46 protein-coding genes are annotated in these 54,259 nt (G+C 69.3%); 23 read left to right on the top strand and 23 right to left on the bottom strand.

Features of this window, described 5'->3' with window-relative positions:
- Nucleotides 1–248 precede the first annotated feature (248 nt).
- From ACFWIW_RS26840 to ACFWIW_RS26830, 3 genes are read left to right on the top strand one after another with little or no spacing between them, the layout of a single operon-like run.
- Nucleotides 249–1,934 carry a CocE/NonD family hydrolase gene (locus ACFWIW_RS26840; RefSeq protein ID WP_378371000.1) on the top strand — a complete coding sequence of 562 codons (1,686 nt, stop codon included), beginning with the start codon at nucleotides 249–251 and terminating at the stop codon, nucleotides 1,932–1,934.
- The gene (locus ACFWIW_RS26835) at nucleotides 1,931–3,592 is read left to right on the top strand and encodes an amidohydrolase (protein WP_378370999.1); all 1,662 of its coding nucleotides are present in this window, start codon (nucleotides 1,931–1,933) and stop codon (nucleotides 3,590–3,592) included. The genes ACFWIW_RS26840 and ACFWIW_RS26835 overlap by 4 nt, the downstream gene beginning before the upstream one ends.
- Entirely contained in the window at nucleotides 3,576–4,979 is a 1,404-nt protein-coding gene (locus ACFWIW_RS26830; protein WP_378370998.1) for an NAD(P)/FAD-dependent oxidoreductase, read from the top strand. The genes ACFWIW_RS26835 and ACFWIW_RS26830 overlap by 17 nt, the downstream gene beginning before the upstream one ends.
- Before the next feature lie 279 nt (nucleotides 4,980–5,258).
- On the opposite strand, the gene ACFWIW_RS26825 is transcribed toward ACFWIW_RS26830, so the two are convergent.
- The 4 genes from ACFWIW_RS26825 to ACFWIW_RS26810 are packed head-to-tail and all read right to left on the bottom strand — an operon-like array spanning nucleotide 5,259 to nucleotide 9,065.
- Nucleotides 5,259–6,803, bottom strand: coding sequence for an AMP-binding protein (locus ACFWIW_RS26825; RefSeq protein ID WP_378370997.1), 1,545 nt, complete (start codon nucleotides 6,801–6,803; stop codon nucleotides 5,259–5,261).
- Nucleotides 6,804–6,820: 17 nt separating this feature from the next.
- Nucleotides 6,821–7,273, bottom strand: coding sequence for a MaoC family dehydratase (locus ACFWIW_RS26820; RefSeq protein WP_378370996.1), 453 nt, complete (start codon nucleotides 7,271–7,273; stop codon nucleotides 6,821–6,823).
- Entirely contained in the window at nucleotides 7,270–8,142 is an 873-nt protein-coding gene (locus tag ACFWIW_RS26815; RefSeq protein WP_378371051.1) for an amidohydrolase family protein, read from the bottom strand. The genes ACFWIW_RS26820 and ACFWIW_RS26815 overlap by 4 nt, the downstream gene beginning before the upstream one ends.
- Nucleotides 8,142–9,065: an SDR family NAD(P)-dependent oxidoreductase gene (locus ACFWIW_RS26810; RefSeq protein ID WP_378370995.1), complete on the bottom strand. Its 924-nt coding sequence runs from the start codon at nucleotides 9,063–9,065 to the stop codon at nucleotides 8,142–8,144. The genes ACFWIW_RS26815 and ACFWIW_RS26810 overlap by 1 nt, the downstream gene beginning before the upstream one ends.
- Nucleotides 9,066–9,212: 147 nt before the next feature.
- On the opposite strand from ACFWIW_RS26810, the gene ACFWIW_RS26805 reads away from it, so the two are divergent.
- From ACFWIW_RS26805 to ACFWIW_RS26795, 3 genes are all read left to right on the top strand, one after another.
- Complete coding sequence (locus tag ACFWIW_RS26805) at nucleotides 9,213–9,650, top strand: MarR family winged helix-turn-helix transcriptional regulator (protein WP_378370994.1); 438 nt, start codon at nucleotides 9,213–9,215, stop codon at nucleotides 9,648–9,650.
- 163 nt (nucleotides 9,651–9,813) lie between these two features.
- Nucleotides 9,814–10,794: an iron-containing redox enzyme family protein gene (locus ACFWIW_RS26800; RefSeq protein WP_378370993.1), complete on the top strand. Its 981-nt coding sequence runs from the start codon at nucleotides 9,814–9,816 to the stop codon at nucleotides 10,792–10,794.
- Nucleotides 10,791–11,030 (top strand): CDGSH iron-sulfur domain-containing protein, encoded by a 240-nt coding sequence (locus tag ACFWIW_RS26795; RefSeq protein WP_378370992.1) that lies wholly within the window; start codon nucleotides 10,791–10,793, stop codon nucleotides 11,028–11,030. The genes ACFWIW_RS26800 and ACFWIW_RS26795 overlap by 4 nt, the downstream gene beginning before the upstream one ends.
- 16 nt (nucleotides 11,031–11,046) lie before the next feature.
- On the opposite strand, the gene ACFWIW_RS26790 is transcribed toward ACFWIW_RS26795, so the two are convergent.
- The 4 genes from ACFWIW_RS26790 to ACFWIW_RS26775 form a co-directional block, all read right to left on the bottom strand.
- The gene (locus ACFWIW_RS26790) at nucleotides 11,047–11,739 is read right to left on the bottom strand and encodes a TetR/AcrR family transcriptional regulator (RefSeq protein WP_378370991.1); all 693 of its coding nucleotides are present in this window, start codon (nucleotides 11,737–11,739) and stop codon (nucleotides 11,047–11,049) included.
- A 35-nt stretch (nucleotides 11,740–11,774) separates the two neighbouring features.
- The gene (locus ACFWIW_RS26785) at nucleotides 11,775–12,575 is read right to left on the bottom strand and encodes an alpha/beta fold hydrolase (RefSeq protein ID WP_378370990.1); all 801 of its coding nucleotides are present in this window, start codon (nucleotides 12,573–12,575) and stop codon (nucleotides 11,775–11,777) included.
- Nucleotides 12,576–12,626: 51 nt separating this feature from the next.
- Nucleotides 12,627–13,913, bottom strand: a complete 1,287-nt coding sequence (locus ACFWIW_RS26780) for an MFS transporter (protein ID WP_378370989.1) — start codon at nucleotides 13,911–13,913, stop codon at nucleotides 12,627–12,629.
- Nucleotides 13,914–14,070: 157 nt separating this feature from the next.
- Nucleotides 14,071–14,682, bottom strand: a complete 612-nt coding sequence (locus ACFWIW_RS26775) for a TetR/AcrR family transcriptional regulator (protein ID WP_378370988.1) — start codon at nucleotides 14,680–14,682, stop codon at nucleotides 14,071–14,073.
- 138 nt (nucleotides 14,683–14,820) lie between these two features.
- On the opposite strand from ACFWIW_RS26775, the gene ACFWIW_RS26770 reads away from it, so the two are divergent.
- The 3 genes from ACFWIW_RS26770 to surE are packed head-to-tail and all read left to right on the top strand — an operon-like array spanning nucleotide 14,821 to nucleotide 19,665.
- A complete protein-coding gene (locus ACFWIW_RS26770) occupies nucleotides 14,821–16,083 on the top strand; it encodes an MFS transporter (protein WP_378370987.1) in 1,263 nt (420 codons plus the stop codon).
- Between the two features lie 41 nt (nucleotides 16,084–16,124).
- Nucleotides 16,125–18,596 carry a glycoside hydrolase family 3 protein gene (locus ACFWIW_RS26765; protein ID WP_378370986.1) on the top strand — a complete coding sequence of 824 codons (2,472 nt, stop codon included), beginning with the start codon at nucleotides 16,125–16,127 and terminating at the stop codon, nucleotides 18,594–18,596.
- Between the two features lie 34 nt (nucleotides 18,597–18,630).
- Complete coding sequence (gene surE, locus ACFWIW_RS26760; RefSeq protein WP_378370985.1) at nucleotides 18,631–19,665, top strand: 5'/3'-nucleotidase SurE; 1,035 nt, start codon at nucleotides 18,631–18,633, stop codon at nucleotides 19,663–19,665.
- 144 nt (nucleotides 19,666–19,809) lie between these two features.
- On the opposite strand, the gene ACFWIW_RS26755 is transcribed toward surE, so the two are convergent.
- Together ACFWIW_RS26755 and ACFWIW_RS26750 are read right to left on the bottom strand one after the other, a co-directional pair.
- Nucleotides 19,810–21,660, bottom strand: coding sequence for a HEAT repeat domain-containing protein (locus ACFWIW_RS26755; RefSeq protein ID WP_378370984.1), 1,851 nt, complete (start codon nucleotides 21,658–21,660; stop codon nucleotides 19,810–19,812).
- 58 nt (nucleotides 21,661–21,718) lie between these two features.
- Nucleotides 21,719–22,375, bottom strand: a complete 657-nt coding sequence (locus ACFWIW_RS26750; RefSeq protein WP_378370983.1) for a DUF7019 family protein — start codon at nucleotides 22,373–22,375, stop codon at nucleotides 21,719–21,721.
- A gap of 418 nt (nucleotides 22,376–22,793) precedes the next feature.
- Here ACFWIW_RS26750 and ACFWIW_RS26745 point away from each other — a divergent pair, with 418 nt between their 5' ends.
- Together ACFWIW_RS26745 and ACFWIW_RS26740 are read left to right on the top strand one after the other, a co-directional pair.
- A complete protein-coding gene (locus ACFWIW_RS26745) occupies nucleotides 22,794–24,398 on the top strand; it encodes a WXG100 family type VII secretion target (protein WP_378370982.1) in 1,605 nt (534 codons plus the stop codon).
- A gap of 22 nt (nucleotides 24,399–24,420) precedes the next feature.
- Nucleotides 24,421–25,065, top strand: a complete 645-nt coding sequence (locus tag ACFWIW_RS26740) for an EndoU domain-containing protein (RefSeq protein WP_378370981.1) — start codon at nucleotides 24,421–24,423, stop codon at nucleotides 25,063–25,065.
- Between the two features lie 597 nt (nucleotides 25,066–25,662).
- Here the strand turns inward: ACFWIW_RS26740 and ACFWIW_RS26735 are convergent.
- The 10 genes from ACFWIW_RS26735 to ACFWIW_RS26690 all read right to left on the bottom strand — a co-directional run bounded on the left by ACFWIW_RS26735 (nucleotide 25,663) and on the right by ACFWIW_RS26690 (nucleotide 37,701).
- A complete protein-coding gene (locus ACFWIW_RS26735; protein ID WP_378370980.1) occupies nucleotides 25,663–26,346 on the bottom strand; it encodes an NAD(P)-dependent oxidoreductase in 684 nt (227 codons plus the stop codon).
- A gap of 42 nt (nucleotides 26,347–26,388) precedes the next feature.
- Complete coding sequence (locus ACFWIW_RS26730; protein WP_378370979.1) at nucleotides 26,389–26,769, bottom strand: hypothetical protein; 381 nt, start codon at nucleotides 26,767–26,769, stop codon at nucleotides 26,389–26,391.
- Complete coding sequence (locus ACFWIW_RS26725) at nucleotides 26,766–27,902, bottom strand: cytochrome P450 (protein WP_378370978.1); 1,137 nt, start codon at nucleotides 27,900–27,902, stop codon at nucleotides 26,766–26,768. The genes ACFWIW_RS26730 and ACFWIW_RS26725 overlap by 4 nt, the downstream gene beginning before the upstream one ends.
- 40 nt (nucleotides 27,903–27,942) lie before the next feature.
- On the bottom strand, nucleotides 27,943–28,074 hold the full coding sequence (locus tag ACFWIW_RS26720; protein WP_378370977.1) for a hypothetical protein: 132 nt from the start codon (nucleotides 28,072–28,074) through the stop codon (nucleotides 27,943–27,945).
- Nucleotides 28,075–28,692: 618 nt separating this feature from the next.
- Nucleotides 28,693–30,534, bottom strand: a complete 1,842-nt coding sequence (locus ACFWIW_RS26715) for a glycoside hydrolase (protein ID WP_378370976.1) — start codon at nucleotides 30,532–30,534, stop codon at nucleotides 28,693–28,695.
- Nucleotides 30,535–31,101: 567 nt separating this feature from the next.
- Nucleotides 31,102–32,136: a 2-hydroxyacid dehydrogenase gene (locus ACFWIW_RS26710; RefSeq protein ID WP_378370975.1), complete on the bottom strand. Its 1,035-nt coding sequence runs from the start codon at nucleotides 32,134–32,136 to the stop codon at nucleotides 31,102–31,104.
- Nucleotides 32,137–32,150: 14 nt separating this feature from the next.
- The gene (locus tag ACFWIW_RS26705) at nucleotides 32,151–32,744 is read right to left on the bottom strand and encodes a histidine phosphatase family protein (RefSeq protein WP_378370974.1); all 594 of its coding nucleotides are present in this window, start codon (nucleotides 32,742–32,744) and stop codon (nucleotides 32,151–32,153) included.
- 11 nt (nucleotides 32,745–32,755) lie between these two features.
- Nucleotides 32,756–34,237, bottom strand: a complete 1,482-nt coding sequence (locus tag ACFWIW_RS26700; RefSeq protein ID WP_378370973.1) for an FGGY-family carbohydrate kinase — start codon at nucleotides 34,235–34,237, stop codon at nucleotides 32,756–32,758.
- Nucleotides 34,230–35,714 carry an FGGY family carbohydrate kinase gene (locus ACFWIW_RS26695; protein WP_378370972.1) on the bottom strand — a complete coding sequence of 495 codons (1,485 nt, stop codon included), beginning with the start codon at nucleotides 35,712–35,714 and terminating at the stop codon, nucleotides 34,230–34,232. The genes ACFWIW_RS26700 and ACFWIW_RS26695 overlap by 8 nt, the downstream gene beginning before the upstream one ends.
- A gap of 1 nt (nucleotide 35,715) precedes the next feature.
- Nucleotides 35,716–37,701 (bottom strand): RbtT/DalT/CsbX family MFS transporter, encoded by a 1,986-nt coding sequence (locus ACFWIW_RS26690; RefSeq protein ID WP_378370971.1) that lies wholly within the window; start codon nucleotides 37,699–37,701, stop codon nucleotides 35,716–35,718.
- A gap of 347 nt (nucleotides 37,702–38,048) precedes the next feature.
- Here ACFWIW_RS26690 and ACFWIW_RS26685 point away from each other — a divergent pair, with 347 nt between their 5' ends.
- The 6 genes from ACFWIW_RS26685 to ACFWIW_RS26660 all read left to right on the top strand — a co-directional run bounded on the left by ACFWIW_RS26685 (nucleotide 38,049) and on the right by ACFWIW_RS26660 (nucleotide 44,461).
- Nucleotides 38,049–38,825, top strand: a complete 777-nt coding sequence (locus ACFWIW_RS26685; protein ID WP_378370970.1) for a DeoR/GlpR family DNA-binding transcription regulator — start codon at nucleotides 38,049–38,051, stop codon at nucleotides 38,823–38,825.
- A gap of 417 nt (nucleotides 38,826–39,242) precedes the next feature.
- Nucleotides 39,243–40,619, top strand: coding sequence for a histidinol dehydrogenase (hisD, locus tag ACFWIW_RS26680; protein ID WP_378370969.1), 1,377 nt, complete (start codon nucleotides 39,243–39,245; stop codon nucleotides 40,617–40,619).
- Nucleotides 40,606–41,922 (top strand): ABC transporter substrate-binding protein, encoded by a 1,317-nt coding sequence (locus ACFWIW_RS26675; protein WP_378370968.1) that lies wholly within the window; start codon nucleotides 40,606–40,608, stop codon nucleotides 41,920–41,922. Before hisD (ACFWIW_RS26680) ends, ACFWIW_RS26675 begins: the two co-directional genes overlap by 14 nt.
- Before the next feature lie 60 nt (nucleotides 41,923–41,982).
- Nucleotides 41,983–42,852, top strand: a complete 870-nt coding sequence (locus tag ACFWIW_RS26670; protein WP_378370967.1) for a carbohydrate ABC transporter permease — start codon at nucleotides 41,983–41,985, stop codon at nucleotides 42,850–42,852.
- Entirely contained in the window at nucleotides 42,849–43,745 is an 897-nt protein-coding gene (locus ACFWIW_RS26665) for a carbohydrate ABC transporter permease (RefSeq protein ID WP_378370966.1), read from the top strand. Before ACFWIW_RS26670 ends, ACFWIW_RS26665 begins: the two co-directional genes overlap by 4 nt.
- A gap of 8 nt (nucleotides 43,746–43,753) precedes the next feature.
- On the top strand, nucleotides 43,754–44,461 hold the full coding sequence (locus tag ACFWIW_RS26660; RefSeq protein ID WP_378370965.1) for an alpha/beta fold hydrolase: 708 nt from the start codon (nucleotides 43,754–43,756) through the stop codon (nucleotides 44,459–44,461).
- 249 nt (nucleotides 44,462–44,710) lie between these two features.
- Here ACFWIW_RS26660 and ACFWIW_RS26655 read toward each other — a convergent pair whose 3' ends face one another.
- From ACFWIW_RS26655 to hisD (ACFWIW_RS26645), 3 genes are read right to left on the bottom strand one after another with little or no spacing between them, the layout of a single operon-like run.
- Nucleotides 44,711–45,433 (bottom strand): HpcH/HpaI aldolase/citrate lyase family protein, encoded by a 723-nt coding sequence (locus ACFWIW_RS26655; RefSeq protein WP_378370964.1) that lies wholly within the window; start codon nucleotides 45,431–45,433, stop codon nucleotides 44,711–44,713.
- On the bottom strand, nucleotides 45,433–46,191 hold the full coding sequence (locus tag ACFWIW_RS26650; RefSeq protein ID WP_378370963.1) for an SDR family NAD(P)-dependent oxidoreductase: 759 nt from the start codon (nucleotides 46,189–46,191) through the stop codon (nucleotides 45,433–45,435). Before ACFWIW_RS26650 ends, ACFWIW_RS26655 begins: the two co-directional genes overlap by 1 nt.
- Nucleotides 46,188–47,513, bottom strand: coding sequence for a histidinol dehydrogenase (gene hisD / locus ACFWIW_RS26645; RefSeq protein ID WP_378370962.1), 1,326 nt, complete (start codon nucleotides 47,511–47,513; stop codon nucleotides 46,188–46,190). The genes ACFWIW_RS26650 and hisD (ACFWIW_RS26645) overlap by 4 nt, the downstream gene beginning before the upstream one ends.
- 151 nt (nucleotides 47,514–47,664) lie before the next feature.
- Here hisD (ACFWIW_RS26645) and ACFWIW_RS26640 point away from each other — a divergent pair, with 151 nt between their 5' ends.
- The 6 genes from ACFWIW_RS26640 to ACFWIW_RS26615 all read left to right on the top strand — a co-directional run bounded on the left by ACFWIW_RS26640 (nucleotide 47,665) and on the right by ACFWIW_RS26615 (nucleotide 54,134).
- On the top strand, nucleotides 47,665–48,660 hold the full coding sequence (locus ACFWIW_RS26640) for a LacI family DNA-binding transcriptional regulator (RefSeq protein ID WP_378370961.1): 996 nt from the start codon (nucleotides 47,665–47,667) through the stop codon (nucleotides 48,658–48,660).
- Between the two features lie 136 nt (nucleotides 48,661–48,796).
- Entirely contained in the window at nucleotides 48,797–49,795 is a 999-nt protein-coding gene (locus tag ACFWIW_RS26635) for an ester cyclase (protein ID WP_378370960.1), read from the top strand.
- A 23-nt stretch (nucleotides 49,796–49,818) separates the two neighbouring features.
- Nucleotides 49,819–50,985: a hypothetical protein gene (locus ACFWIW_RS26630; protein ID WP_378370959.1), complete on the top strand. Its 1,167-nt coding sequence runs from the start codon at nucleotides 49,819–49,821 to the stop codon at nucleotides 50,983–50,985.
- Between the two features lie 4 nt (nucleotides 50,986–50,989).
- On the top strand, nucleotides 50,990–51,844 hold the full coding sequence (locus ACFWIW_RS26625; protein ID WP_378370958.1) for a nitrilase-related carbon-nitrogen hydrolase: 855 nt from the start codon (nucleotides 50,990–50,992) through the stop codon (nucleotides 51,842–51,844).
- Between the two features lie 110 nt (nucleotides 51,845–51,954).
- Nucleotides 51,955–52,170, top strand: a complete 216-nt coding sequence (locus ACFWIW_RS26620; RefSeq protein WP_378370957.1) for a hypothetical protein — start codon at nucleotides 51,955–51,957, stop codon at nucleotides 52,168–52,170.
- 167 nt (nucleotides 52,171–52,337) lie between these two features.
- Nucleotides 52,338–54,134 (top strand): S8 family serine peptidase, encoded by a 1,797-nt coding sequence (locus tag ACFWIW_RS26615; RefSeq protein ID WP_378370956.1) that lies wholly within the window; start codon nucleotides 52,338–52,340, stop codon nucleotides 54,132–54,134.
- The last annotated feature ends 125 nt before the right edge of the window (nucleotides 54,135–54,259 follow it).

The following is a 54,259-nucleotide window of genomic DNA, read 5'->3' as shown; positions in this document are numbered from 1 at the left end:
CTTTTTTTTTTATGAGCGGGGGGGGGGCCCCGGCCCCCCCCGCGTTTCCAACACCCTCTGCCCCACCCTACCCGTGGCCCACGGGGGCTTCCCCAACCCCCGGCCAAGCCCAGCACCCAGCAGAACCCCACCCGCCGAGTCCGTGAAGGCCCCCGATCAAACCGCAGCCGGAAGCCAGTAGGTACCTGAGACACCTTGGCTCCAACCCGAATCGCCACTCACGACCCCCAGCACAGAAAGCAGGGAATATGCACATCGAACGGATCGGGCCCGGCCCGCGCAGCCCGCTGGCCACCGAGGTCATGGTGCCGATGCGCGACGGCGTCCGTCTGGCCACCGACATCTACCTGCCCGGCGGCGACGTCACGCCGGGACCGGTGATCCTGGTCCGGTTGCCGTACGACAAGAACGGGATCTACACCGGACAGCCCGCGGTGGCCGAGTACTTCACCCGCCACGGCTACCGGGTGGTGGTGCAGGACGTCCGCGGCAAGTTCCGCTCCGAGGGCGAACGGCTGCTGTTCGTCAACGAGGCCGAAGACGGCTACGACACCATCGACTGGATCGTCAAACAGCCGTGGTCCGACGGCGTCGTCGGCATGTGGGGCGACTCCTACTACGGCTTCACCCAGTGGGCGGCGGTGTCCGCGGCGCATCCGGCGCTGCGCGCGATCTCGCCCCGGGTCACCGGCACCCGGCTCGGCGAACTCGCCGAACCCATCCCCGGCACGCACACCAGGGAGGTGGAGATGGCCGTGCACCGGCTGTACCCGCTGACCATGTTCCACGAGCGGGACATGCTGCTGTGGGAGATGGACTGGGCGAGCCTTCCGTTGCACGACACCGTGGAGAAGTTCTTCGACCAGGTCGGCAGCCGGTCGGCGTCCTACGACCTGTGGTACCCGAATCCGGTGCGGATGCGGCGCTTCCGCAACGGCAGCCCGTTCGACGGCCCCGCGATCCCGGTGCTGATGACCATCGGCTGGTGGGACAACTGCGCCCCCTGGCAGTGGGAGGACCACGAGCGGATCCAAGAACGCCCGCACTGGGCGGTCAACGAGTACCTGCTGATCGAAGCGATCGACCACGAGTTCAACTCGTATTTCGAGCGGCCGTGGGAGAACGGCGGCGAGCGGCCGACGCCGGAGGAGCGGAACGCGACGCTGCCGCGGTACCTCGACCCGGTCATCGAGTTCTTCGACATCTTCCTGCGGGGCAACGGGAAACCCTCCGACATCCCACGGGTGCGCTGGCAGCTGGCCAACACCACGCCCGAGTTCCGGGCGAGCGAGACGTGGCCGCCGCCGGGCACGGAGACCGTGACGCTGTACCCGGCAGGCGCGGCGGCGGCGCGGGACACGGGTGACGGCGGATCCCTGGGGCCGGGCCGGCGAGCGGACGAGGAAACGGCGGCCTGGAAACACGATCCGGCCGATCCGGTGCCCTCGCTCGCCCCCGATCCGTTCGGGTTCCTGGTGTTCCACCCGGATGAGCGGGCTCTCGGTGACCGGCCGGACGTGCTGACCTTCACCGCGGAACCGGTCACCGGACCACTGGATCTGGTCGGCCCGGTGGGCCTTCGGGCCAGAGTGCACGGCGACGGCCCGGAGCTCGACGTGTTCGCGCGCCTGTTCGACGTCGCACCGGACGGATCGGCGCACCGGATCGCCCGAGGCCAGCTCACCGTGGTCGCCGAGGGATACGGCGAGGACGTCGAGATCGACCTCGGGCACCTCGGTTACCGTCTGGTGGAGGGACACGCGCTCCGGCTGACGATCGCGGGCAGCGACGCGCCGGAGTTCGTGCCCTTCTTCGGCCAGGCGGGCAACCGGTGGGCGCAGACGACGGCGACGGCGACCACCCAGTCGATCGGGCTCGGCGGGGTGTCCGGCGCCGCGCTCCGGCTGACCGTGTACCGGGAGAACGCTTCGTGAGCCCGGTGACGATATTCCACAGTGGACTAGTCTTCACCGCGGACGCGGCGCGTTCGGTGGCGAGCGCGGTCGCCGTGCGGGACGGGCGGATCGTGGCGGTCGGCGGGGACGCCGAAGTCGCGGGGTTCCGCACGGCCGCGGCCGAGGTGGTCGACCTGGACGGGCGGCTGCTGCTGCCCGGTTTCGTCGACGCCCACGCGCATCCGGTGATGGGCGGGCTCGAACGGCTGCGGTGCGACCTCAGCGAACTGGAAACGGCCGAGGAATACCTGACCGCGATCGGGGACTATGCCGCGGCCGACGCCGACGCCGAATGGATCCTCGGCGGGGGCTGGTCGATGAGCGCGTTCCCCGGCGGCTGCCCCAGCGCGGCCCTGCTGGACCGCGTGCTGCCGGACCGGCTGGTGCTGCTGCCGAACCGGGATCACCACTCGGCCTGGGTGAACAGCCGCACGCTCCAGGTCGCGGGGATCGGCCCGGACACCCCGGACCCGGCGGACGGCCGGATCGAACGGGACGCAGACGGCCGCCCGACCGGCACCCTGCACGAGGGCGCGACGCGTCTGGTGGAACGGCTGGTGCCTGCCGAGACCCAGGCCGGATTCGACGCGGCCCTGCGGGAGGCGCAACGGTATCTGCACTCCCTCGGGGTGATCGGCTGGCAGGACGCGATGGTCAAGGCCGGTCCGGGCGCGTCGGTGCACGAGGCGTATCTGCGGGCCGCCCGCGACGGCACGCTCACGGCCAAGGTGACCGGCGCGCTGTGGTGGGACCGGGACTGCCCGGCCGGCGGCATCGCCGACCAGGTCGCGGCCTTGGCGGAGCTGCGCGCCGAGACGGGAGGCCGGTACGAGGCGGGCACGGTGAAGGTGATGCTCGACGGCGTCGCGGAAACGTTCACCGCGGCCATGCTCGAACCGTATCTGGACCATTGTGGACACTCGACCGGCAACCACGGGCTCAGCTTCCTCGATGCCGCACAGGCGAAGCAGGTCGTGACGGCGCTCGACGCGGCCGGATTCCAGGTGCACTTCCACGCACTCGGCGATCGCGCGGTCCGGGACGCGCTGGACGCGCTCGAAGCGGCCCGTGCGGCGAACGGCACCTCGGGCAGGCGGCACCAGCTCGCGCATCTGCAACTGGTGCATCCGGACGACATCCCGCGGTTCGCCCGGCTCGGTGCGACCGCCAACCTGCAGGCGTTGTGGGCGGCACACGAACCGCAGATGGACGAGCTGACCATCCCGTTCCTCGGCGCCGAACGCGCGGAGCGCCAATATCCGTTCGGCGATCTGCTGCGCGGTGGCGCGCCACTGGCGATGGGCAGCGACTGGCCCGTCAGCACGCCCGATCCGCTGGCCGCGCTGCACGTCGCGGTGAACCGGATCGACCCGCGCGCCCCCGAAGACACCCCGCCGCTCGGCGCACATCAGGCGTTGCCGCTGCCCGTCGCGCTAGCCGCCTACACCGCCGGCTCGGCGAGGGCCGCGCGACTCGACACCGGCACCATCGCCGTCGGCCGTCCCGCGGATCTCGTGGTGCTCGACCGGGATCCGCTCACCGGCCCGCCGGGGGAGATCGGCGCGACGACGGTGGACCGGACCTATGTGGACGGACGGCTGGTCCACACCGGGGAGCGCGATGTCCTCCGGCACTGACCTCGCGTTGCGCGACGCGCGGGAGCTGCCTTACTGGCTGGACCAGCCGGAATGGCGGCGACCGCTCACCGATCCACTGCTGGGCAACGATCGCTGCGACCTCGTGGTCATCGGCGGCGGGTACGCCGGGCTGTGGACCGCGTTGCTGGCCAAGGAGCGTGACCCCGGAATCGACGTCGTGCTGGTGGAGGCCCACCAGATCGGCTGGGCGGCGTCCGGCCGCAACGGCGGATTCTGCGCGGCCAGCCTCACCCACGGCATCGCTAACGGCGTCCAGCGGTTCCCCGGCGAGATCGGCACCCTCGAACGGCTCGGCAGGGAAAACCTCGACGCCATCGAGGAAACCGTGCGGCGTTACGACATCGACTGCGACTGGCGGCGCACCGGCGACCTCACCGTCGCCACCCAGCCGTGGCAGGTCAACGATCTCGCCGAGACCCAGGCGCTCGCGGCGCGCCACGGCACCGAGCTGCGGCTGCTGGGCCAGGACGAGGTGCGGGCCGACGTGCGATCGCCGACCTACCTCGGCGGCCTGGAGGACCCGGACGGCGTCGCACTGGTCGAACCCGCTCGGCTCGCCCGCGGCTTGCAACAGGCGTGCCAGGCACTCGGCGTGCGGATCCACGAAGCCACCGAGGTCACCCGGATCGAGCGGGAGGGCGCCGGGATGCGGATCACCACCGCCACCGGCACGGTGCGGGCCGGGAAGGTCGCGCTGTGCGGGGGCGCGTTCAACCCGCTGCTGAACCGGCTGCGCTGGTACGTGGCGCCGGTGTACGACCACGCGATGATCACCGAACCGTTGAGCGCGGCCGAGCTGGCGAGTATCGGCTGGACCCGGCGGCAGGGGATCAGCGACGCCGGGAACCAGTTCCATTACTACCGCCTCACCGAGGACGACCGGATCCTGTGGGGCGGCTACGACGCGATCTACCACTACGGCAACCGCATCGCCCCCGATCTGGAACACCGGCAGCGGACCCGGAGTGTGCTGGCGCGGAACTTCTTCCGGACGTTCCCGCAACTGCGCGGTGTCCGGTTCACCCACACCTGGGGCGGGGTGATCGACACCTGCACGCGGTTCAGCCCGTTCTTCGGTACCGCGTACGGTGGACGGCTCGCGTACTCCGCCGGCTACACCGGCCTCGGTGTCGGCGCGACCCGGTTCGGCGCGCGCGTCCAGCTCGGCCTGCTGCACGGCCGCGACCTGGACCTGACCTCGCTGGATCTGGTGCGCCGCAAGCCGTTGCCGTTCCCGCCGGAGCCGATCCGGTACGCGGGAATACAGCTCACCAGGTGGTCGCTCGCCCGTGCGGACCGCGACAACGGGCACCGCAACCTGTGGCTGCGCGCGCTGGACCGGTTCGGGCTGGGCTTCGACTCCTGACCGCCCGGGTTCTCGCAGGGTCCGTCGGCGTGCAAGCGAACCCCAGCGGCTGTGTCGTGAAAGCCACTTTCGCGGTCGTGAGTGGTAAAGAGGGTTAGAACGATCATTGCCACTCACGACCCCCGCAACGCGCCCAAATCAGGCACTGCCGCGCCGGGACTGTCCCCTGTGGCCGCTGAAGCAAGCCCGCCTCCGCTCGCTTGGCCAGTGGTTAACCGACATCGCCGGGGGCCCTGACCTTCAGGGTGGGGAAGGAGGCCTTCACGGACTTGCGGACCCTTACCTCAGCCGGCGTCGCAGGATCTTGCCCGCCGCCGACCGCGGGATCTCGTCCAGGAACTCGACCGCCCGCACCTTCTTGTACGGCGCGACCCGGTCGGCGACCCAGGCCATCAGCTCTTCCGCGTCCACCGGCGCGGCCGGGACGACGAAGGCTTTCGGCGCTTCGCCACCCTCCGTGTGCGGCATGCCGACCACCGCGGCGTCACGAACCCTGGGATGGGCGAGCAGGACGGATTCCAGCTCGGCGGGGGCGACCTGGTACCCCTTGTACTTGATGAGCTCCTTGAGCCGGTCCACCACCCAGAAGACGCCGGACTCGTCCCGCCGGACGATGTCCCCTGTCCGCAGCCAGCCGCCTTCGACCAGGGTGTCCGCGGTCGCGCCGGGGTTGTCCAGATACCCCGCCATCACCTGCGGGCCGCGGATCCACAGTTCGCCGGCCTTGCCTGCCGCGGCGTCCTCGCCGGTGGCGGGGTCGACCAGCCGTGCCTCGGTGGAGGGCAGCAGCCGCCCGATCGAACCCGGTGGGGTGGCCGCGAACTCCGCGTCCGGCACCGCGTGCGTGCCGGGACTCGCCTCGGTCATGCCGTAGCCCTGCCGGATCAGGCAGCCGAGCTTGCTCTCGGCCCGCTCGGTCACCTCGACGTCCAGTGGCGCCGCACCGCAGATCGCGAGTCGCAGCGACGAGAGGTCGTATCCGGAGACTTCGTCCGAAGTGGACAGACCCAGCACCATCGGCGGTGCCAGGAAAGCGCGCGTCACCCGGTGTTCCTGCACCATGCGCAGGAAACCGGCCAGGCTGTAACGCGGCGCCGTCACCACCGTCGCCCCCGCCGGCAACGCCGAGTTCATGATGATGGTGAAGCCGTAGGCGTGGAAGAAAGGCAGCACACCTGCCACCACGTCGTCCTCGGCGACCCGCCAGCCCGCCGCGGTCTGCACGAGGTTCGCCACCAGGTTCCGGTGCGTCAGCCGCACGCCTTTGGCGGGCCCGGTGGTGCCACTGGAGAACGGCAACACCGCGATCGCGGTGGCCGGGTCGAGATCGAGGGCAGGACGGGGCGCGCCGGAGGCGGTCAGCTCGCCGAACGGGCGGAACCCGGCGGCCTCGCCGAGCACGAACCGGTGCCCGACGCCCGCCGCGTCCGCGGCCTCGGCGGCCTTCGGTGCCGCCTCCTCGGAGGTGATCACGGCGACCGCTCCCGCCGCCGTCAGCTGTTTCGCCAGTTCTCCGGTGGTCTGTATCGGGTTCATCGGGGTCACCACGGCCCCGGCGGCGAGGACCGCGTGCACCGCGAGCGGGTACCGCGGCTGGTTGTGGCTCAGGACCGCCACCACCTGACCCGGCCGCACCCCCAGCGCGGCCAGCGCACCGGCCGCGGCGGCCGCCCCGTCGGCCAGCTCCCGGTAGGTGAGCCGGTCACCCGAGGCGGCGTCGACCACCGCGGCCTTGTCGCCGAACCCGGACGCACGGGCGAGCACGTACTCGCCGACGGTGACGTCCGGGATCTCGACGTCGGGTTCACTGCTGCGATAGATCACCACGACTCCCCAGGGTTTCAGCGGTAGAAGCGGAACACCGGCTGTGCCACGCACGCCGGCTTGCCGGCACCGCGGATCTCGATCACCGCGTCGACGGTGAGCTGAAGGCCGCCACCGGCGACCTCCTCGACCTTCGCCAGCGAACCGGTCAGCCGGATCGCCGAGCCCGCGGGCACCGGCGCCGGGAATCGAACCTTGTTCAGGCCGTAATTGACCTTCGTGGTCGCGTCCGGCACGTCCAGTGCCTCTGTCCACAGTGGAATGAGCAGCGAGAGGGTGAGGTAGCCGTGAGCGATGGTGCCGCCGAACGGGCCGTCCTTGGCGCGTTCGGGGTCGACGTGGATCCACTGGTGATCGCCGGTGGCGTCGGCGAACCGGTCGATGCGGTCCTGCGGGATCTCGATCCATTCGGTGGGACCGAGGCCGGTGCCCACGTGGTCCGGCAGGTCGTCGAAGGTGATGACGGTCATCGGGTTTCCTTCAATCCGAGCGCCTTGACGGCGTTCTCCTTGAGAATCTTGGGGCGGACGTGGTCCTTGATCTCCAGCTGCGCGAAGTCGGCCAGCCACCGGTCCGGGGTGATCAGCGGGAAGTCGGAGCCGAACAGCACCTTGTCCTGCAGCAGCGTGTTCGCGTACCGGACGAGCTGGGGCGGGAAGTACTTCGGCGACCAACCGGAGAGATCGATGTACACCTTCGGCTTGTGGGTGGCCACCGCGAGCGCTTCGTCCTGCCACGGGAACGACGGATGCGCCATGATGATCGTCAGGTCCGGGAAGTCGACGGCGACGTCGTCGAGCAGCATCGGATTCGACAGCGAAAGCCGGATCCCGCCGCCGCCCGGCAGACCCGCGCCGATCCCGGTCTGTCCGGTGTGGAACAACGCCGGGACGCCGAGTTCCTGTGCCACCTCCAGCAACGGGTAGGCGCTGCGGTCGTTCGGCGCGAACCCCTGGAGTGACGGGTGGAACTTGATGCCGCGCATCCCGCGGTCCTCGACCAGGGTGCGGAACCGCCGGGCCCCGGCCTTGCCTTTGGCCGGATCGACGCTGGCGAACGGGATCAGCGCGTCCGGGTGTTCGGCGGCCGCCTCCGCTATGTCCTCATTGGACAGTGTCGGATGGCCGGTCGAGGCCTCGATGTCCACGGTGAACACCACCGCGGCCATCGTCCGCTCCCGGTAGTAGGACGCGATCTCGGCCAGGCCCGGTGTCCGATGATCGGCACCGAAGTACTTGGCCGACGCCTCCACGAAGTCGTCCGGCAGCGAGCGGTGTCCGTGGCCGTCGATCTCCACATGGGCGTGGACGTCGATGGCGGTCAGCGCGTCGACGTCCATCATCGCGGCGCCTTTCCCGCCGCGGACGGCTCGGGCAGGTGCTCGCCGACGCTCTCCTCGTGCGGCGCGAACACCGTCGGCCAGGCTTCGGCGATCGCGTCGGCTTCCCAGCCACCGTCCGCGTAGGCGGCGACGGTCTGGACGGGGTGGCTCCACAGGCTCAGCCGGTCGCCCCCGATGCCGATAGCCTGCCCGGTGATCGACGCCGACGAGTCGGACGCCAGGAACGCGGCCACCCCGGCCGCGTCCGCCGGGGTGCCGAAGCCCAGCGCCCGGCGGGCGAACGGCGGCATCGGCTCGCCGGCGCGCAACGCGTCCACGTACGGTTTGAGGGCCGGGATCGTCTCGGTCATGGCGGTGGCGGCGACCGGGATCAGCGCGTTCACCGTGACACCCGCCCGTTCGAGCTCCATCGCCCAGGTCCGCACGAACCCGACGATGCCTGCCTTCGCCGCCGAATAGTTGGTCTGCCCGAAGTTGCCGCGCTGCCCGGCGGGGGAGCCGACCACGATGATCCGCCCGCCGTCGCCCTGCTCGCGGAAGCGGACCGCCGCCGCGCGTGCGCAGGTGAAGGTGCCGCGCAGGTGCACGTCGAGAACGGTGTCGAAATCGTCGTCGGTCATCTTCCACAGCACCCTGTCGCGCAGTACGCCCGCGTTGGTGACCAGCACGTCGAGCCTGCCGAACTCCGACACGGCGCGAGCCACCAGTGCGTCGGCCACCTTCGCCGGGCCGACGGCGCCGACTTCGGCCACCGCCTTCCCGCCATCACCGGTGATTTCGCCGACGGCCGCTCCGGCCGCCTCCGGGTCCACGTCGTTGACCACGACGCTCGCCCCGGCCGCGGCGAGCTCCTTCGCGTACGCGAGGCCCAGGCCGCCCCCGCTGCCGGTGACGATCGCGACCTTCCCGGTCAAGTCCATCAGGCACCCTCCTGTGGTCGATTACGAACACCATGATTGTTGACTGCAATGATTGTGAATGTCAACGATAGTTCATGACCATTAAGATGGCGGTCGAGACGATCGGCAGGCACGAGACCGGGAGGCGTCATCAGTCAGGAACCAGCCGTGGCGGCAGGCGACGTGCTGCCGCCGTCACTGGCCGAGGGCGCCGGTTACCTGCTCGCCCGTGCCGGCGGGAGGGCGATCAGCGAACTCAATGGCGCGTTGCAGGACCACGGTCTGCGCAGCAGGCACTACACCGTGCTGGTCGTCGCGGCCGAGGACGGCAGCCGGTCGCAGCGGGACATCGGCGTGCTGCTCGGCATCGACCCGAGCGCCGTGGTGTCCATCGTGGACGACCTGGCGCGGTCCGGACTCGTCCGCCGTGACCCCCACCCCGAGGACCGGCGCAGCCGCCGCATCGTCGCCACCGAGGCGGGACACGCCCGGCTCGCCGAGCTGCGTTCACTGGCGAAGGCGACCGACGACGAGTTGCTGCGGAATCTCAGCGCGGCGGAACGGCGTTCGCTGGTCGGCCTTCTGCGCCGGGTCGCCCACGACTGACCGGGGAGCGCCTCGCCGGAGCGTGGTCCCGGTCTTTCGGGCTAACCCCACCGGGTCATCTCTGCGTTCCGCGCGAGACAGGAGCGTCTGCGCGGTGTCCCTCCACTGCGATGTTCCGTAATGGAGGGAGGGCGGTATGCGGCTTCCGGAGTCACGAGGGCCGGTGAGCGCTCGGGTGATCGAGGCGCTGACAGGAAGTCCGGGGCAGGCGGTGCTGGCCGAAGTCCGGTTGTCCGGCCGGGCGGGCTCGGTCCGCGACGAAGATCTCCAATTGGCTCTTTACCTGTGCTACGAGCTGCATTACCGCGGTTTCGCCGGGGTGGACGAGCGCTGGGAATGGGATCCTGGCCTGCTCTCGTTGCGGTCGGTGCTCGAACGCGGATTCGAACGGGATCTGCTGCGGCGGGTCGGGCGTCCTGTCGCCGGGAACCCGCGCGATCTGCCGGCGACGCTCACCGTGCTCGTCGAATCCGCGGACGGCCCGCCGCTGGCCAGGTATCTGCAACGCTCCGCCACGGCGCAGCAGTTCCGCGAGTTCGTCCAGCACCGGTCGGTGTATCACCTGAAGGAGGCCGATCCGCATACGTGGGCGGTGCCGAGGCTGGCGGGGCCGGTCAAAGCCGCGCTGGTCGACATCCAGGCCGACGAATACGGCGGCGGGCGCGCGGACCGGATGCACTCCGAACTGTTCCGCTCCACGATGCGGGCCTTCGGGCTGACCGACACCTACGGCGGTTACGTCGATTCGGTGCCTGCCGTGACGCTGGCGACGTCGAACCTCATTTCGCTGTTCGGCCTGCACCGGCGGTGGCGGGGCGCGCTGATCGGGCATCTGGCGGCGTTCGAGATGACGTCGTCGCTGCCGAACCGCCGCTATGGGCAAGGTGTGCGACGGCTCGGCGGAGACGACGTCGCCGCCCGGTTCTTCGACGAGCACGTGACCGCCGACGCGGTGCACGAGCAGATCGCCACCCACGACCTGTGCGGCGGTTTCGCGCGCCAGCATCCGGAACTGGCGGGTGACGTGCTGTTCGGGGCCGCCTGCTGCCTCGAACTCGACGCGGCCTTCGCCGGACACCTGCTGGACTGCTGGCGGCGGGGCGTGTCCTCACTGCGGCCCGAGAACGCGGCGAGGGCGTCATGACTGTCCGCGGCGAGGGGGCGCGGGTCACCGTCTACGAGAACGGGCCGCTGTTGCTCCGCGGCCGGTTCACCGTCGAAGATCAGGACGGCAGGCCGGTCGACGTGACCGCACGGACGATCGCGTTGTGCCGTTGCGGGCGTAGCGCTTCGCCGCCGTGGTGCGACGGCAACCACAAGGCGGGCAAAGGCCGCGCTCGCCTGTCCGGTGGGGAAACCGGGGCGGAGGCGCCGCGATGAGCCGGTGAGCTCGCCGTCACGGCCGTTCATGTGCGGTGCCGTCCGCCCACCGGTGCTTCACGGCGTCGACGAAGGCGCCGAACTCCACGGTCATCGAGACCGTGCCGGGGTCGAGCATCCACTGCTGCTGCAGGCCGTCCAGTACGGCGATCGTCGTGTGCACCAACGTGGCCACCGGGGCATCGGCCCGGATCTCCCCGGTGTGCTGTCCACTGTGGATCGCTTCGGTCAGCCACCGGGTCACCGTCGCGTAATGCGATCGCGTCCACTGGTGCGCCGGGTGCAGCGGATCGGTGGCCTCGGCGGTCACGCGTACGAACAACCCCACCAGTTCCGGCCGCGTGGTGTTGCGGGCGACCAGCGCTTCGAGCGCCGCGAACGCGGCCCAGCCCAGGGGCATCCGGTCGCCGCCTTGCCGGAGGAACTGGGTGTCCTCCGCGTCGCGCGCTTCGAGTACCGCCGTCAAGAGCGCGGTCTTGCTGGGAAAGTGGTGCAACAGCCCGGACTGGGAGAGCCCGGCGGCGCGTGCGACGGTGGCGATCGAGGTCCCGCGGTATCCGGTGGCGGAGAACAGTTCGGTGGCCACTCGAACGACGGCCGCCCGCGACGCCGCACCTGCCGCTTCCCCGCGCGTGGCGGGTCTGTCGCCGGGGAGGGACATGGAGTACTGCTCCTGGCGGTCCTGCGCTCGCGCGCCCGATGAGGTCACGAGCGCAGGGTAGTCCGCCATGGCCGGAGGGGTGCCTAGCCCGCCTGCGCCCAGAAGTCCGCGAAGAGCCGCGCCGTTACGTCCGGCTTTTCCTCGTTCGGCGTGTGCCCCGCACCGGCGATGACCTCGTACCTGGCGCCGAGACGGGCCGCCATGTCGCGCTGTGCCTCCGGCGGCCACGCGGCGTCGTTCTCGCCGTGGGCCACCATGATCGGGACCCCGGTCGCCCGCAGTTCCGCCACCCGGTCCGGTTCGCCGGTGATGGCGCGCGCGATGCCGAGCAGGTTGGCCGGGTTGGTCTCGTGGATCCGGGTCCGCAGATACGTCACGACCGGTTCCGGCGCCCCGGCGGCGAAGAACGGTTCGAGGAAGCGCCACGCGCCCGCGGAACCCTCGGCGGCGATGGCGTCTTGCAGCGACGGCCCGGCCGGTCCGGTGACGGTGGAGCCGCCGGGGCCCGAGCACAGGATGGTGTAGCTGCGGAAGCGGTCCGGCTCGCGGATCACCGCCGCGCGCGTGACCAGGCCGCCGAAACTGTGCCCCGCCAGGTGGACCCGCTCTCCGGGCACGACGGCGTCGAGGACCTCCAGCAGGCCGGCCGCGAAGGCGTCCACGGTGTAGTCGTCGGCGTCGTCCGGACCTTCGGACAGCCATTGTCCCTGCTGGCTGTAGGTCAGCACGTCGTAGCCGGCTTCGGTCAGCCCGCTCAGCATCGGGACGAAGTCCTCTTTGGACCCGGTGTAGCCGGGGACGAGTACGGCGACGCCTTTGGCCGCGCCGGCGCCGCCCTCCGGAGTGGCCCGGACGGCGGACAGCCTGCCCGCCGTGGTGGCCACGGTGAGGGTGTGGGCTCGAGAGGGTAGGGAGTACAACGGTTTCTCCTCGGGTCAGCGGACGGATCGGATGGGCAGGAACGCGGCGGCGCCGACGAGCACGAGCAGGCCGGCGACGGCGAACAGGACGGGATACCCGGCGAGGGTGATGAGGAAAGCGGAGAAGGTCGGCGCCACCGCCTGCGGGAAATTGGTGGCGACGTTGAGCAGCCCGAGGTCCTTGGCGGCGTCGTCGTCGCTCGGCAGCACCTGGGTCATCAGCGCGACATCGAGGGTCATGTAGGTGCCGAACCCGAAACCGGAGATCGCCGCGAAGGCCAGCATGCCCCCGATGGTCGGGCTGATCAACGGGCACGCCAGGCCGACGGCGATGATCACCGAAGCGGCGATCACGAACGGCTTGCGGCGGCCGGCGCGGTCCGACCACGGGCCGGTGACGAAGCTGGAGAGCACCGTGCCGACGAGCATCACCAAGGACAGTTGCCCGGTGACGGCGTTCGCGCGCTCCAGCGGGATACCCACGTGGTCGACCAGGATGTAGAGCTGGAAGTTGTAGACGGCCCAGTAGCCGAGCACGAACAACATCCGGGCGACGAAGGCCCAGGCGAAGTCGGGGTGACGGCGCGGGCTGACCCAGAAACCCTTCAGGAACGCCGACCACGACCATGCCGCCCGCGGCTGCCCCGTGCTGGGGGTGTCGCGGTTGACGAGCACGAACAGCAAGATGACCACGAGCACCACGGCGGCGAAGACGCTGTAGCCGATCCCGAGGTCGGTGGCGAACCGGGCGGCCAGCAGCACGCCGGCGGTGGCGCCGACCATGCTGCCGACACCGACGAAGGCGGACGCGGTGCCGCGCTGCCCGGTCGGCAGCCGGTCGGCCAGGATCGCCGTCATCGGGCCCTGGACGATATTGAGCGAGACCTGCACGAGGCGCCACAGCACGGCCAGCAGCGCCACGGAGCCCGCCACGGGAAGCGTCACCAGGAACACCGCGCCGAACAGCGCACCGAGCATCATCCACGGGGTGCGGCGGCCGAACCGGCTGCGCGTGCGGTCGGACAGCGCGCCGACGATGGGCTGGACGAACAGCGTGGCGAACGCCGACACGCTGACCACCAGGCCGAGGCTGCCGACCTTCCCCGCGGGGTCGACCTCGGCGACCTGGTTCGGCAGCAGGATGCCCAGCAGGCCCGAATAGGCGAGGAAGAGGGAGAAGTTACCGATCAAGAGCGACCCGATGAGCACGCGCCCGCGCCCTGGACCAGGGCGGGGACCGGGGACATCGTCCGGCGCGACGGTCGCGGTGTGCGGTGCTGGGTCAGGCAGTGTGGGGGCCATGGCCGCCTCCTGAACGCGATGCCGGGCACCACTGCCACGGCGAATGCGGCGCATCACATCACGGCAACCGACCGGGTGATCGGTCTGTTTATGTGTTCGTGACCTATTAGGGTCGTGTATGTGACCTCGGCTGAGTTCGAACGACCGGCCGGCGGGCTCAGGTGGCCTGGCGCAGCAACTGGACCAAAGCGCCGAACGAGGCGGCCATGTCCGCCTCCTCGGGGTCCAGCAGCCACTGGAACTGCATACCGTCCATGACCGCGATCACCAAGGGTGCCACGGCTTCCGGGGTGAGGTTCCCCGGCAGGCGGTCGCCGAATTCCCGGCGCAGGGTCTCGGTCAGCGAGGCGCGGATCGTGGCGTAGCGGCGAGTGAAGAACTCGCGTGCCGGGTGGTCGCCTGTGACGCTCTCGCCGAGCAGGGCGGAGAACGTCTGGACCACGCCTGGCCTGCTCGCGTTGTATTCCACGAGGGTGGCCAGCAGGTCCAGTGGCCACGGTCCCGTGGCCTGCTCGGTGGTACCGGCGGTGTCCCATTCGTCGCGCGCCTCGAGCAGGGCGACGAGCAGGTCCTCCTTGGTGGGGAAGTAGTGCAGGAGGCCCTGCTGGGTGATGCCGACGCGTTCGGCGACGGCGGCCAGGGAGGCGCCGCGGTAGCCGCGTTCGGCGATGACGGCCATGGCCGCCCTGAGGATCTCGCTCCGCCGGTCCGCGCGCCGCCGCCCTGGGCGGGCCTCGTCGGCGTGCCCGGCCTGGTCTGTCGCGCGCACGAAGTAAGGGTAGCCGGTGACCTGAACATAACAGAATGGATACGAAACCTACCGAGTATCAGGTCGGTAGGTCACGATGACTGCCACTTGAGCGGAGCCCGCGGGGCACCGCCGTCACCTCGACGAGGAGGACCGGCTGTGGACAACGTCATCGCGGCCACTCCCACGGCCCGCGGGGCCGGCGCGGAGGCCCGTGCGCCCCGCGGTTTCGTGCTCCGGCTGGGACTCGCCAACTTCGGTCTGTACGCCGCCTTGATGACCCCGGTCATCGTCACGCTGGCGCTGCGGGTCGCCGAGGTCGCGCCGCAGGCCAAGGAATCCACCCTCGGCCTGGTACTGGGGGTCGGCGCGATCCTTGCCCTGCTCGCGAACCCGTTGTCCGGCAGGCTTTCCGACCGGACCCGGTCCCGGTTCGGCCGTCGCCGTCCGTGGCTCGCCGGTGGCACCGTCGCCGGAATCCTCGGTCTGGCGGTGATCGCCTTCGTGCCGACCGTCCCGGCGCTGGTGGCCGGCTGGGCGATCGTGCAGACCGGATTCAACGCCGTCTACGCCGCGCTGATGGCGACGATTCCGGACCAGGTCCCGGAAAGCGGCCGTGGCACGGCCTCCGGCGCGATCGGCACGAGCGTGACCGCATCCGTGCTGGCCGGATCGGGTATCGCCGCACTCAGCTCGGACGCGCGAGTGATGTTCCTGCTGCCCGCCGTCCTGACCGTCGTGCTGGTCGGCTGGTTCACCCTGAAACTGCGGGACCGGCGGCTGGAGACGGCCCCGGAACCCTTCTCCGCCAAGCAGTTCTTCGGCAGCCTGGTGTTCAACCCCGCCACCGCGCCGGATTTCGGCTGGGCCTGGCTGACGAAGTTCCTCGTCATGTTCGGTTCGGTCGCCCCGATGACCTACCTCGCCTACTACGTCCCGTTCCGGATGGGCCTCACGCCGGCGGAGACGGCGGGCATCGTCGCCGGGATGATCGCGGGCGGGTACGCGGTGCAGTCCTTGATGGCGCTGCTCGGCGGCTGGGCGTCGGACCGGTTCGGCAGGCGCAAACCGTTCGTCATCGGCTCCGGCGTGATCGTGGCCCTCGGCCTCGGCGTGCTGGCCGCCGCCCCGAACCTGCTGTGGATCGGCGTGGCGCAACTGGTGCTCGGCATCGGCGGCGGCCTGTTCTACGCGGTGGACATGGCGATGATCACGCAGGTGCTGCCGGATCCCGGCAACCCGGCCAAGGACCTGGGCGTGGTGAACATCGCCAACGCGCTTCCCCAGTCGCTGATGCCGATGATCGCCCCGTTCGTGCTGGCCGTGGGCGGCGGCCGGAACTATCCGCTGTTGTTCGGCATCGCCGCCGCGGCGGCGCTCGCCGGAGCCGTCCTGGTCGGACGGATCAAGGGAATTCGATGAAGCGGCGGATCGGCCGCCGCGTCACTACAGAGGGAGTCGCAGTGAACAGTCACCACGCCGATCACGGGACCGAGCTGGAGGCGGCGATCGACGCCGCCTTGCCCGCCCTCGGCCTCGACGCCAAGACGAGGCTGGTGGCGGGTCAGGGCATGTGGTCCCTGCCCCCGCTGCCGGAGATCGGTCTGCGGTCGCTGGTGATGTCCGACGGCCCGATCGGGGTCCGCGGTGTGCGCTGGACCGCCGCCGATCCCTCGATCGCCTTGCCGAGCCCCACCGCGATGGCGGCCACCTGGGACCCCGAACTCATCCGCCGGGCCGGCCATCTGCTGGCGCAGGAAGCGCGTCGCAAAGGCGTGCACGTACTGCTCGCACCGACGGTCAACCTGCACCGTTCACCCTTGGGCGGCAGGCATTTCGAGTGCTATTCCGAAGACCCGTTCCTCACCGGCGCGATCGGGACCGGGTACGTGCGCGGCGTGCAGGAGGGCGGCGTCGGAACCACCGTCAAGCACTTCGTCGCCAACGACGCCGAGACCGACCGGTTCACCGTCGACAACCTGGTCGACGAGCGCACGCTTCGCGAGCTGTATCTGACGCCGTTCGAGATGATCGTCGCCGGTGCGAAGCCGTGGGGTGTGATGGCGGCCTACAACTCGGTGAACGGTCCGACGATGACCGAACACGACGAACTGCAGAACGGGGTCCTGCGGGGGGAGTGGGGCTTCGACGGCGCCATCGTCTCCGACTGGTTCGCCACCCGGTCCACCGCGGGCGCCATCGACGGCGGGCTCGACGTCGCGATGCCCGGCCCGCGCACGGTCTACGGCGAAGCCTTGGCCGCGGCCGTCCGCGCCGGCGAGGTGAAAGAGTCCACAGTGGACGAGGCGGTCCGCCGGGTGCTGCGCCTGGCCGCGCGGACCGGCGCCTGGGACAGGGTCGCTCCCGCGGTCGCGGCGGACGAGGTGCCCGCCCCGCTCGACGGCGTGGCGCTGGCCAGGGAACTCGCCGGACGGGCGTTCGTGCTCCTGCGCAACCGGGACGAGGTGCTCCCGCTGGACGCCGCTCGCCACGGCACGGTCGCCCTGCTCGGCGCGGCCGCGCGGGACGCCAGGGTGCTGGGCGGCGGCTCGGCTCAGGTGTTCCCGGAGCGCGTGGTCTCCCCGCTGGAGGGCCTGCGTGCCGCTCTGCCCGAGGGGGTCCTGACCTACCGCATCGGCGCCGACCCGACCGACGAGCTCAGCGTCGCGGGCAACGGTTTCGAGCTGCGCGTGGTGTGCCGGGACGCCGAGGGAACGGTGCTGGGTGAGGAAACACTGCCCCACGGCATGGTGCAGTGGTTCGGTACCGACCTGCCCGAGGGGGTCACGCTCGACCGCCTGCACTCGGTGGAGATCACCGGCGGGTTCACCCCGCGCGAGTCCGGGTTGCATTCCTTCGGTACCAAGGGGCTTGGCGCGTTCACCCTGACCGTCGACGGCGCGGTGCTCTTCGACGGCGTCGCGGTCGCCGACGGCCTCGACCCCTTCGAGGCGTTCTTCGCCGCCCCGGCCGAACGCGCCAAGGCGGAGCTCGTCGCGGGAAAGACCGTGGACGTCAGCCTGACCTACACCGTTCCCGACCTGTCGGGAGCGCCGGTCACGACCGTCAGTTGCGCACTGGTGCACCGCGAGCCTCAGCTCGACGCCGACGAGCTGATCGAGGAGGCCGTGGCCGCCGCGTCCGTGTCCGACACCGCGATCGTGGTCGTGGCGACCACCGAGCGGGTGGAGAGCGAAGGATTCGACCGCACCGACCTGCGCCTGCCGGGACGCCAGGACGAACTGGTGCACCGGGTGGCCGCGGTCAACCCGCGCACGATCGTCGTGGTCAACGCCGGTTCCCCGGTGGAGATGCCGTGGCGCGACGAGGTCGCCGCGGTGATGCTGAGCTGGTTCCCCGGCCAGGAGGGCGGTTCCGCGCTCGCCGACGTGCTGCTCGGCGACACCGAGCCCGGTGGCAGGCTGCCCACCACCTGGCCGGTCCACCTCGACGACGCACCGGTCACCGAGGTGCGTCCTCAGGACGGGAAGCTCAGCTACGACGAGGGCGTCTTCATCGGCTATCGCGCCTGGCAGCGGGGCGACGCCGAACCGGCCTACTGGTTCGGTCACGGCCTCGGCTACACCGACTGGTCCTATGAGGACGCCCGCGTCTTCGAACCGGACACTGTGGACGGTGACGTGCGGGTCATGGTGACCGTGCACAACTCCGGCATCCGCGACGGCCGCGAGGTCGTCCAGGTCTACGCCTCCCGCCCGGACGGCGCGGTGGACCGCCCGCACCGGTGGCTCGCCGGATTCGCGACCGTGAAATGCGCCGCCGGGGCGCGGGCCACGGTCGACATCACCCTTCCTCGGCGCGTCTTCGCGCACTGGGACGGCGCGTGGACGGTCGAACCGGGGGAGTTCGGTCTCCACATCGGACGGTCGGCCGCCGACATCCGCTTGGTGCGCGCCGCCGCTCCCCGCCCCTGAGCGGGCTTCTTGGTCCCCTGAAAGGAAACCTCCCATGAAAACACGTTCGGTACTCAAGATCGGTGCGCTGCTGGCGGCCACCGTCACCGTGGTGCTCACCGGAGCCTCGGGGGCGGTGGGCGCCCCCGCCGCGCCGGCCCCGCCGGCCGGGATGAGGGTTCTGCTCAGCAACGACGATTCGATGCAGGCCGCGCGGCCGGACGGAGCCGACGGCATCGGCCTGTACGAGTTGCGGAAACGTCTCTGCGCCGCGGGGGCCGACGTGGTCGTTGTCGCGCCGTGGGCGTACATGAGCGGCGCGAGCGGAGCGGTGACCACCGGCGGCACCGTCTCCGCGCAGCGGCGCACGGTGATGCCCGCCGGATACCAGCAGGACTGCGCGGGAGCGCCCAGCGGCGGCGCGGTGTTCGGCCTCTGCCGGGGAACTTCGCCGTGCACGCCGGCGTCTCCTTCGGCCACCCCGGCCGACACGGTGAAGTTCGCCCTGCGCGGTGGACTCGGTCATCTGGTGGGCTGGCGCGACGAGCCCGACGTCGTGGTGACCGGGATCAACTCGGGGCCGAACGTCAGCTCGTCGATCAACGACTCGGGCACCGTGGGGGCCGCGATCGCCGCGGTCGACAGCGAGGTCCCGGCGGTGGCGTTCAGCGGGATGATCGGGGACGACCTGGTCGTCGGCCGGAAGACCTACGAGGCCGCGGCCGAGTTCGGTGTCCGCCTCCTGACCCGGCTGTGGCAACGCGACCTGCTGTCCCCGCGGTTCGCGCTCAACGTGAACTACCCCGACGCGGCGCGTGGCAAGGCGAGCCGGGTGTCCTGGACCAGCATGGGCACCGGCCCGCTCGCCGTGGCCACGTTCGCCCCGGTGGACGCCGACACCTTCACCCTTGGTCTCGGTCTCTGCCCGGCGGACCGGTACTGCCCGCCCGAGACGAAACGCGATTCGGACACCGAGGCCATCCGCCGCGGCGAGGTCTCGATCACCCCGATCACGGCGGACCGGACCCTGCCGGGCCGGGACGCCGACCGGGTCCGGGCGGCCGTCATCGGCGGGCGGCTGCCCGGCTGAGGGGGAGCTGCCCGGTCACCGGATACGTGGTGGCCGGGCAGCGGGTGCCCAGGGATGGTCGACGGTGCTGACTTCGGAGCCCCACCCTCGACAAACGGGGTGGTCCTCCTCCGGAAGGTCTACAAGCACGGAACCCGCTGGAGCTCACCCTGATGGAGCATCTCGGGCTCTCCACTCCGCGATCGTCGTCAGAACCTCTCGCGCTTCGCCCTGACAGACCAGCAAAGACTTCTCGGCGATCGCGGTCACGGCGCGCTCGTCGTCGAAGCGGGCGAGTGCTTGCGTCGCGATCACATGGCGTTGGTCCGACTTGCCCCAGGAGGGATTCGGAAGCGTGCGCGAGACGACGGCGATCAGCGAGTCGATGACCATTGGATCGTCGAGGCCCGCGAGCGTCCTGACCGCCGCCAGCGAGATCGCGTGGTCCTTGCCGAAAACGAGCGAGGTCAGCCGGGGAATCGCGCTCGCCGTCGCGCATCGCGGCAGCAGTGATGCAGCGTGTCCGCGAAGGTCGTCGCCGACCCGGTCCAGGACTTCGAACAGCACGTGCTCCGCGCCGGCCCCGTGCTTTCCCAGCGATTCCAGTGCCGCGCGCTGAACGTCGCGGGTGTCTTCGCCGATGGCCCGGCCGAGCGCGGTCGCCACCTCGGCGCCGGGAAAGTCGCCGAGAATCTCTGCCGCCCGGACACGGACGGCCTCGTTGGGATCGCGTAGTGCCTGGAGCGGCAGATCACGGTCGCCGCAGGCACCGGCGGCGAAAACGGCTTGGGCGCGCACCGCTCCGGTCTCGTCTGGATCCTCCGCGATGGCCACCAGCGCGGGCAGCGCGGGCGCGTGCCGGAGAGCGCCGAGCGCTTCGGCGACCGCGGCCCGCACCCGGTCAGCGGTTTCCGGCAGGATGGCCAGAAGCGGCGCTCCCGCCCGTTCGTCGCCCATCCGCCCCAACGCCCGCGCCGCGTCGTGCCGCCGGAGGGGATCGCCGTCTTCCAGAATGGCCACGAGATCGGGCAGGACGGACGCCGTGAGCCCGTCGACGACGATGTCCCTGACGGGCGCATCGCCGAGCGCGGGGAGAAGGAGCGCCGACGCGTCGCCGAAATCGTGCAGCGCGGTGGCCGCGGCGCGCCGCACCATCGCGGACTCGTCCGTGCGAAGTACTTCCCCGAGCGCGGGTACGAACCGGCGGTCTCCGGAGGCGGCAAGGCCGTGGCAGCTGTTCTCACGCACGAGGGGGTCGCCGTACCGGAGGTTGTCCTGGAGCAAGCCACGGCCTGGTCCGCTGCGGGCGAGGGCCTCGGCGACGGCGCGGGCGGTCCAGGGATCAGGGTCGCCGAGGGCCGTTCCGAGCCGGTAGTCCACGTCGGAGACGTCGGTCAACCGCGTGAGAGCCCGCGCCGCCGCGCGCCGGACGGCGTGGTCGTCGTGCCGGACCAGGTGGGCCAGCGCGGGAAGGGCGGCGGGCGAACCGATCCGGCCGAGTTCCCGTACGGCGACGAGCGCGCGGTGGTCGCGGGCGAAATCCCATAGCTGGGCGAGCAGCAGCGGCACCGCGACCTCGGGCTCGAAGCGGGCCAGGGCCTTGATCGCCGCGCCGGCGGCAGGTTTCGAGCCGAAGAACTCCCGGTTCGCGGCCGAGGCGAGCAGAGCCGGGATCGCTCGCGGATCACCGATTGCGCTCAGTGCTTCGCAGGCGGCGTCCGACCTGTATCCGAGGTCCTGCGTCACCAGATCCATGAGCACGGGTACTGCGCGCCGCACGCGAAGCCTGCCCGCGACCTGGATCGCGGCGAAGGAGAGCGAGTCTGCGCCGTGGTGCTGGAAGCCCTCCGGATCTTCGAGGACCCGCAGAACGACGTCGGTCGCGCCTGCGCCGTCCAGGTCCGCGAGAAGGTGGATGGCGCAGGCGGCGGACGCGAGATCCTCGTCGGCGACGACCCGGCACAAGCCGTCGACATCGCCCGCGAGCCTGAGCGGCCCGACCGCGTACGCCGGCACGATTCGGTTACCCAGCTCCAAGGACTCCGGACGCTCCGAGGGTGGCCGGAGTCGTCGTTCACTCATCGGACAGCGCGACGTAGAGCGGGGTACCGACCACGACGTGCACGGCCTTGCCGTCAGGCCCTCTGGTGGTGCCCTCGAACAGCCTTCGGGCCAGGAACTCGACGGGCTGGCGTGGCGCGCGCATTTCCTGGGCGAAGTACACGACCTGGCGCAGCGCGGCCTGTTCGTCGGCGTGCTCGCGGTCACGGTAGAAGCCGAACTCGTCGTTCACGGACTCCTCGCTGCGGCTTTCCATCAACGTGATGAGCGCGGGCAGATCCGACGTCCGATGGTGCAGTTCGCCGCCGGACCCCGACGGCTGCCGGTCGACGAGGTGGCCGGCGGATCCGATCAGCGCGACGAGTGTCCCGGCGTCCAGACCGGTGTAGAGAGCGGCGCCTGTCACCACTCCCATGCGGAGCCCGAGCTCACCGCGGAACCAGGAACGCGGCTCGGACAGCCAGCCGACGTCGCAGTTCTCGTCGATGTAGCGTTCGACCAGCCGCAATCTGTCGACCCGCGTGATCTCGTGCGGTGCCCCCTTCAGCGATACGCTCGCGACCTTCAGATCGAGCTGCAGTTCCCCGGCCAGCCGCGACAACAGCCTTCGCGGGATCTGTGCGTGGAGCAATTCCAGCTTGGCGTCCGAGATATAGGTGTAGTAACGCACCCGTCCCCCTCCAGGAAGCTCGCATCTTCACACGGTATCGGTCGGAAAGCGTCATGGCTCGACGGCAGGGCGATCCTTCCGGGGTATGGAGAGGACAGCGAGTTCGCGGAAGGCGGCGACCTGTTCAAGGCCCGGGGCGTGTCCGTGGAACGGATTGGTTCTTGCTCATGCGCAGGATCGACCTGCGGGACACCAAGACATCCTCCCTCCAGACCTGTGTCTGGAAATCAAGGTGTCCGCTCCCAGGAGGCAACTCCGGGTGCTTTGTCGTCTTCGTGCCATTGTGCGGCGCGGCATGGCCGTTCCGGGCACTCTTTCGCGATGAACGGGCATAGTCGGATCTGGTGACTGGTGGTGTGCGTCGGTCCGTGTTTGCCTGGGCAGGCACGAGTGAGTCCTGCTACTGGGGATGGTTGGTTTGGCGAATCCGTTGGTCGCGGAGACGGTCAGTTCGACGACGTGGGCGACCGGGGTCCCGCTGCTGGAGGAAGCGCAGGGAGTGAAGTCCAGCATCGAAAGCGGTGACTGGGCTTCGGCCGTGATGGGTGTCGCGGGGACGGCGATGGAAGCCCTGTCGGTGGTGGCCGATCCGTTCGGTTCGGTCCTCGCCGCGGGCGTCGGCTGGTTGATGGAGCACGTCGGCCCGCTCAAGGAGGCGCTGGACGAACTCGCGGGCAATCCGGATCAGGTCGCCGCGCAAGCGCAGACTTGGCAGAACATTGCGAAGGAGCTCGAGAGCGTGGGGCATGACCTGGTCATGCAGGTCGAGACCGACGTGCAGAGCTGGGTGGGCACGAGCGCCGACGCCTACCGCGCGCAGAGCACCGAGCTGGCCACGTTGATCTCGGCTGCGGGGGAGGCGAGTGCGGGCGCGGGGAGCGGGGTCCAGACCGCGGGCGAGGTGGTCGCGGCAGTGCGTGGACTCGTCCGCGACATCATCGCCGAAGTGGTGGCACGCCTGGTTTCCTGGGCCCTGCAGGTGATCGCGACATGCGGGATCGGGCTGACCTGGGTGGTGCCGCAGGTGGCGGCGCTGGTCGCGAAGACCGCGACCAAGATCGCCGGTATCGTCAAGAGCCTCATCGGCGCGCTCAAGAAGCTATCGGTACTGATTCGCAAGGCGGACGACGTCTTCGGGAAGGCGTCGGACGGTTTCAAGAAGATCAAGACCGGCAAACCGCCGGCCGCGCGACCGCCGGGCTCGCTGTCCCCGGGAAAGACCGGTCCCAGCGGCTCGGGCGGTGGATCGCGCTCGCTCGACCAGTCACCGGGCAAACCGGACCAGCATCCCTACGGGGGCGTGGACGTCCCCCAGTCCGCGCACGACCACGTGAGCCTCGGGAACCTCAAGCCGCCGAGGCCACGGCCGCCTGGCAGCACGGCGCCGCCGAGGCCTTGGGGGTTCACCGGCGGACACATGTTGAACAGCGACCTGCCCCCGGGCACCGCCCCGCACAACACGCCCGGGCCTGGTGGCCGCCCCAACTGGCACGGAGCTGGGGTGAACGGCGGTAACCCGCCCGTGTTCCAGGGCCCGGCCGGCCCGCCACCGCACAACACGCCACCGGCGCCGCCCGGCACGGGGCCGTACGGTTCATACCCTGACGCCAATGGTGTCTACAACCTGCACCACCCGACGATGGCCGACCCGAACGGCGGCGCGGCGGGCAAGCCGATGAGCACGATGTTCCCGCAGGGCCTGAACCAGGGAACCGTGCAGAACCTCGGGGATCAGGCGTGGAACGGTGGCAACCCCAACGGGGGGATCACGCCGATGCCGGCCAGGCCTGGAGGCCAGCAGAGCTACCAGTGGCAGGGGCAGGGGCAGATCCCCTTCACACCTATTTGGGACCCCGGTGGTGCCAACCACGGCAGCGGTAGCGGGAACCACCCGAACGCGGGCAGCACCATCAACATCTCGGGCTTCGCCAACCCGAACGGAATGGCGGGGCCGGGCGGATTCCTCAGCCCGCCCACCTACTATCCCGACGGCAGGCTGGATCCGCCGGTGAAGTTCCCGTGACGACGAAGGAGAACCCGCGCAAATGACGTCTCCCACCCTGAGTTCACCTCTCACCGTGGGGGACTCGATCGGGCTCGCCTTCGACGATCATCGCCGGTTGCGGATCATGGCGCCGGAAGAACTCTTGCCGCTCGCGGCCTGGCTCTACACCGACGTGCAACCGAACCTCTCGATGCTCGATCAGCTCGGTGCGACGTTGCAGCGATGCCACGCCGAGGAACGGACGCTGGTCGGGAACGGATGCATGATCGATTTCGTCAACGATCTCGTCGTGCTGGAGAGCCGCTATAGCCGGTGGTCGCGGAAAGTTCTGCCGCAGTCGGTCTTCTGGCCCGTGCTCAACGGGTTGAAGTCGTTCCTGGAGGCCACTGCGGGACAGCCGGGGTTGGATCGCCCGGAGGGATACCCGCTAGCGCCGGTGCGCCATTTCGAGGACTCCGCCGAAGACATGAGCAAGCCGTTCTTCGTCAGCCACACCTATTTCCCGGCGGACTGGACCGCCGACGACGTGCGGGCAGCGGGCCAGGGAGCTTGGACGTCGCCGACCGCACTTCGCGACGAGACGACCGGCTTATGGTCAGGTATGTGGCGAGATCTCGAACTGGCGGGTTACTACGAGCCGTCGACCGGCGAAGTTCAGACCTATTTCCCCGTGATCGCGCCATGACCGCTCGGGCCGCGAGGCCCGACCGATCAGGGCGGCTGTGGTCGACGCGCTCCCGGCTGACGAACTCCGCATCCTGATGGCAGAGGCGACAGGCCGGCCACCAGCTCTACGTCGCGGCCCGCTCGAACGGGATCAGGCGAGCCACGGAGGATCCTGCATCTACGCCTGCAGCTGCGATCGCTCGGCCTGAGCGAGTACCGCTCACCGCTGCCCGATAGGACAACAAGTGAAGCCCCTGGGTCTTTCGGCTCTGCTGCCAGGGGCTTCGCTCTGGGTTCCAGCCCCAGGCGGCCCACTCCCTCGACATCCTCGCTGACCAGCGCGGATGTCGATGTCTCCGGCCCATGTTCACCTCGGCTTCGCGACGTTGATGGTCACGACCGAGCACGCTCGGCCGCGAGCACCTTCTCAGGACCGGGATCAACCGAGCCGGGGTGGCCGCGCCGTAGCGGGCCACCTCGACTCGGCAGATCAGCGCGTGGCGAGACCGGGACGCCGACTTTCGTGTTGTGCCGCAACCGTTCCTACGGCACGGTCCTGATCGCTTTGGACAGCGGAGCCGAGGAGTGCGTCCACGCACCGCTACCGGTAGCGCGGTCAGTACGCGACTGTGACGACCTTCCTGCTCGCCTCGGGCTGGTCGATCAGCCGCAGCATGAATTCGGCCGCGTCTGCGGCCGCGATGCGGAGGGCGGCGCGCAGGGTGTGCCCGTAGGCCGTCCGGTAGCGGCCGGTCGGCGGTCGGTCCATCACGTACGGCACCCGCATGACCGTCCAGTCCAGGTCACAGCCGCGCATGAAGTCCTCCATCAGCGCGACATCGATGAAATGAGCGCCGAGCACCCGCTTGGCCACCGGTGTGGCGAAGTATTGCATGATCAGCCCCGCGCCCGGTTCGCGTTTGGGCGGGTGCGGGCGGCCGGGCGTCGGCACGGTCGAGACACCGACCCCGCTGACGACGAGCAGGCGGGGTACCGACGCGGACTCCACCGCGGCGGCGAGCGCCCTGGCGCTTTTCGAGACGATGCCGTGCTCGGCTTTCTTGCGCGGTCCGATCGCCGACAGCACCGCGTCAGCGCCGTCGACCGAGGCCTTGAGCGGGGCCGGATCCGCGTGGTTCAGGTCCGTGGTCACCACCCGCACGTTCGGCGCACTGTGTACCTGTGCGCCGAGTTTCGCCGGATCGCGGGCCACCGCCGTGGTGTCGTGGCCCGCGGCGATGGCCTGAGCCAGGATCTGCTGTCCGACCAGGCCGGTCGGTCCGAAGATGGTCAGTTTCATTTGCTGCTTCCGTTCTTGTCCGCGGGGAACAGGGCGAGGGCATCAGCCTGCGAGACGGGGCGACCAAACCTGCGCGACCAGCACGGTGCTCATCCCGAACAATGCCACCCCCAGCGGGACATGGACGGCGAGATCGCCGCTGCCGCCGACCACGAACTGGACGCCGGTCAGCACCAGAAGGACCGCGCTGACGGCCGGGTATCGCGCCGATCCCCGGCCCACCCGCCACACCAGGAGCGCGGCGACGATCTGCATGATCATCGCCACCGTGACGAGGGGGCCCGTGGCGTGGTGCACCGAGCTGCCGCCTCCGCCGGACAGGAGCTGGCCGGCGGTGATTCCCTGCACCAGCAGCGTGGCCGCCAGCAACATCGTGCTCGCCTTCAGCAGGCCGTAGAACCGGGGACGCTGGATGTCGCTCACCAGGTCACCCGCAAAGCGCGCACGCCGTACACGAGGCTGAAGACACGGAAGTCCATCGGTTCTTCCGGGGCGGCCAAGGCGAGACCGGGGAAGCGTCGAAGCAGCGCGGGGAGGGCGATGCGCAGCTCCATCCTCGCCAGTGGCGCCCCGAGACAGTGGTGTGGGCCATGCCCGAAGGCGACGTGGCCGGTGGTTCCCCGCGTGATGTCGAACGTCTCGGGATCGTCGATCAGGGCGGGGTCGCGGTTGGCGGCCGGAAGCGAGCAGATCACGAGCGATCCCACGGGGATGCGGTGCCCGCCGATCTCCACGTCCGTCGTGGTCGTCCGCGGCGGCAGCGACTGGACGACGGACAACCAGCGCAACAGTTCCTCGACGGCGGGTTCGATCAGCTCGGGATCATCGCGAAGCATCGCCAGCTGGTCCGGGTGCCACAACAGGGCCAGTGTGCCGAGGCCGAGCATGTTCGCGGTCGTGTCGTGCCCGGCGAGCAGCAGAAGTCCCGCGATGCCGGTCAACTCGTCCGAACCGAGCTCGTCGCCGTGCTCCCGCACGAGCATGCCGAGGAGGTCCTCGCCGGGATTCGCCCGGGCGCCGGCCACCAGGCCCGCCATGTAGTCGTGGTCCTCCCTTTGCGCCGCGACCCGCTGGTCCATCGGCGACGAGGTGTCGAGAATCCGCACGGCACGCTCGTGGAACTCGCCGCGGTCGGCGTACGGGACACCGAGCAGCTCGCAGATCACCAGCGACGGCACCGGCAACGCGAAGTGCGTCACCAGATCGGCATTCCTGCCGGCTCGCTCCAGATTGTCCAGGGCCGCTTGGACGATCTCGGTGATCCGCGGCTCGAGCCTGCCCATCCGCCGTACGGTGAACTCGGGCGTGAGCAGCCGTCGCAAGCGCGTGTGGTCGGGCGGGTCGAGCCGGATCAGCTGCCCCGCCGTGGGGGCGTCCCCCGGTACCGGCGTCAGTGCGCTGCTGAACCGGGCCGGATCCGCCAGCACCTCGCGGACGTCTTCCTTGCGGCTGACCAGATAGGCGGGTAGCCCGAAAGGCGTCTCGACCCGCACGACCTCCTCGCCGTCGCGGGCCTTCGCCAACTCCGCGACCGGGTTGAGACCGTTCCTTCGCATGTGAAGCGGCATTGCTTCGGTCATTTTCTGCCTTTCCGGTTCAGGATTGGACGTCGAGCCACTCGGTGAAGGTGGGGCCCGCGAACTCGGTGTGCGGGCTCGGCAGGAAACCGCCGGCGGCCGCGATCTCGGCGTCGGGCATGCGGGATCGCGGGCCCGTCGTTGTTGGCATGGGTGGTTTCCCTTCTCTTGGCCTCGTGCCCAAGAGATCCCGGTGACCCGATTCCCGTGACAGAACGCCCTTGTGACACAGGCCACTGGGCTTCGGTGTCACAAAGGGAAGACCGTCGTCAGCCGCGTTCAGGCGCCGAGGCGGTTGTAGATCCGGCTGGCCAGGGAGGCGGCAAGCCGGTTCAACGCGCTCCGGGCTCGCCGAGCGCGAACCCGGAGTAACAACGCTCGTATCGGGCGGCTGATCCGGTAAGAGGTGGGGCGGGCCGTCTGTGGTGGCGTTGTCGAGGTCGCCCAGAACGATCGCCTCTGGGTGCTGTTCCAGGCGAAGGGCCACCGCGGGAGAGGCCAGAGTTTTGTCTCGGACGGTGACAGTGTCCGGGCCGGATGTGGCGCCAGGTGCGCCACATGGACCCGCGAGGGGTCGCCTGGGATGTGGACCTACGTGCCCATCACGCGGGTCCACACCCCAGGCAGAGGACGCCGGTGGCGCCGAGTCGTCGTCGCGGGCATACAGGTTCTGGCCGGCCATATCCGGTATCACCGTGAGGCAGGCGATCCTCAGCGCCGTCAGGCGACGGTGAGCATCACGTCACGCACGAGACATCGGGACCTCGTGTCACAGTCCAGCCGGGCAGATCCGCTGCGGCGGATGGCCGTCAACCGCCGCGTCGACGCATCCCGCGGGCAGCCCGTGATGGGTTTGCCCGGAGAAGTTGGCGGTGACGGTGAGAGTGCCGGCGCCGAACGTCGTGCGCTGGACCCGGTGGTCCGGGGTCAGCCAGCGGAAGCCGGTCAGCGGCTGGGTCGCGGCGGCCTGGTGCAAGGGCTCGAAATACCGCTGCAACTCGGCGATCTGCTTGCCGTGACTGTCCAGTTCGGCCTTGTCCAGCACCAGATTGAGGGGAGTGTTGTAGAGGAACGCGAGCATGGCGCGGTCCCGTGCCTGCTCCGGCAGCTTGGACCATGGCAGTTCCCAGCGATCGGTACTGATGACCGAGTCGTGCAGCACGGTCTGATACAGCGGCACGCGGTACTGCGGGTCGAACATCGCCTTGGCCGTGTCGGCGGGCAGCCGCACCGGCTTGAAGAAGAACTGCGGGGCGCCCTGCGGGGTGTATCCGCCCCAGGTGTTCTTGTCCGCCTCGAGTTGCCAGAGTTTGTCGGTGACCGGGGTCAGTGACCCGTGGTTGTAGGCGAGCGCGCGGTTCGCCCATGCCCCGGCGGTTTCGGACCCCAGCACGAGTTCGCGATCGCCGGACAGCCAGTTCATGCGGTCCAGCCGGTTCGCGCGGTCCTGGGCCTTGCTCATGGGGTGGGCCGGACTGTGATCCGTGTACAGCTCGCCTGCGGCGTCGACGTCGAGGAAATAGCTGGTCGCGCCGTTGGCGGTCACTCGCCGGACACGGTCGGCCAGGTAGTGCTCGCGCGGCTCGGCGCGGCGGAACGCTTCGGAGGAGACGTAGCAACCGCGTCCACCGAAACCGGTCACGATCTCGCCGTCGGCCTTGCGCACGCAGGCTTCCTGCCAGACCGGGGACGGCCAGCGCGACGAGGGGTTGTCGGCCCTGGCCGGGTCTTGCGCGTTCGCCCACGAGTCGTACGGACCAACCAGGTATCCGGCCGTATTCGCGGCGTCGACCGCCTCCTTCGTCATCGGCTGGTCATCGGCGTCGTAGCCCAGCCACAGGTGTTTCAGCCCGAGCTCTCGCATCCGCCCGATGCCCTCCGGTGTGCGTGCGTGGCCCCAGACGTAGGCGTGGAAGGCGCCGACGAGCTTGCCGACTTCGGGGTTGCGGTCGATCTTGCGGCGCAGCGGCTCGATCCCGCCGTGGTGCCGCAACCAATTCCGGTAGTCGAGGGCGGGGGCCACCGGCGAACCGTCGGTGAGCGCGAAGGTCACCGTATAGTCCATTGTGGACTCATGCTGGTCGAATTCGTGCACCGCCTCGAGACGCAGCCGGCCCCGATCCGAAACGAAGCGCAGGTCGGTGTTGATGTCGGTGTCGGCGATGTAGCTGGATCCGTGCCCGCCGGATTGGCCGGTTCCCCAGAACGGCATGCTCAAGCCGTCGACCATGCCCAGCTGGGTGCCGACGAGCCCGCCTTTGTCGGAGTTCCAGAACGGGTCGCTCAGGGGCAGCGACAAGCCTTCGCCACGTGGGATCTGTGCCTCTCGCGCCGCCGGGTCGGTGGCGGTCACCGGCCAGGTCAGCGAGCCCTGCCGGTCCGCGTGCGCGGTCATCTTCAACCGCCCACCCTCGGTGGTGGCGGTCACGGTCCACCCCTTCGCGGGATAACTCCAGGTGGCGGAAGTTTGGTTCATCGTGACCTTCGTGGTGTCGCCCAGCTGATCGGCGGCGGGAGCCGACAGCTGCCATTGCGCACCGTCGTCCGCTCGCGCGCGTACTGCCAGTGATGTGGTGTCCACCACGGCTTCGCCGCGACCGATCGAGATCACGACCTGGGTTCCGTGCACTTCGATGGAGGGCCGCTGACTCGCTGAGGCGCTGGAGCACGCGGTTGTCGCCACGCACAGCACGCCCAGCAGTCCGGCCATTCGGATTGCGTAGTCACCTGTCACGATCATCAGCGTCGGTGCCGGAGATGAGAGGTAGATGAGAGCCGTGAACGGCATCCAGGAGTTGTGCGTGTGCCGTGCGCGCGGCGGAGTGCTCGGACGTGCCCGGCGCGATGGGCATCGCCGCGATGAGGAGGTTAGAACGCTCCTGGTCGCTCAGTGCTCCAGTGTGAAAGCGTGCATATCGGCATGATCCGGTCTTATGGCTGCGGGCACAGGTCTTTGTGGACAGGCGAGTCACTGCCGCGCTGATCCGGCTCGGCGAGTCAACACTCGGATCCTGTTGTACGACGATCGGCCTCGGGCGCGGCTGATCACGCCGCGGACAACGGTGGTCGCGCGGCCGACGTATCCCGGCCACGCTGATCGAACGTGGTTCGATCCTCGATCGTCCGGGACGGGTCGCGGCCGAATCCCGGGGGATGACCTCGGCCGCGGCCCGCGCGATCACCGGGCCGGGTGGGGAGCCACCTGGTGGTGCAGCGGTTCGCCGCGCAGGTAGCGGGCCACGTCGGCCGCGACGATCGACGCGGCGTTGTGGGCGGTCTGCTTGCTGGCGCCCGCCAGATGCGGCGTCATGACGATGCCTTCGGTGGTGAGCAGCCTGGAGCCGGCGGGGATGGGCTCTTCGGGGAAGACGTCGAAGGCCGCCCCGAAAAGCCGCCTCGAGTCGAGCGCGTCGCAGACCGCGTCGTAGTCCACCAAGGCACCCCGCGCACAGTTCACCAGCACCGCGCCGGTGGGCATCGCGGCGAGCTGATCGGAGCCGATCATCCCGGTGGTCTCGGGCGTCACGCGGGCGTGCAGCGACACGACGTCCGAACTGGACAGTAGCTCGCCGAGGTCGACGAGCTCGGCGACGCCCGCCACCGTTTCGGGGCCGATGAACGGGTCGTGCACCAGCACACGGGCGCCGAAGCCGCGGAGGATGCGGCACACCCGGCTGCCGATCGCGCCGTAGCCGATCAGGCCGACGGTGCGGTTCTCCAGTTCCGGCCCGACCGACTCGTAGCGGTAGTAGTCGCCACGCCAGACCCCGCCCGCGAGGTCGCCGTGCACCTGGGGGATACGCCGCATCGCGGCCAGCATCAGGGCGACGGTGTGCTCGGCGGTCGCGGTCGCGTTGCGGCCCGGCGCGTTGGACACCTTGACGCCGTGCTCGACGGCCGCGTCGAGATTGACGTTGACCGGACCGCCGCGGCCGACGGCCACGAGCTCCAGGTCCGGGCAGGCCTCGAACACCTTGGCGGTGAACGGCGCCATCTGTGTGACGCAGATCCGCACGCCTTGCAGGAGTTCGATCATCTCCTCCTCCGTGCCGGAGGCTTCGTCCACTTCGGACACTTTGCCGAAGGGGACGTCGGGCCAGGGGAGGGCGAGCTCGGACACTTCGAGATCCGGCCCGGCCTCCCGGTGCAGGGCTTCGGTCAGCATCGTCGGCAGGACGAACGCGTCGCCCGCGGCGAGCACTCGCGTGGTCATGGTCGGCTCCTCGGTCATCGATCGATCGGGCTGTTGTACTGCAGCAGGGACCACTGCTCGCCGGTGTTCCTCAGCTCGGTGATCCCGACGTTGCGCACGAAGGGGAACGTGCGCCGGTAGTCGGCGCCGGGGATGCCGAGAAGACGGCAGAGCGTCAGGCGCATCAGGGTCGAATGCCAGACCACCAGGACCCGGCCGTCGGGATGGGCTTCGGCGATCTCGGCGAGGCAGGAGGTCGCGCGCCGCACCGCGGCGGATGGTGCCTCGCCACCGGGAAGGAAGTTCGTGTACGGGTCGTCCTGGAACGCCGGGTACCGGTCGCCGAACAGTTCGCGCATCTCGCTCGCCGTACGGCCTTCGCCGTCACCGAAGTCGATCTCGCAGAGCCGCGCGTCGTGCCGGGCCTGCAGCCCGGCGGCTTCGGCGGCGGGAGCGACGGTGGTTCGTGCCCGCGCCAGCGTCGAACTCCAGCACGCGGACAGGCCCGCTGTCTTCGCCCAGCCCGCCAGCAGACGGGCCTGCTCGTGCCCCAGCTCGGTGAGCGGGACGTCGGTGCGGCCGGTGTACCGGTTTTCGGCGTGCCAGATGGTCTCCCCATGGCGCACCATGACGAAGTCGGTCAGGGTTCGGCCCTCCGGTGTGCGTGGCCGGCGACCTCGGTTCCGAGGTGCCCGGCTTCGGTCAGATGATCGACGAAGCGCAGATAAGCGTCTGACAGCTGGGGGTTCCGCGCGCCGTCAGGGGTCAAGCGGTCCTCGACCCGTACCAATTCGGCCGCCACGTCCGGAGCAGGCCGTCCGGTGACCCCGGCGGCGGCGAGGACGGCCATTCCGCGGGCCGAGCCGGCGTCGGCGGGTAACAGAACCTCGCTGCCGAGCATGTCCGCCCGCAGTTGCGACCAGTAGCGGTTCTTCGTGCCACCGCCGGTGAAGGTGATCGGTCCGGTCACCGGGGCGCCGAGCAGATCGAGGTAGTCGTAACAAAGCCGTTCGACACAGGCCACTCCCAGCAGGAGAGCGCCGAACAGGCCGGCGTCATCGGCGACGTCTCCGAGCACGAAGGGCTCGAGATCCGGTGCGCGGAGGGGGAATCGCTCCCCTTTGTCGCCCGCGAGCGGGTAGGCGATCGCGGACGGACCGCGCTCGCCGATGATCCGCGTCAGCGCGTCGAAGTCCGCGCCGGGCAGTTTCCGGGACAGCGCTCCGGCGCCGCTGTTCGACGCGCCGCCGGGCAGCCAGCTGTCCTGGGGGCCGCGGTGGCAGTAGACGATGCCGAGCGGGTCACGGATCAGTTCCGTGGTGACGCCTTTGAGCACGAGGGTCGTCCCGATCACGGAGTTCCACGTGCCGGGCCGCAACGCGCCCGAGCCGAGCTGGGAGGCGCAGCCGTCGGTCATCCCGGCGACGATCGGTGTGCCTTCCGGGATCAGGGTCTCTTCGGCGGCGGTCGCGCCTACCGTGCCGAGTACCGTGCCGGGACGGCTGACGTCGGGGAGCAGTCCGCTCGGCACCTCCAATGCGTCGAAGACTTCTTCGGGCCAGCGGTCCTCGAGCAGGTCGTAGCCGGTTTTCAGGGCATGACTGGAATCGCTCGCCAGCTGCCGCCCGGCGAGCCGCCAGGTGAGCAGATCGGCCTGATGCAGCAGCCGCGCGCCTGGTCTGCGGGCGGCGAAATCGTTGGCGCACAACCACAGCAGCTTCGGCAGTGCCCAGCTCGGCTGCATCCTCCGGTATCCGAGTTTCCGCCACACCGCGTCTCCGGCCACATCGACGTCGTGGACCAGCGCGGGGTCGCGGACGTCGTCGTACATCAGGCCGGGTGTCAGGGGCGTGCCGTCGGCCGCGGCGAGCAGGATCGTGCCCGACGTCGAATCGATCGCCAGTCCCGCGATGGCACCGCGGTCCACATCGGACAGTGCCTGCCGGGCCGCCGTGGCGAGGCCGTTCCACCAGTCCCGTGGGTCCTGTTCATGCCTGCTGCCATCGCGGGCACTCTTCAGCGCACTGGATCCGCTGCCGAGAACCAGTCCCTGGTCGTCGATCGCGGTGACGCGCACACTTTGCGTGCCGACGTCGACACCGAGCCACACCTGGTCACCCACGGCTGGCTCCTTGCCGGTTCCAGCCGTGCTGCGCGATAGAGCACAGCGAGAGGAACTCGTGGTAGTGGTCCGTGTAGTAGCGAGCGGTTTCGGGGTCCGGGGAGAACCGGCGGCGTTCGGTGACGTAGCGCCCGGCCGCCGTGACGAGGCTCTGTTCGGCGCCGGTGGCCACCAGTCCGGTGAGGAACGCGCCCTTCGCCCCGATTTCGGCGTCCGTCGACCTGGCCACCGGCAGGCCGGTGACGTCGGCGATCAGCTGGCACCAGAATTCGCTGTTCGACCCTCCACCGCAGACGCTGAGTTCGGTCGCGGTGGAGCCGGCCGCCGCCAGACAGTCCTCGATCACCATGCTCAGCCCTTCGAACACCGCTCGGGCGACCTGCGCGCGGGTGTGTTCCAAGCTGAGCCCCCAGACCGTGCCCCTCGCGTTCGGGTCGAGGAAGGGCGCACGTTCCCCGGCGGGCGAGAGATACGGGAGGAAGGTGATCCCGCCCGCGCCGATGTCCGCGGAAGCCGCCAGATCGCCGAGGTCGCGAACCGAGTTCAGGCCGAGCATGCCCGAGGCCCACGTGAGCACTTCGGTACCCGCCAGCGTGGGATAAGCACGCAGGACATTTCCCCCGCTGCCGAAGGCGATGGTCGAGCCGGAAGGCTCACCGGAGGTGTTCACCTTGTCGCGCACGACTTCGGTGCACAAGGTGGTGCCGAGGATCGTGCACGCCTGCCCGGGGGTCACCGCCCCGGCACCGATGGCGGTGGCGGCGATGTCGTAGGGACCCATCACCGCCGGGGTTCCGGCGGGCAGGCCGAGTTCGGCCGCCGCCTCACGGGTGAGTTCGCCGACGCGCCTGTCATCGGAGCGGATCGGCGGCAAGAACCGGCTGAGGTGCTCGAAGCCGAACAGTTTCTGGATATGCGGGGAATAGGTCCGGGAACCCGGATCCAGGAACGGTGACGAGGCATCGGATTCCTCCGTGGCGAACTCGCCGGTCATCCGGGAGAACAGCCAGCCCCCGCAGTACAGGGCCGTACGCGAGCGGGCGAGCCGGTCCGGGTCGTTCTCCGCGAACCAGGTGAGGATGGCGTTCGGCAGCCCGGGAAAGGTGTACGAGCCGTTGGACTGGAAGGCTTCGTCCAGGATGCCGTCCGCGCGCCAGCGTTCGACGACGTCCTTCGCCCGGCCATCTGACCACAGCACGGCAGGACCGGTGGGATTCCCTGCCTCGTCCACCAGCCAGCAGCCGTCGCCCTGCGCGGTGAACGTGACCATCCGGACCGGGCCGGGAGCGTGGGAACGGGCCTGGCGGACCGTGTATACGACCGCGTTCCAGACGTCCATCATGTCCTGCTCCGCCCAGCCCGAGTGAGGCCGGTGGACCTTCGTGCCCTGCCGGGCGACGGCCAGTTCCGTGCCGTCCTCGGCATAGAGCACCGTCTTGATCATGGACGTGCCGGCGTCGATGGCCAGGACACACATCTCACTTGCTCCGTTCGATCGACGTGGCGCCCGCGAACCTGCCCAGCACGGCGGGCAGCCCGGTCAGGGAGGTGATCACCGCGTCCGGCTCGGACAGTTGGCCGCCGGTCGGCGCCGGCGGTGCCTCGCCACGGAGTGTCCACACCGAACGCATACCGCAGTTCTGCGCCGGGCGGACGTCGGTGTCGAGCCGGTTGCCGACGTAAAGGGCACGGGAGGCGGGGACGCCCGCCAGGTTCAGGGCGTGGTCGAAAATGGCTCGATCGGGCTTCTCCACCCCGACCTGTTCGGCCAGCGCGATGACGGTGAAGACCTCGTCGAGACCGTCGCGGCGCAGCGCGTCGAGGACGCTCGCGCCGGAGTTCGCCACGATGCCGAGGCGGTATCGCTGTCCGAGCGCGGAAAGGGTGGGTTTGACGTCCGGGTACAGCGCCGTCTCCGGGTAGTGCCAGTTTCGTTTGATCGCGGCCACGAGGTCCGTGCGACGGCCGTCGACGAACGCCTCGGCGATGGCGGTGCGCAGCGACCCCTCGTTGCGTTCGCGGGCCGAGTCGTAGACCGACCAGAACCGCTCGTCGGTGACCTCGGGGTTGAGTTCGCGGACGGCGGCTCGGAGCGCCTGGGCGAAGCAGTCGTCGTCGTAGAGGGTGCCGCCGACGTCGAAGAGGATCAGGTCGATCTCGTCGTCCCCCGCCGCGGTGCGCAGCGACACCGGGTGCCCGAGCAGGCTGCCCCCCGCGAGCGAGGCCAGTGACCCGATAGGACGGTCGCCACCGCCGCCACGGCCTTCCGAACCGGCCGGCAGTTTCAGCATGAGCGCGATGATCCCGCTGAGCACATAGAGGCCGGCGAAGATCCACATCACCCCGGCCACGCCGAGCGGGCCGAGGAAGATGCCCACGATGGCCGGGCCGACGAAGGTGCTCGCACCCGCGCCGAGGTTCAGCGCGGACATCGCCTGGCCCTTGTGGTGCGGGGCGAGGGAGGGCATCAGCGCCGACAGCGGGACGAACCCGGCCAGCGTGGCGCCGTAGAAAGCGGCCACGAGGAGCGACAGGAGGTAGACGTCACCCACCGCCTCCGGCACGTAGTACAGCAGCAGGGTGGTCAGCGCGGAGCCGAAACCGCCGAACCACGCGACGGTCTGCCGCCATCCCACCTTGTCGCCGACGATGCCGAAGATCAGGTTGAAGACGATGTTCGTGGTGAACATGACCGTCAGGAGCCGGAGCCATTCCTCGAGGGTGAACCCGACCGTTTCGGTGAAGTAGACCGGAAGGAAGACGAGGAACCCGAACTGAGGCGCGGTATTGATGACCCGGACGAGCGCGCCGCCCGCGATCTTCGGCTGACGCCACAGAATCGTGATACTTCCCAGCAAGGTGACGAACGGACGTTCGCCGGACGGGGCGAGCCGTCGTCCGCCGTGTACCTCGCGGACCAACAGGAGGGCGAGAAGTCCGCCCACTGCGACGAGTCCGAGGGAGAACCACAGAGTGGGGTACTGCCCGATCGCCGGGATGAGGACGCTGGCGAGCAGCGAGCCCAGCGTGGGCAGACCGGCGGTGAAGCAGAACCAGAACCAGCCGACGGCCGTGCCCAGCCGCCGTTGTGGTGTCGCGGCGGCGATCCACACCAAGAAGCCATAGGCGAACAACGGATACCCGAGGCCGCGGACCGCGTAGCTGACAAGGATGAGGCCGTAGCTCTGGCTCGGCAGGGCAATGGCGAGGAAGAGAATCTGGAAGACGACCCAGATGGACAGTCCGAGCCACATGACGCGCCGCGGGCCCCACAGGTCCGACAGCGCGCCCGAGAACCACGCCGCGACACTCGCGGTGAGGCCGTAAACGGTGAAAACCAACGCGACACTGCCACCGGAGAAGCCGTGTGCGAGAAGGTACGGCGACAGGTAGCCGGCCTCGACGCCGTCGCCGATCATGAAAATGAGCAAACCGGCGAAACCCCATGCGAGGGAGCGTGGCATCCCGAGTCGATCCGCCCAGGATGGGCGTGAGATCACCTCGTCCGAGCTGCCGGTCAGAGTCTGCGCTGACACTGGTCGATCCTCCTCCTGGAGAGCACCCGCCGGGCACTTGACGTCTCGGGCAGGTGTGAGATTTGCCTAGTAGGAGACCTCCGAGCCGCGCTGGTCGCAAGCGTTCTGGTGAAGTTCTCGTGAGAAGAAGGGTGATATCTTGTTAAGTTGATCGTGTACCCCTGTTTTGTCGGATGGGTCTAATACAGGGATATTGCGTCAGTTGGGCCGCGACGGGTAAACGTTCCCGTCGCTCGACCACGTGATGTCAATGTTAAAAACACAGGAGGAGACCGATGGCTCGACGACGCGCGACAGGCCAGCGCGAACGGCAGCTGCGCATCCGCGAACTCGTCGGCGCCACCGGCTCCGTGCGAACCGAGGACATCGCCGAGCAGTTCGGCGTCAGCGTGATGACCGTGCACCGGGACCTCGACGCCCTGCAGGCGCAGGGATGGCTGCGCAAGGTCCGGGGCGGGGCCACCGCGATCCAATCGGCCGCTTTCCATGGGGACCTCGGCCAGCGGATGTCCGCGATGGCGGAGGTCAAGAAGAAACTGGCGCACGCGGCGCTCGAAATGATCGGTTCCCGCCAGACCATCATGATCGACGACAGCACCACCTGCCTGCACCTGGCGCAGCGGCTGACCGAACGCGCCCCGATCACCGTCATCACGAATTTCCTCCCGGTCGTGCAGCTCCTTGCCGAAGAGACGCACGTGACCCTCGTGGCGCTGGGAGGCACGTATTTCCGGAGCTATAAGGCATTCCTTGGCCTGAACACGGCCGAAGCCGTCGCGCAGTACAGGGCCGACGCGCTCTTCATGTCGACGACGGCCATCACGCGCGGACGTTGTTATCACCAGTCGCAGGAGACAGTGGGCGTGAAACGCGCGATGATGGCCGCCGCGAGCCGCCGGATCCTGCTGGTCGATCACACGAAGTTCACCCGAGACGGGGTGTACAGCCTCGCGCCGGTCGCCGACTTCGACCATGTGCTGGTGGATTCGGGTACCCCGGAGATCGAATTGCGGCGAATAAGGGAGTCGGGTGTCAGGTTGACCGTGGTCTGATCCGTGACGGATGGGCCCGAGGCGATGCCGTCGGGCCTCTCCCGCCCCGGCCGGGGAGTGCGCCACGTTCCCGGAAGGCCGGGTCGGCTGCCTTGGCGGCGTGCCCGCCCAGGACGTGCACCGTCCTGAGTGGACTTGGGTCGCGCTCCGTGTGAAGACCCGGTCGTCGCCGAAACCGCCACCAGGCCGGCATGACGTGCCCGCCGTGGCCGCTGCCGCCAAGTCCGGATTGAGTGGATCGACCTGATTTGCGCGGAGTACGCCCGGCTCGTCGCGCCTCGGCCTGGTCGCCCGGGCGATCCTTCAAAGCCGACTTGATTCTCACGTTCAGCACGAACAGTGAATATACGTATGCAGCTAGAGATGACCTGGCGTTTGCCTATTGCGTCGTCCGTCACAGCCACCTAGTGTATGCGTATGCACTTGAGCTTCCAGGACAAGGCGCGGATCGCCGGAGCCTTCACCGTTGTCAAGGAGCCCGCGGGGCCGGACGTGCCCGCCGAGCGGGATCCGGAGGTCGCCGCGAAGGTTTCGCGGATGCTTTCCGACATCGAGCGGCACGGGCTCGACGCCGTACTCAAGTACGCGGCGGAGTTGGACGGCTTCACGGGATCCTCCCTCGAGGTGACGGCCGCCGAGATCGACCGGGCGGCGGCGGATCTGCCCGCCGGGTTGCGTTCGGCGCTGGACGCGGGGGCCGAACGGACCCGCCGCTTCGCCGAGATGCAGCGCGAGCGGCTGGTCGACTTCGAAGACGAGGTCATCCCCGGGGTGGTGTGCGGGCAGAAGTACGTGCCGGTGACCAACGTGGGCGCTTATCTGCCCGCCGGCCGGTTCCCGTTGCTGGCGGGGGCGTTCATGACCGTCGGGGTCGCCCGGGTGGCGGGCGTTCCCAATGTCGTGACCTGCACCCCGCCTTCGCGCGAGGGGCGGGCGCATCCCGCGGTCCTCTACGCGGCGCATGTCTCCGGCGCGGAGAAGATCTACAGCGTCGGCGGCGTGCAGGCGCTCGCTTCGATGGCCTTCGGATTGCTCGACGGCGAGCCGTCGGACATGATCGTCGGCGCGGGCAACGCCTACGTCGCCGAAGCCAAGCGCCAGCTCTACGGTCGCGTCGGTATCGATGTGCTGGCCGGGCCGTCGGAGGTCGCCGTCATCGCCGACGACACCGCCGACGCCGCGATGGTCGCGGCCGATCTGCTCGGGCAGGCCGAGCATGGCCCCACCTCGCCGGCCTGCTTGGTCACCACTTCGGAACGGCTCGCCCACGAGGTCCCGGTCGAGATAGACCGTCAGCTCGCCACACTGGCGACCCGGTCGGTCGCCGGTCCGGCCTGGTACGACCACGGTTCGGTGTATCTCGCGGAGGACCGCGAGACCGCGGTGGAGATCATGGACATCCTCGCGCCGGAACACCTCGAAGTACTCGCTGAAGACCTCGACTGGTACCTCGGGGCCTTGCACAACTACGGGTCGCTGTTCCTCGGTACCTGGTCTACCGTCGCCTACGCGGACAAGGGCATCTCGGGTACCAACCACGTGCTGCCGACCGCCCGTGGCGCTCGTTTCACGGCGGGCTTGTCGGTGGGCGGGTTCCTCAAGGCGCTCACCTACCAGCGCGCCACCCGGGCGGCGACCCGTGCGCAGGCCGATCCGGTGGTGACCATTTCGGACTACGAAGGGCTCGTCGCGCACCGCGACAGCGCGCAGATCAGGTTGGACCGCCTCGGGGCGACCGGGGAACGGACTTCGGTGGAAACCACGACGACGGGAGTTGTCCATGTCCAGGATTAGCAAGCGCTGGGCGGTCCCCATCGCACTCGGCGTGGCGGCGGCCCTCACCGCCGCGGGCTGCGGCGCCGGATCGCGTACCGGTGCCGAAACGGCGACCCAGGTCGCGTGTGACTTCACGAAACCCGCGCAGCCGGTCGACGTGGACGTGCTGGCCTACAACTCGTCCGCGATCGACCCCTTCACCAACACGATGGTGAAGTCGTGCTCGAAGGACGGCGTCACGATCAAGCACGAGCCGATCGACTTCGCCGGTCAGGTGCAGAAGACCACCGCGACCCTGGCCGGTCAGACGGGCACCTACGACCTACTCGAGACCTATGGTTTCGTCGTCCCGCAGTACGCCGCCAAGGGCAAGCTCCGGCCGCTCGACGAATACTTCGCGAAGTACTCCGGCGAGTACGGGCTTGGCGAACTCAACGCGGAGATGCGCCAGGCGATGACCTACGACGGCAAGCTCTACGCGGTGCCGATGCAGGCGCAGATGTTCGTTTTCGTCTACCGCAAGGACGTCTTCGAGAAGCTGGGCCTGAAACCGCCGACGACGTTCGAAGAGATGCGGCAGACCGCGAAGAAGATCCAGGATTCGGGTGAGGTCAAGCATCCGCTCGCGCTGCCGCTGCTGGCCAGCGCCGACATCGTCACCGCGTACGACGCGGCACTCGGCTCCCTGGGCCAGAACCTGACGGACCCGGAGAACCGGACGGCCAATGTGGACTCTCCGAAGTCGTTGAAGGCGTTGGAAGAGCTCATGTCGCTCAAGCCGTTCATGGATCCCGAGGTGACCACTTTCGACCAGCCCGCCGTGCAGCAGCAGTTGTACAACGGCAGCGCGGCGATGGCGATGATGTTCTCCGGCCGGATGAACGACCTCGTCCAGCCGTCCAACTCGCGCTTCCACGACAAGTTCGCCTTCGCCCCGCCGCCGGTGGTCGACGGCGGCAACGTCCGCTACAACGCGCTGTCGGTCGATGGCTGGTCCATCCCGCAGAACACGACCGTGGACCCGGAGCTGCTGTTCGAACTGATCGCCGCGTCGGTCAGCAAGGACGCCTCGAAGGCGGCGATCCCGGCGGCGTACCCGGCCCGTCAGGGAATGGTGACCGACACGAGCAGCCCGTACGCGGCCGCGGCCACCGAGTCGATCAAATCCGCGCCGCCCGCGGAACCCTTCCCGTGGACCGCCGAGATCAGCAACCAGATCACCCCCGTGGTGGCCAGCGTGTTCATCGGCAAGGTGACGCCCGCCGAGGGCACCAAGCAGATGCGGGAAATCGCCGACCGGATCCTGAACCAGTATCGATGAACACTCTCGTCCGGGGCGGCCCGCGGGACGCCCCGGACGAAGACCGAAACGGGTGTCGACATGCGTAGACGCGAGTTCGCAGCCCTCGTGTGGCCCAGCCTCCTGGTGATGTTCGGCCTGCTGATGCTGCCCCTGTACCGAACGGCCGAGTGGAGCCTCGAGCAGGTCGACTACGGCGAAGCCGGGACGTTCGTGGGCTTGGACAACTATGAGCAGGCCCTCTCCGACCCGCGATTCGGCCAGGCGGTGCTGTTCACCGTCGGGCTGACCGTGGCCGTGACGGCCGCGCTCCTGGTGTTCGGCTACATCCTGGCGGTCCTGGTGAACAGACTCGCCCGGACGCGCCCTCTCGTACTGGGGGTGCTCCTGGTGTCGTACGTCGTGCCCCAGGTGATCGGCGCGTCGATGTTCTCCTGGCTATTCGACGAGAACTTCGGCGGCGTGGTCAACCACCTGCTGAGCAGTGTGACCGGACAGGAGATCCACTGGTTCACCGAGGCGTGGCCGAACCGCGTGATGGTCGGGCTCGCGGTCGTGTGGCAGATGCTGCCGTTCGCGATGCTGGTGATCCTGGCGGGCCTGCAGGGCGTGCCGCAGGAGATCATCGAGGCCGCGAAGATCGACGGCGCCTCCACCCTCCGGCGGCACCTGCACGTCATCATCCCGAGTATCAAGGGCGTGCTGGGCTTCGTCGTGGTGATCGGCGTGATGGACGTGCTGCGCGTGTTCGACCAGTTGATCCCGCTGTCACCACAGGCGCCGCAGATCGGCAACGAGTCGATCATGCTCTACATCTTCAACGTCGCCTTCCGTGACGGCGGGCAGCAACTCGGCGTCGGCAGCGCGGTCAACGTCCTGATGATCGTCATCATCCTGCTCATGTTGTCCCCGTTCATCCGGGACATGGCGCGAGAGGCGCGAAAGTCATGACCAGTACCTTGAGCACGCCCGATTCGCTGCTGGACAAGGCTGCCCTCCGCCCACCGAAGAAGCCGCTGCCCCGGCGTTTTTCGTGGCGTCGCGTGTTCATCGGAGTGGCTCTGGTCATCGTGTGCTGGATGATGCTCAGCCCGGTGCTGTGGACGGCGATGTCGGTGACCAAGCCGACCGACGTGGCGTTCCTGAACCCGCCGGTGTTCACCTTCGTCCCGTCGTTCGACGCGTTCGTGGATCTCTGGCAGACCACGAACTTCTACAAATATCTCGGCAATACCCTCGTCGTCGCGGTGCTCAGCACGACGCTGGCGCTGGTGATCGGGCTTCCCGCGGCGTACGCCCTGTCCCGGTTCCCCGGGTGGGTTTCGGTCGTCCTGCTCATCGTCGCCCTCGTCTTCCGCGCGCTGCCCCGGTTCGCCGTCGTGCTGCCGATGTACGACGTGTCGCGGGCCTTGGGCATCTACGACACGACCTTGGCCATGTCGCTCGCGCTGGTCGCGATCAACCAGCCCTTCAGTATCTGGCTGCTGCGGAACTTCTTCGCCGAAATCCCCAAGGAGGTCGACGAGGCCGCGATGATCGACGGGTGCACGCGGTTCCAGGTGCTGCGGCGGATCATGGTCCCGATGATGCGTCCCGGCATCATCACGGCGGGCCTGTTCATCTTCCTTTTCGCCTTCCAGGAGTACCTGACGGCCGCCATCCTGACCGATGTGGACGCCCGCACCGTGCCGGTGTTCATCACCACCCAGCTCGGTCAGACACTGCCGATGCTGCAACAGGCAGGTGCCGCGGCGGTCATCCTGACACTGCCGGTGATCGCCTTCGCCTTCATCGCGCAACGCCACCTCGTCGCCGGCCTGAACGCCGGATCGGTGAAGGGGTGAGTGACCGGATGGCGGATCCCCTGGTGCTGCTGCCGGGCATGAACTGCTCGGAGCGGCTCTGGGGATCCGTCACCGGCCGTTTGCGAAGCGGTGGTGTCGACGTGCTGCTGCCGCGTCCGCTCGAGGGCGTGACCGTCGACGACTGTGTCGATTCCCTGCTGGGCACCCTGCCCCCGCGATTCGCGCTCGCCGGCCTCAGCCTCGGCGGCATCGTCGCCATGGCGTTGGTGCGCCGGGCGCCCGAACGGGTCAGCGGGCTGTGCCTGATGTCGACGAACTCGAGGGCCCCCACGGACGAGCAGCGAACGGCGTGGTCCGGGCAGCGGCGAGCGCTCATCGAAGGGACGACCGCCCGGGATCTGCAGGAGCGGTTGCTGCCGGTGCTGGTGGCGCCGGAGAACCGGAGCACGGAACTCGACGAGGTCGTTCTGTGCATGGCGGACGAGGTCGGCGACGGCGTGCTGGATCGGCAGCTGGCCATGCAGGCCACTCGCGTCGACGAGCGGCCCGGTCTGGCGCGGGTGAAGGTGCCGACGTTGATCCTGGGGCCGGAGAAGGACGCGCTGTGCCCACTGGACCGGCATGTCGAGATGCGGGAACTGATCAGGGGTTCCCGGCTGGAAGTGATCCGGGGCTCGGGGCATCTGGCTCCGTTGGAAGCCCCGGACGCGGTCGCCGCGGCACTGGCGGGCTGGCTCCCCGCTTCGGCGCCGTGAGGGCCTCCTTTCCTACCCTCACGGTAGGGAAGGAGGCCCTCACGGACCTCGCCTACGTCTGACCTGCGGGTTGGCGGGTGGGTCGTGAGGTGATGTCACCACCAGGCCGATGGACGTCACGCGAGTTCCGCTTCCAATCACGCGAGTCACGCCTAAGGCCACACGATGACCAAGGGGATCTCAGAGCGCGAGCCCCGAGTAGTGGGTAAGCAAATGCGGTGCCCCCCAGGAGGCCTTCACGGAGGTGGATCAGATGTCACGGAGCCGTCGTAGCAGCGTGACGAGGCACTGGGTGAGGTTGTAAACGACCAGTTGTGCGCCGTCGTCCACGGCATCCGGTTCGGACACCAGGTCCATCCGGAAGACGCCGGCCTCCCGGCCCGCCACCCGGATCAGGTCGAGAGCTTCGGGCACGGAGGGGTCACCGGACGCCGAGGCCGCGGCCAGGTCCGCCGTGCCGACCAGGTAGGCGTCGATGCCGTCGGTCTCCAGAATGGCGCGGGCGGATCGGGTCGCGGCCGGGGATTCCAGCATGGCGACGGCCAAGGTGGACTCCAGGGCGTGGCGCCGATGTTCCCGGGCGTCCACCGTGCCGAACCGGCCCGCCCGCGGATAGGTGGCGAACCCGCGGTCGCCCTGGGGCGGATAGTGCACGGCCCGGACGAACGCGGCGGCGTCCTCGGCGGTGTCGACATGCGGCGCCACCACGCCTTGCGCGCCCTGATCGAGGGCGCGCAAGGCGAGGGCGGTTTCGCCCGTGCCGATCCGGACCAGTACTCCCATGCCGTGGACGTCCGCGGCGGTGATGTGGTGGCGCAGCGCCACCACATCGGCCGGTCCGTGTTCGCAGTCGATGAGCACGAAGTCGAAACCGGTCACCCCGAGCATCTCCACGAGATCCTCGGCAGGCATCCGCACCAGGGCGCCGACGAGCCGCTCACCGTCACGCAGCCGGGCTTTGAGCGAGCGCATCACGCGACCATCCCCGCGGAAAGGTCCACATCGGACCCGGTCAATCCCGGCATGGCGAGCATCGCCAGCGCGGCGCGCCCGACTTCGGCCTCGGTGACCATCCGGCCGAGCGCGGCCCGGCCGACGAAAGCCGCCTTGGCCTCGTCGTAGGTGGTACCGCCGCGCTCTGCCTCCAGCCGGAAGTTGCGGTCCATCCGGGCGCCGTCGACCGGCCCGGGAGACAGCGTGTTGACGCGCACGTCGTAGGGCCCCACCTCCGTGGCGAGCGTGGAAGTGAGCCCGATGACGGCCATTTTCGAGGCGCAGTAAGGGGTGCGGCGGGTGAGCGGCCGTTTCCCGGAGACGGAGGCGACGTTGATGACATCACCCGACCGGCGTTCGGTCATCCCCGGCAGGAAGGCCCGGCACAGCAGATAGACGCCGCGCACGTTGACCGCGAACACCTCGTCCCAGTCTTCCGGGGCGATCTCGGTGAGGGGCGCGACGGGGCCCGCCACGCCGGCGTTGTTCACCAGGATCGACACCGTTTCGTCGCGGACCCGCTCGGCGAGCGAGCCGACGCTGTCCGGGTCCGCGACGTCGACCTGTTCCACCCGCCCCGGCGTCGCCAGGCGCGCCGCCGTGCGTTCCAGGGCTTCGAGGTCGCGACCGGTGAGGATCACGCGCGCGCCGGCACCGGCGAGTTCGAGCGCGATCGCCGCGCCGAGGCCGCTGCCGCCGCCGGTGATCAGTGCCGTGCGCCCGTTGAGGTCGATCATGCCGGCGCTTCCTGTCCGACGACGTCGTCGATCCAGCCGAACCGGTCGCCGCCGTGCCGCCAGGCTCGTACGTCGCCCGACCGGGCGTGGCCCTCGAACAGTTCGACACGGGATGCCCTGCCGCAGACCCGGCCGAGTTCCGCGCTGCTCTCGAGGTTGTCGATCTCTTGGTAGGTCGCGGTCTTGAGGTACTTGCCGACCCACAGGCCGCCGGTGTAGCGGGCGGCGCCCAGGGTGGGCAGCACGTGATTGGTGCCGATGACCTTGTCGCCGTAGCTGACGCAGGTGTTCTCGCCGAGGAAGAGGGCTCCGTAGTTGCGCATCTTCTCCAGCGCCTGCCGCGGTTCGGCGGTGAAGACCTGGACGTGCTCGGCGGCGAAGGAGTCGGCGACCCGCCATGCCTCGTCGAGGTCCTCGCACACGATGATCTGGCCGTGGTCACGCCAGGCGGGCTCCGCGTAGTCCTTTGTGGACATACCGGGCAGGATCAGGTCGATCAGGCGCGCGACCTCCTCGCCGAGCGGACGGCTGGTGGTGACCAGGATCGCGGGGGAGTCGGCGCCGTGCTCGGCCTGCGAAAGCAGGTCCACGGCGGTGACGAACGGGTCGGCGGTCTCGTCGGCGACCACGAGGATCTCGGTCGGTCCGGCGAAGAGGTCGATGCCGACCTCGCCGAACAGTTGCCGCTTCGCCTCGGCGACATAGGCGTTGCCCGGGCCCGCGATGAGGTTGACCGGGGCGATGGTGGCGGTGCCCACGGCCATGGCCGCGACCGCCTGCACCCCGCCGAGCAGGTGGATCTCGTCCGCGCCCGCCATGCTCATCGCCGCGACGGTGGCCGCCGGGATCTCGCCGCGGATCGGCGGGGTGCAGGCCACGACGCGGCCGACGCCCGCCGTCTTGGCGGTGACGATGGTCATGTGCGCGGAAGCGGTCAGCGGGTACTTGCCGCCCGGGACATAGGCGCCCACGGCGTCGATCGGCACATGCCGGTGTCCCAGCCGGACACCGGGCAGCGTCTCCACCTCGACATCCCGCAGGGAATCCCGCTGCACCTTGGCGAAATCGCGGACCTGCTCCTGCACGAAGGCGATGTCCTCGACCACCTGCTTCGGCAGCGAGTCGATCAGTTCGCGGATCTGGTCGCCGGAGAGGCGGAAGCTCTCCGGCTCCCAGCCGTCGAAGCGCGCCGAGTACTCCCGGACGGCGTCGTCGCCACGCTTCCGGATGTCGTCGATGATCGCGGCGACCCGGTCGGCGACGTCGCGCTGACCGCTGTCGGCGAAGGATTTCGAAGTGGCTCGCTTCAAATAGCGTGGCATGTGGACTCCCGAGTTGGGCATACGTATGCTCATATTGAAAGCGGAGAACCGCGGAAACGTCAAGGCTGTCTCGGCATCGAGGTGGCCGGGGTGCCGGTCACGGTGCGGATATGCTGCGGAACGCCCGTGGCACGAGGGTGAGGAGGGGGCGATGGTCACCAGTCACGACGTGGCGAAGCTTGCGGGGGTGTCCCAGCCGACGGTGTCGCGGGCGATGCGGGACGACCCGCGGTTGTCCGAGGCGACGAAGGTGCGGGTCCGCAAAGCGGCCGCGGATCTCGGCTACGCGCCCAGCGCGATCGGCAGGGCCCTGTCGACGGGGCGCTCCACCAGTATCGGGCTGGTGCTCACCGATCTGAGCAACCAGTTCTATCCGTACATCATCGCGCCGATGCACGCCGAACTGGAGAAACTGGGCTACCAGCTGGTCCTGATCACGGAGTCCTCGGAATCGGCCCCGGTGACCGATCATGTCGTCGCGAACGGCCTGTGCGGGGTTGTTCTCGCCACCACGACGGTGGAATCCGTGCTGCCGGTCCGGCTCGACGACCGTGGCGTTTCGTTCGTCTACTTCAATCGCGTCGCGCAGTCCGTGGCCGCCGACGCGGTGACGGTCGACCCCGTCCCCGGCGTACGCGAGATGGTCGACGCCGTGGCCGGATACGGGCACGAGCGGATCGGCGCCATCTTCGGCCCGCTGAACACGAGCACCGGTGAGGAGCGCGAGAACGCGGTCCGCGATCTGCTCCACGAACGCGGGCTTTCGCTGAGCTCGCGCGATGTGCTGCACGGACCGTTCGACTTCGACACCGGGCACGCGGGCGCCCGCCGCCTCCTCGGCCAGAAGAAGCCGCCGACGGTGATCCTGTGCGGTAACGACGTCGTGGCGCTCGGCGTCCTCAACGCCGCGGCCGAGCTGGGGGTCCGGGTCCCGGAGCAGCTCTCTGTCGTCGGTTTCGACGACCTTCCGTCCTCGGCGTGGGCGCTGGTGCAGCTGTCGACCGTGGCCTACGACCTCGGCGAGATGTCCCGTGAGGCCGCGCGGCTCATCGTGGCGCGCGTCGAGGGACGCCAGAAGGAGCGGATGACCACGGTGTTCCCCACCCGGTACGTCCCGCGCGCCACGCTCGGTCCCGCGCCGCGCTGATCCCGGCGGTACAAGGCGATTGAGTCTTGCACCCGATTGTGCATACGCATACACTCACTTTTGTCGGCGAGCGACGCTGGTGACGCCGGCGGCGAATCGGTCGTCAGACCACAACGAAAACGAGCATGGAGGCGAGATGTCGCTGGACCCGGTTGCCTACAAGCCCTACGCCGACCCCGATGACTTCATCCGTGAGGTCACCGACCTCATCTGGGTCAACCGGGACATCTCGTTCATCGTCGACAACTACGAACCGGACTCGATCGTCCACACCTCGCTGGGCACCCTCACGGGCCGCGACGGGGTCATCGAGGGATCCCTCATGCGCATCGCGGACACGCCGACGCGCGTCGGGCAGGCCGAGGACGTCGTCTGGGAGGCGCGGGGGAGCGACGCGTTCCTTTCGTCGCACCTCGTGTTCTCGGCCGACCGTGAAGTCGTGGACGGCAAACAGATCCAGCTCCGCAGCCGCACCGTCGCGAACTGCCTGTACCGCCGGGGCCGCATGGTCGAGGAATGGGTCGTGCGGGACAACCTCGCGGGCTGTCTGCAGCGGGGCCTCGATCCGGACGAGGTCGCTCGGGACATGGAGTTCCTCGGTTTCACCGGCTCGATGACCCAGCCTGCCCGGCCGGACGTGCTCGTGGACGGCGACAGTGGGCCGCGGCCCGACCTCTTCCGTCCGGAGTGCGAGATGGTGCTCCAGTTCATCGACGAGGTCTGGAACCAGCGCCGGCTCAACCGGGTGCACGACTTCATGATCCGGGACCTGTTCCTGCACACCGTCGGTGACCAGACCTTCGTCCGCCCGGACGGCTACCAGCGTGAACTGCTGCGTCTGCTCTCGGCGTTCCCGGGCGGCCGGTTCGAGGTCCGCGACATCCAGGCCCACCACGCCGAGCGTTACGCCGGTCTCCGGATCGCCGTGATGTGGAAGCTGAACGGCGTCTACAACGGTTCCGCGCTCTTCGGCCCGGTCACGAACAAGCCCGTCGAGATTCTCGGCGTCTCCCAGTTCCTTGTCCAAAAAGGACGGATCGTGCGCGAGGTCCGCGTCTACGACGAGATCTCGCTGCGCGCACAGATCAACAGCACCCGGGACGACCAAGCCGAAATGGTCCCCAATATCTACTGACGCCACGCGTCGAAGGAGCAAGAATGGACAACGTCACCGTTTCGCGCGAAGAGATCGAGCGCCGTACGATCCTCCGCCGCGACTGGGTGCCCTGCAAGGCCGCGTTCATCGACTGCCGGACACCGGGCTCGGACAAGAAGGACAACTACTCCTTCATCGGCGCCGGTGTCTCCCAGAACGCGGACCAGTTCATCAATCTGCAGGAACGGCACGGCTTCAACCTCGGCGCGGCCGGGATGCCGAACGGCGTGGTGAACAGCCTGCACCTGCATTTCACCGCCGAGGTGTTCATCAACTTCGACGGCGACTACCGGCTGCGCTGGGGCGCCGACGGCGAACAGGGTGAGTACCTGTCCACCGACGGCGACGTGATTTCGGTGCCGACGTGGATCTTCCGCGGCTTCACCAACGAAGGCTCCGACGAGGGCGTGCTGCTCACCGTCCTCGGCCGGGACGACACCGGCGGCATCATCTGGGGCCCTCAGGTTCTCGAAGACGCGGCAGGCCACGGTCTGTACCTCACCGCGGACAACCGGCTGATCGACACGGTCGCGGGAGACGAGGTGCCTTCCGGCGCGGCACTGATCAAGCCGATGTCCGAGGAGGAGATCGCCAGGCTCGACGTCTTCACGGTGGAACAGTTCCGCGGCCGGGTGGTCCAGGAGGGGGACCGGCGCTGGATCGAGCGTCCGTTCCTCTGCTCGGATCTGCCGGGCGGCGGCGCGCACCTCGCCCTCGTCATCGGTTACGGCCTGAGCGAAGACCGGCGGGCCGTGCCCGCGGTGCACGAGCCGCATGGTTTCAGCCTGGCCTGGCTGCGTGCCGAGCCGGGGGAGGGTGTGCTGGCCCACCGTCACGACCGCACGCAGGTGGTCACCGCGAAGGCGGGCCGGTGGCAGGTGAAGGTCAACTCGGGCGACGAGGAACAGGTCGTCGAGCTGGGGCATCTCGACTCGTTCTCCATCCCGGTGGGCGCCTGGCGCTCGTTCACGTTGCTGGACGGCGAGGGGGGCCGGGCGGCGGACGCCGGCACCGGCGAACTGCTCGTGGTGACCGGTGGCGACGGCCGGGTCGAACTCGACTGGGCCGAAGACGTGGTGCGTCACGCCCGCAAGGCCGGCTGGGCACTCGACGCCAACGGTTACCGCGCGCCCTCCGCGGTGCTCGGTATGGCGGCCGAGGACGACTGAGCCGATGACGGTCACCGTTGCCGCGTGCCAGACGTTCGCCGACGTCGACCGGCCCGACCCCGGGCATGTCGAGCGCGCTGTCCGGATGGCCGTCGGCCGGGGCGCGCGGCTGGTGGTGGTGCCGGAACTGGCGGTGAGCGGGTCGTGTTTCGCCGACGCACAGGAGGCTCGTGCGGCGGCTGAACCGGCGGACGGCGTCACCGTCGGCCGGTGGTGGGCACTCTCGGCTGAGCTGGGATGCGTGCTGGTCGGCGGTTATCCGGAACTGGGCGCGGACGGGGCCGTGTACAACTCGGCGGTCCTGATCGACGCCGGCCGGGCGTACCACCACTACCGCAAGGTCCACTTGTGGGGCAAGGAAAAGGAGCTGTTCACCCCCGGCTCCGCCCCACCGGTGGTCGCCGACACCTCGGTGGGCCGGGTCGCGGTGATGATCTGCTACGACCTCGAAATCCCCGAATGGGTCAGGACAGCCGCCTTGGCCGGGGCCGACCTGATCGCCGCCCCGTGCAACTGGCCGTTGCTGTCGCGGCCCGCGGGCGAACGGCCGATCGAACTGATCAAAGCCCAGGCCGCGGCCGCGGTCAACAAGATCCCGATCGTCGTCGCCGACCGGTGCGGCGTCGAACGGGGCACGGACTGGATCCGTGGCAGCGCGGTCATCGACCAGTCCGGTTACCTCTTGACGAGACCGGGATTCGCGGACGACGACGGTGGTTCCATGGTGCTGACCGCCGACGTCGATCCGGCTTCCGCGAGGGACAAAGTGCTCGGTGAGTACAACGACGCGTTCGCCGACCGGCGGCCCGGCCTCTACACCGCGCTGCTGAAAACCGGTGCCGACGAAGGGAATGAGTGAGCAGAAAGCCGGCCCCTTCGCCCGGGGTGTGGGTGCGTTCGGTGAGGCGGCGGAACGGTTCGAAGAGACCAGGGGCGAAAAGGGAGGGAATCACCGCGCCGGAGCTGGAGATGCGAAGCGAGGGCGTTGTCGAGCAGGTTGCGGACCAGATGGCGCACCAGGACGGGATCACCGCCGACGGTGACCGGCCGCGGGGAGAGGTGGAGGCTGATCTCCTTCTCTCGGAACCGGTCGCCGCCACTCTCGTCATCGGTACCCACGCCGGCCTCTATCCCGCCGTCCGAGCCGCCCGTATTTCCCCGACCTTCGCCCTCCACGCCGCATAGACAGCGGGAAATCCGGTGTACCGCGGAGTCGCCCGGTGGTTCTCCGATTGCGTATTCCACCCACGGTTTCCGGCATTGTTTCCGCTCCGCACGGTGAGCGAGGGTGATTTCAGCGCGGGGGCTTCCCGCGTTCCCCCTCCACGAAATCCTGCATCAGGAGGACTGCCTTGCGTGCGAAAAGAACGCTGCTCGCCGTACTGGGTGTGCTGGCATTGTCGACAGGGACCGCCGTGCCCATCGCCGCCGCGTCACCGGACCAGCATTCCGCCCCGTCCGGTTACATCGTGGTGCTGAACGACCATTCCGCCGACCCGTCGGTGCTCGCGTCCGGTCTGGTGGACCGGCACGGTGGCCACATCGGACACGTCTACCGGCACGCGATCACCGGTTTCTCGGCGACGCTGCCGCCCGCCGCGGCGGAGGCCTTGCGGCGCGACCCGCGCGTCCGGTCGGTCGAGGCCGACTCCGTGGTCAGCGTCGCCGAGCAGACCGTTCCGACCGGGTTGGATCGCAGCAACGCCACGGCCAACCCGAACCTGAAGATCAACGGCGACGACGACTACTCCGTCGACGCCGACGTGGCGGTCATCGACACGGGCGCCGACGCCCAGCACCCGGATCTCAACGTGGTGTCCCGGACCAACTGCCTCAACAGCGCCTCGTGCACGGACAACGCGGGAACCGACGACCACGGCCACGGAACGCATGTGTCCGGAACGATCGGTGCTCGCGACAACGGGGTCGGCGTCGTGGGTGTGGCGCCAGGGGCCCGGATCTGGGCGGTGAAAGTCCTCGACAAGGGGGGCAGCGGCCAATTGTCCGGGGTCGTCTCCGGCGTCGACTGGGTCGCCGCGCACGCCGACGAGATCGAGGTCGCCAATATGAGCCTCGGTTGCGAGAACTGCGAAAACGACGCCCTGAAGGCGGCGATCTCGAACGCGGTCGCCAAGGGCGTGGTCTTCGCGGTGGCGGCGGGCAACAACCACAAGGACGCCAGGACGTTCTCGCCTGCCAACCACCCGGACGTGGTCACCGTCTCGGCGATCGCGGACTTCGACGGCAAGCCGGGGGGCCGGGCCGGTTCGACCTGCCGGGCCGACCAGGACGACACGCTCGCGGACTTCAGCAATTTCGGGCCCACCGTTGAGATCGCCGCGCCCGGCACATGCATCCTGTCCACGTTCCCGGGCGGGCAGTACAAGGTCTTCAGCGGTACGTCGATGGCAGCTCCGCATGTCGCGGGGGCCGCGGCCCTGCTGACGGCCAACGGCAATCGCGCCACCGGCCGGGACGGGGCGCTGGCCGTGCGGCAACGGCTGGTCGACACGGCGAACACGAACTGGACCGACGACTCGGGTGACAACGTGAAGGAGCCGCTGCTGGATGTCGGCTCGACCCAGGACTACCCGGCGAGCGCACCGGATCCGGGCAGGCCGACGGCGGCGTTCACGGCGAGCTGTTCCACAGCCGACACCGCGTGCTCCTTCGACGCGGGCGCGTCGAAGGACACCGATGGCAGCATCGCCGGCTACGCGTGGGAATTCGGGGACGGAGGTACGGCCACCGGCAAGACGACGTCGCATGTCTACCCGAAGGCGGGCTACTACAGCGTGCGGTTGACGGTGACCGACAACGTGGGCAAGACCAACAGCACCCGCCGTCTCGTGAAGGCGGGCGACCTGCCGCCCACCGCCGCGTTCACCGGCCGCTGTACGAGCGGCGTGTGCACGTTCGACGGTAGCGCCTCCACCGACGAGGAAGGCGCGGTCACCGGCTACGCCTGGAACTTCGGTGACGGAACGAACGCCGGTGGCAAGGTCGTCTCGCACACGTACCCGAATGTCGCGAAGACCTACACGGTCACCCTGACCGTCTCCGACGGCAAGCGGCAGACAGGGAGCACCAGCCGGAACGTCAGGTGCCACAAACACATCGACGAACCGCTCTGCTTCGCCTCGTCCTAGGAACGTGACGGCGTGCGGCCGGGGCGAGCAACGCCGGCCCGGCCAGACGCCAACCGGCCGGCTGGGAAGGAGGGGGCGCCCCCCGTGTTTTCCGGAGGATTTTCGGAGGGGGGCCCGCGGACGGG

The organism is Amycolatopsis sp. NPDC058340, assembly GCF_042723975.1.
GTDB lineage: Bacteria > Actinomycetota > Actinomycetes > Mycobacteriales > Pseudonocardiaceae > Amycolatopsis.
The sequence above is the reverse complement of the archived record's forward strand: the minus strand, read 5'-3'. Positions and strand labels throughout refer to the sequence as shown.

Bases quoted from the DNA above. Each gene is read 5' to 3' on its own strand.
- ACFWIW_RS26840 (WP_378371000.1), top strand. From the start codon at position 249: ATGCACATCGAACGGATCGGGCCCGGCCCGCGCAGCCCGCTGGCCACC.
- ACFWIW_RS26830 (WP_378370998.1), top strand. From the start codon at position 3,576: ATGTCCTCCGGCACTGACCTCGCGTTGCGCGACGCGCGGGAGCTGCCT.
- ACFWIW_RS26820 (WP_378370996.1), bottom strand. From the start codon at position 7,273: ATGACCGTCATCACCTTCGACGACCTGCCGGACCACGTGGGCACCGGC.
- ACFWIW_RS26815 (WP_378371051.1), bottom strand. From the start codon at position 8,142: ATGGACGTCGACGCGCTGACCGCCATCGACGTCCACGCCCATGTGGAG.
- ACFWIW_RS26810 (WP_378370995.1), bottom strand. From the start codon at position 9,065: ATGGACTTGACCGGGAAGGTCGCGATCGTCACCGGCAGCGGGGGCGGC.
- ACFWIW_RS26795 (WP_378370992.1), top strand. From the start codon at position 10,791: ATGACTGTCCGCGGCGAGGGGGCGCGGGTCACCGTCTACGAGAACGGG.
- ACFWIW_RS26780 (WP_378370989.1), bottom strand. From the start codon at position 13,913: ATGGCCCCCACACTGCCTGACCCAGCACCGCACACCGCGACCGTCGCG.
- surE (WP_378370985.1), top strand. From the start codon at position 18,631: ATGAAAACACGTTCGGTACTCAAGATCGGTGCGCTGCTGGCGGCCACC.
- ACFWIW_RS26740 (WP_378370981.1), top strand. From the start codon at position 24,421: ATGACGTCTCCCACCCTGAGTTCACCTCTCACCGTGGGGGACTCGATC.
- ACFWIW_RS26735 (WP_378370980.1), bottom strand. From the start codon at position 26,346: ATGAAACTGACCATCTTCGGACCGACCGGCCTGGTCGGACAGCAGATC.
- ACFWIW_RS26725 (WP_378370978.1), bottom strand. From the start codon at position 27,902: ATGCGAAGGAACGGTCTCAACCCGGTCGCGGAGTTGGCGAAGGCCCGC.
- ACFWIW_RS26720 (WP_378370977.1), bottom strand. From the start codon at position 28,074: ATGCCAACAACGACGGGCCCGCGATCCCGCATGCCCGACGCCGAGATC.
- ACFWIW_RS26710 (WP_378370975.1), bottom strand. From the start codon at position 32,136: ATGACCACGCGAGTGCTCGCCGCGGGCGACGCGTTCGTCCTGCCGACG.
- ACFWIW_RS26705 (WP_378370974.1), bottom strand. From the start codon at position 32,744: ATGGTGCGCCATGGGGAGACCATCTGGCACGCCGAAAACCGGTACACC.
- ACFWIW_RS26695 (WP_378370972.1), bottom strand. From the start codon at position 35,714: ATGTGTGTCCTGGCCATCGACGCCGGCACGTCCATGATCAAGACGGTG.
- ACFWIW_RS26690 (WP_378370971.1), bottom strand. From the start codon at position 37,701: ATGCCACGCTCCCTCGCATGGGGTTTCGCCGGTTTGCTCATTTTCATG.
- ACFWIW_RS26685 (WP_378370970.1), top strand. From the start codon at position 38,049: ATGGCTCGACGACGCGCGACAGGCCAGCGCGAACGGCAGCTGCGCATC.
- hisD (WP_378370969.1), top strand. From the start codon at position 39,243: ATGCACTTGAGCTTCCAGGACAAGGCGCGGATCGCCGGAGCCTTCACC.
- ACFWIW_RS26675 (WP_378370968.1), top strand. From the start codon at position 40,606: ATGTCCAGGATTAGCAAGCGCTGGGCGGTCCCCATCGCACTCGGCGTG.
- ACFWIW_RS26670 (WP_378370967.1), top strand. From the start codon at position 41,983: ATGCGTAGACGCGAGTTCGCAGCCCTCGTGTGGCCCAGCCTCCTGGTG.
- ACFWIW_RS26665 (WP_378370966.1), top strand. From the start codon at position 42,849: ATGACCAGTACCTTGAGCACGCCCGATTCGCTGCTGGACAAGGCTGCC.
- ACFWIW_RS26660 (WP_378370965.1), top strand. From the start codon at position 43,754: ATGGCGGATCCCCTGGTGCTGCTGCCGGGCATGAACTGCTCGGAGCGG.
- ACFWIW_RS26655 (WP_378370964.1), bottom strand. From the start codon at position 45,433: ATGCGCTCGCTCAAAGCCCGGCTGCGTGACGGTGAGCGGCTCGTCGGC.
- ACFWIW_RS26650 (WP_378370963.1), bottom strand. From the start codon at position 46,191: ATGATCGACCTCAACGGGCGCACGGCACTGATCACCGGCGGCGGCAGC.
- hisD (WP_378370962.1), bottom strand. From the start codon at position 47,513: ATGCCACGCTATTTGAAGCGAGCCACTTCGAAATCCTTCGCCGACAGC.
- ACFWIW_RS26640 (WP_378370961.1), top strand. From the start codon at position 47,665: ATGGTCACCAGTCACGACGTGGCGAAGCTTGCGGGGGTGTCCCAGCCG.
- ACFWIW_RS26635 (WP_378370960.1), top strand. From the start codon at position 48,797: ATGTCGCTGGACCCGGTTGCCTACAAGCCCTACGCCGACCCCGATGAC.
- ACFWIW_RS26630 (WP_378370959.1), top strand. From the start codon at position 49,819: ATGGACAACGTCACCGTTTCGCGCGAAGAGATCGAGCGCCGTACGATC.
- ACFWIW_RS26625 (WP_378370958.1), top strand. From the start codon at position 50,990: ATGACGGTCACCGTTGCCGCGTGCCAGACGTTCGCCGACGTCGACCGG.
- ACFWIW_RS26620 (WP_378370957.1), top strand. From the start codon at position 51,955: ATGCGAAGCGAGGGCGTTGTCGAGCAGGTTGCGGACCAGATGGCGCAC.